Genomic DNA, 54,387 nt, shown 5'->3' on the forward strand with positions numbered 1-54,387 from the left:
GTAAGATGCGCCTTAGCGTCCATGCTGCGCCAGACCGCCACCGGAACTTTCACCGTCGCGTCGAAATACCTTGAGAAATGATAGTAGAGCAGTGACGAGGTGGAAAATGTTCCGCTTGTACCCTTCTGGTTCATGGTGGATTTGAATTTGGCCACTCTGCCATTGGCCAGTTCTTTTGCCGACTTGCCCTCCTTGCAAGCGTTTCTCTCGAACTCAGAGCGGTTCCCCACGTAGGGTCCTTCCGAAATATCGTAGACGGCCATTCCTGGGCTGGTGCTCCAGGTTTTGGGGCAAATGGCAATTTCGGGGGCATAGAAATCAATCTCGCAATAGGCTGTCTCTTCCTCAAGATCGCGTTTTTGATACGCGCCCCTTGGGACTTTTTCGATCCGAATGCAGCGTTCCGTAACACCATTGGGACTATCAAATGTCGTGGCTTCTCCGCGAACATCGTCGCTCGCCCACAAGGCAGTGGGTGCAATTAAAGCCAGTGACCCCAGAAGATTGAACCTCATTTAGATAGTCCTCCCGATATCATTTGGGGCAAATCGCGGCCTGTTGTTCGGCGGAGATCTTCAAACTGGGGTCGACACTGAAGTTTGAGAATTTCGAGTCAATCCACTGGTCACACCCGCCCGAACATGGGGCCCCGTTTCGGGCATCATTCCAATATTCCTTGGCCCTTTCTTCCGTCCAACCGCAAAACTGAACAAGTGCCATTGCCGACAACGCGCCTGAGGAATGAACGCCCCACATACAGTGCACCAGGACAGGACCCTTTCCAGGATTCTCAATCACCTCGTGTATGGTGGCCATGACAGTGCTAGGTCGGGACGATCTGGCGCTCTGATAGTCAAAGGCTCCGTTCCCACAGCTGGTGCGGCCGTATTCGGTGTTCTTGCCGAAATCCGCGTAAAACCCGGTTGAAAACCCTTCATCGCAAAGTGTTTCGCGCTGAGCGTCACTCAGACCCGTTCGACCCTTGTCGCCGCCCTTGAAGCCAGAGCGATACAAAACCCCGCTTAGGACTGGGCGAAAGAAAGCGATGCCATCGACGCCTCCGTCGCTGCCCTTAGAAAGCATCTGGCTGTTGCTTGGGCCACCGTTTCGACTGGTGACGTCAGAATTCGCCGCGGTTGCCAGAACACCGATGAATATGAGGGACGTCAAAAACCGCATGCGTATTCCTTTCTGTTTTCAGCCAGCGATGCTCACGCTTTTCCTGCCGGCAGTCCCGCCGAGAGGCGCGTTCACGGTAACCAGGTTAGATCGGCGGTTGGCTTGCCGCCCTGAAGCCTTAGATCGGCCACACCAGATTGATGATAAATATGACCACGAAGTAGGCCAGAAAAGCTTTCCAGTTCCATTGGTGTTTGTTTTCTTCGTTGATCACGCCGGCCGATTTCAACGCCAGGTTGGTGATGATCAAGGCGACAACGATAACTGCCGCATGTGCCAGATCGAAATGCAAGTTGAAGCTCCTTTTTGCAGATTTGGGATTGATGAATGCGTGTCAGCAGTCACCTGACGGCAGCATCGCTACGTCCGAGTATCTTCCCTCAGATGTCGTGATCCGAGCACAAGCACCGGTCTCCTTGTTGAACCAGTACGAGGTCAGCCCTTCGCTTCGGATGAGTTCAAACCCGAGACTTTGAATGCCCATTTCAGCCTGACCCGCTCTTGCGCCTTCAAATGACGACAGATCGCTGGAACTGCCCACGGTTGGTGCACTTGCTTCGACTGATCCGCCACTTTCACCGCATCCTGCAAGCACAGAGACACTGACCGCGCCGATCACCAATAGGATCTTGGAGTTCATCTGCTTTCCTATTTTTTGGAAATGCGTTTCATGGTTTCGGGGCGATCACCTATTCAATTCCAAAAATGACGTTGTAGTCGACGGCAGAGTTGCTGCGGTTGATGACCTCGACAACATGATCTCCGGATTGCCAAAGCTGTCCGCGATACTCCTTGTCCGCAGACATCAATCCCAACAATTCAGACCCATCGGGGTTGCGAATGACGTAGTCCAAAGAGCCATTTTGCGGAGCAACGCGGACATAAAGGAACTGTTCGTTCTTCGCGCCAAGAACGTATTGCTGCGATGCCCCTGGCGCGAGTTGGCCGACGAGCTCGGCGCCGGTGGACCCGGAATCGAATTTGACGCGCTGGCTACCTGTAGACCCGGAAGCGCCGGCCATGGCTCCGCCACCATCATCCATCGCCTCGACAACCGACATCTCGCCAATGCTTCCGTCCTTGTACGCAATGCAGCGCCAAAGTGTTCCGCCGGCGTCACGCAGCATGACGAGCGTGCCGGCTTCCGAGAACTGTGAGCTTTCGATCGTACCGGATTGACCGTCCGGTCCACCGACCTGTCGCAGATGGTCGATACACGCGTCGTCGGCGTCTGACATGGCCAGGGCGGCCGTTCCGCTGATCGCAAGTGCGGGTGTGAAAAGATTCCAAAAACTGCGTTTCATAAGCAGGTCCTCTGTCGGTCTATCGTAAATGTTATGTTTCCGGTGAGCAGAAACCTCACTTCGCTTCCCGCAACTTTGCCAGAAATTCATCGCATGCCTGTGCGCTGCCGACGATCTCGTCCGTCGTTTCAATTCCTTGCAATGATGCCATCTCGGAGTTCACGCGATTGAGGATCTGATCTGCTTGCTCGGCGGTGATCAGGTTCTCGGCCTGAGCTCCCTTCAATGTGGTGCACACACCGGCGGACAAGCCTGTCGCAACGCCGACACCCATCGCGGCCCCGCCGCCCAAGGTCATCGCTCCAACCACGCCGAGGATGAGCCCGATCACAAGCCCCAAGATCACTTTTCCCATGTTTTCCTCCCATTTTGCGGGAAAGAGTTCCGCCTTCATTCCTGGCGCAAACCACGTGCCCATCTGCATATCAAAACCAGTGCCAACAGGTTGAGCACCGGTGCAATCGCCGCGAGCCACGGTTTGGCCGACTCTGAGAAAAGGTCCAACGCAAGGACCCAAGGCAGACCCAGCGGCAAAAGGAATACGCCGGACAATGGGTCTCGTTCCTGTCCAAACCAGCCAAAAGTGCCCGTCACAAACGCAAACAACGCCAACAGGTAAAGGGTCGCGAACGCGATGATGGTTATTCTGCAGACCAAGCCGGACCTCAGCGTATCAAGCCAGTGCTGCGCAGCCGATTTCGGCTACGCATCAAACCGGTCACAACGCGCCTTCGTCGCCCAGGAACTCGATACCAGCTGTCGCGCCATCACTGTAGGCAATACAATTCCACGGAGCCCGATCCTCTCCAACCCCAACGGTGACTTGTGTTCCAGCCTCGCTGAACGCGGATGAGAGCACGACCACTTGCGAATTGTTTGTTGTTTTGGCCACGTCTCGCAGACACGCCTGTTGAGCGGGCGTCAGTTCGGCGGATGCACTTGACGTGCTCGTATCGTCACAGGCCGCTAGTAGTGCGAAACACGTCGCGCCTGAAATCATCATGACTTTGTTAATCACTTTCTTCTCCTCTTGGGTTTGTCGATACATGTGGAATAGGTGGCCTCTTTTTCGCGCTCTCACGTCTATGCAGTCATACGAGCATACCCCGGTCTGGTAATTCCCGTTCCAAAAAAGTCTGCCGCCAATGACATGATTGGCAGACAGTTAATCTGCTGATCCCCGGGATCGTGAACAAAGCGTGCTGACGCAATGACGTCATGGGCAAAAACCGGTGCGAAGTTTCGAGGAAGGGTTCGTACGTTAAGTCCGGGCACCGCGTTCTCCCAACGCTGATTTTCGTGAAATGCCTTCCGACCGCCAGCACTCACTCCAGCAGTCGGAAGGGCCCGACGAAACGGGCGACAGCGACAACAACGGAGGTAAAGCTAAAGTTGTGTCGAATTCGTATGTTTGAATCAATCACAGGATAAATCAATGATTTTTCCGCGCGTAAATTATGTACGCTTGCCAACGATAGGCTTCTGCATTCAAAGAGAAAAGGCGAGGCCGCTCACGGAGGCTTGGCAGTCAGCCCGCTTGCGCCCCCGTGTTTCGGGACCTTCCGGGCTATCGTAAGTCAGTTGGTCAAAACGACGTAATTCGCCGCCCGGTCTGTCGCTCAAGTGGTGCCGAAGGGTCGCCTGGATACCTCCATTGCGCACCCGCCCAGAACGTCGTTGACAGTGCAACCCGATTCATGGATGAGATTGGCGCTGATGGTTCCCGATCGTTTCGGCGGTCGGGTAAAAGGGAATACGGTGCGGCGCCGTTCTGACGCCAATTCCGTGACTGCCCCCGCAACTGTAGGCGGTGTGCGACCCCCGGATGCCACTGGGCCGATAGGTCTGGGAAGGCGGGGCAAGCCATACATCGCGAGTCAGGAGACCTGCCATCATCAAACGCAACTCAACCCGGGCGGGGTGTCCCGGAAGGAGGCCAAGATGGCATTTTCGGCTTGCGCCGCTGACATGACTGGTTCCCTTTCCGCCCCGCGATTTCGCGGAGGGCGAAGTGAGCCGACAATCAACACATCACATCACGGTTTGCCTATCTTGCCGACCCAAGGGCGCAGCCGTACGCCCCGGGCCTGACCTGATCGGACGATTGCGCGCCGCGCTGGCCGAAGACGACGGTTTGGCAGGTTTTGACGTTTCCGGTGCGGCCTGCATGGCCGGGTGATCAGCCAAACGGTGCTTGAAGCTGGCGGAGCACCGGCGAAGGCGCGCGGCAAAGGAGTAGAACTTGCAAGCAAGCCCTTCACTATCTTAGCCGTATTAATGGGTAATGGCGGAGACGAAGGGATTCGAACCCTCGAGACGGTTTCCCGCCTACTCCCTTAGCAGGGGAGCGCCTTCGACCACTCGGCCACGTCTCCGCCGACGGGTATAGCCGTGCAAGCGACGGAAATACAAGGCCAATTCCTGCACCACCGGAAATTTTTGCCGGATTGGGCGAAGCCCTTGAAAACGCTTGGAATCGCTTGGGTCTGCACCCGCTTGGGCAAAGGCGTGGTCGCTATGTCTTGCTGTTGGATTTTCAAGAACCATGCGTGGATTCGCGTTCTGCTTCGATTTGGTTTCGCTGAACCAACGTCGGTTGGCCTGAGAATGTACGCGCGGCCAGAGTACGCAATCGGACACAAAAATTTGGGCGAGCCAGGTGCGGTAGGGAACTGCATCTGCAAAATGATGGGTGTCGCAAACGGCTGAACCAATTGGAGAGGTTGCCTGCCTTTGGCGTTGGAACGCGCTCTGTTGGATCACCAGTGTCAGGTGGTTTGAGTTGCAGAAACGGCCGTTTCTTTTGACTGAACTCGGCGGCTCAGCTTCTCCGCTGAACAGGCATAAGAACAGAAAACTTGCCAATTACATGCCAATGGATGCATATTTGCTAAGATTTTAGTCATTTTGATTGATCCAAAAAAACAGTTTCAGAGGCTGGCCGGGCAGTGAGCGCATCCGCGCTTTACAGTAACCTTTGGGGGAAGGGCTGGCATTTTGGCTTGGTTGAAGATTGTTCTGGTTGGTTTTTTCGTTCTTTGCGTTCCTGCCCTCAGTTGGGCAAATATCGGAACCGTAATCAGCGTGAAACAGGGGGCGGACGTGACCCGTGGCGGCAAAACGCTGCCCCTGCGTAATGGGATGGAGGTGTTGTCCGGCGACTCGATCGTCACGGATGCGAATGGCGTGGTTCAGCTTGTCTTTGTGGATGACACGAAGATCGCGGTTGGTCCCAATGCGCGGATGGTTCTGGACGTGAAGATGTTGCGCGGCAACCGCAAGGCTAAAAGCTTTGCTGTCGAGGCGCTGGGTGGAAGCTTCCGGTTCATCTCGGGCAAAAGCAGGAAAGGCGCCTACTCCATCAAGACGCCGACGGCCACCATGGCGGTGCGGGGCACGGTATTTGACATGTGGATCGCGCCGGGAAACCAAAGCGCGATGCTCGTGCTGCACGGCACGGTTCAGATGTGTGGCCTCGGCGGCTCTTGCCGATCAACGGGTCGGATTTGCAGCTTGTATGCAACCAGCCAGCGTGGTGCGGTCGGGCGCCCGGTCGATCAGGCGATGTATGACAAGGCCGTGGTCAGCGGTTTTCCTTTCATTCAGTCGCAGAAAGACCTCAAACCGCCTTTGCAGGTGGATGTCGAAGGTTGCTCGGGTGAATCCCAACCTGCGCCGCGCGCAAAATCGGACGCGCCCGAACCGCGCCGGTCCGCTCCGCCGCAGAGGCAGGTCAAGGCAGCGGTTGCCGCGCCGCCCGAACAACCGGATCCGGTAGGGCAGTTCGACAGGCCGGGCGATCGGCCCGAATCTATCGATGATCGGCGGGATACTGGCGGCGGTGTCTTTGGGTCCGGCGGCGATGGCTAGAGCGTTGTCCATGTCGTTGCCGGCGAGCAGAGGTTGACGTGAGCGTCAGGCAGCACGAGAAAGCTGGACGGCGCCGTGCTTTTCGGCTGGTGGGCCTGGGTCTGATCCTGTTTGGTTGTCTGCTGCGGGTACTGGACCCTTATCCGGTCCGCATGTCCCGGCTGATCTATTTCGACGTGTTGCAGCGGTTGTCCCCGCGCGCCTTCGATCCCGATTTGCCGGTCCGGGTCGTCGATATCGACGAAACGTCGCTCGAGAATTGGGGCCAATGGCCCTGGCCCCGGACCCTGTTGACGCAGATGGTCGAGCGGTTGGGCGACTATGGCGCCGCTTCAATTGCATTTGACATGTTGTTCGCCGAGCCCGATCGGTACTCACCGTCGCGGCTGCTGAGTGATCCGGCCCTAGCTGACATTCTCAGCGCCAAAAAGGAAGCCGCCCAGCTGGACAATGACATCTTGTTCGGGGCCGAGGTTTCGAACTGGCCAGTCGTGATGGGTGTGGCGGCGCGATTGACCGTAGGGGATCAGGACATTGCCCCGAAGGCCGGGATCGTGGAGATCGGCGAAAACCCGGCCGCCGGGCTGGTGTCCGTGCCCCACTGGACTCCGCTGGCGCCACCGCTGGACCGGGATGCAACCGGGATCGGCGGTGTGAATGTTTCACCTTTGGGCGGCACGGGCGTGGTGCGTCGGGTTCCGGTGTTGTGGCAGGGGCCAAGCGGTGTTCTGCCCGGACTTGGGCTGGAGGCTCTGAGGGTCGCGACGGGCGAGCCGGTGATCTTCATCGAAGGGGCTCAGGGCGAGGCCGGCATCGTGCTGTCGGTCGAATTGGCGGGTCTGGTCCTGCCCACAACGGAAAACGGAGAGGTCTGGGTCAGGTACAGACCGGATGATCCCGGGCTCTACCTGTCGGCCAATGACATACTGCAATCCGCAGATGATCCGGTTCTGCGCAGCCAGATCGAAGGCCGGATCGTATTGATCGGAACGTCGGCGGCAGGTCTGTTCGACATGCATCAGACTGCGTTGGGAGAGTCCGTTCCCGGCGTCTCCATCCATGCCCAAGTCATCGAGCAGGCGCTGCTGGGCGACATGCTGACCCGGTCGGATGTCACCGCCGCCCTCGAACTTCTGGCTTTCATCATCCTTGGAGTCGTCGTCACGGTCGTCATGTCCAGTTTCGGGGCCGTTGCCTCGTTCATGGCCGGCGGCATCGCGGCGGCCGTGGTTGTCGGGGTCAGTTGGTTGGCATTTCAGAACCAGTCCGTGCTGTTCGATGCAACCTTCCCGCTTGCCGGCGGGATGGCCAATTTCGGGCTGTTGTCCGGTTATCTGTTCATATCGACCGAGCGGGAAAAGCGGGTGATCCGGCGGATCTTCTCGCACTATGTCGCGCCCGAGATCTTGGACGAGATGGATGCAACCGGACACCAACTGCAACTGGGCGGTGAAACGCAGGAAATCACGGTCATGTTCTCGGACATTCGCGGGTTTACACCGTTGTCCGAGCGGGTGTCGGCCACAGACCTGGTCGCGCTGCTCAATGAACTGTTCTCGGTTATCGGAGACCGGATCCTGCACGAAAAAGGCACCATCGACAAATTCATCGGGGATGCGGTCATGGCGTTCTGGAACGCGCCGGTTCCGGTGGAGCGGCACCCGCTTCTGGCGGCACAGGCTGCGTTGCAGATGCGGCGAGCTCTGGCCGAGTTCAACGCATCGGACACGATGCGCGGGCATCCTCCGATCGCATTGGCGACAGGATGCGCCACGGGAATGGCCTGTGTCGGCAACATCGGCTCGCGGCGGCGATTCAACTACACGGTGATCGGAGATGTGGTCAACGTCGCCGCTCGAATCGAGCAGAGTTGCCGCCAGGTCGAATATGACATCCTGATCTCAAGCTCAGTCTCACAGGCCGCTGGCGCCGATCTCGCGATGCTCGAAGCAGGGCTTGTTCATCTGAAAGGCAAGACCGAACTGGAGCCGATTTTTGCTTTGGTCGGTGACAGCGTGTTGGCTCATGGCGCGGATTTCCGGAAGCTGCAGGAGATGCATCAGGATCTGATCACTGCGATACGTGCACGGCGGTCTCACGACGAAATACAGCGCTTGAGCGAAGCCTGCAGCGCCCAAGCAGGCTTGGTCGAACCGGGCCTGCGCGCGTTCTATGCGGCCTTGCCGGGACGGTCGGCTGATTTCCGGTTCGACATCCGCTCGGGCCAGGCGATGTTCAGTCATCATGGCAACGTGCACCGGTTTCCCGGATGACAGGGACCCGTTACGGGCCGCAGAGTCAAAACGGGCCGCGCCTTTTTTCAAAGGCACGACCCGTTTCGATCGGACAGGGTTCTCAGTCTCGCCCCCTCGAATACTATCTACAAAATCACGAACTAAAACTTCGATACACTCGAGACTGATCCACATTCCCAATCGGGATGACACATTGATGCCCGATTTCAACCGGGGCGACAGTGAAGCAGTTCACATTCGCAGAAACTTTTTTACAAATTTCTCCACTCGAAGAATCCGGGCCCGGCACGGTGCAGCAGTTTTGCCGCCATGGCCCGGCCCATTTCCGCTGCGTCCTCCGTCGAACCGGTCTCGCTCTCACTGATGGCATCCGATCCATCCGGGCGTAGGACCTCGCCGCGTAGGCGCAACTGCCCATCGGCAAGTTCGGCCAGACCGGCAATCGGAGTTTCGCAGGACCCGTCCAGCGCGGCCAGCAACGTGCGCTCGGCCGCCAAGCGACAGGCCGTTTCAGAGTGATGAATGGCTTCCAGCATCTCGGCGGCCCGGTGGTCGTCCGCGCGGCGTTCGATGCCGATCGTACCCTGCGCGATGGCCGGCAGCATGTCGTCGGGCGAGATTGCGGTGGCAGGCACGTCCTGCATGTTCAGGCGGCGGATGCCGGCCATGGCCAGAAACGTGCATTCGGCCACGCCATCAGCCAGCTTCTTCAGCCGGGTCTGCACGTTGCCCCGGAACTCGACCACGTTCAGATCAGGTCGGCGGTGCAGCAATTGTGCCCGCCGCCGCAGCGACGAGGTGCCTACGACCGCACCTTCGGGCAGGTAATGGATCGAGCTGAGGCGGGGCGAGATGAAGGCATCGCGCACGTCTTCGCGCGGCAGAAACGTGTCCAGCACCAGCCCCTGCGGCTGTTCGACGGGCATGTCCTTGGTCGAGTGCACGGCGATGTCGATGTCGCCACCCAGCATCGCCTCTTCGATTTCCTTGGTGAACAGGCCCTTGTTGCCGATCTCTTTCAACGGGCGGTCCGCGTCGATCATGGCGCGGTTGTCGCCGGTGGTCTTGATCACCACGATCTCGAACGCCTGTTCCGCCAGATCGAAGGCATCGCACAGCCGCTGACGGGTTTCATGGGCCTGGGCCAGCGCCAGCGGCGAACCACGGGTGCCGATCTTCAGCGGCGATGCGGGGGTGGGCAGGGTCAAAGTCATGGGCACAGCTTTAGTCGCGTCACATTGCCCTGACAATGGGGGCCACGCTTGACATTTTGCCGCTGAAGGCGGACCCGTTGCGCAAACCGGAATAGTGGGGGCTGACATGGCCGAGAACAAGAAACTGCTGCGGGCGCTGGCGGGCGAGGTACTGGACACGCCGCCGATCTGGATGATGCGACAGGCCGGACGCTATCTGCCGGAATACCGCGCGACGCGGGAACAGGCGGGCGATTTCCTGTCGCTGTGCTACACCCCCGATCTGGCGGCGGAGGTGACACTGCAGCCGATCCGCCGCTATGGGTTCGATGCCGCGATCCTGTTTGCCGACATCCTGCTGGTGCCGCAGGCGTTGGGCGCCGATCTTTGGTTCGTCACCGGCGAAGGGCCGCGCCTGTCGACGATCACGCGGCGATCGGATTTCGACGCCTTGAAACCCGTTGATGCGATCCACGGGACCTTGTCGCCCGTCTATGAAACCGTGCGCATCCTGTCGCGCGAGTTGCCGTCCGAGACGACTCTCATTGGCTTTGCCGGCGCCCCGTGGACCGTTGCGACCTATATGATCGCCGGGCGTGGCACCCCTGATCAGGGCCCTGCCCACGCCCTGCGCGAGGAAAACACCGCGCTGTTCGAGGCGTTGCTGGACCGGATCACGGCGGCCACGATCGAATACCTGTCGGCTCAGATCGAAGCGGGGGCCGAGGTGGTCAAGATCTTCGACAGCTGGGCCGGCTCATTGAAAGGTGAGGCCTTCACCAAATACGCGGTCGAGCCATGCCGGATCATTACCCAGGCGCTCAAGGAACGCCATCCGGGCATTCCGGTCATCGGTTTCCCGCGTGAGGCGGGCGAGGGCTATGTCGGTTTCGCAAAGGCCACCGCTGTCGATTGCGTGGCGCTGGACAACTCGGTTGCGCCGGAATGGGCGGCCGAACATGTGCAGGTGGATGGCTGCGTGCAAGGCAACCTGGCCTCGTCGCACATGGTCACCGGCGGGCAGGCGCTGGTGGATGAGACCCGCCGCATCCTGCGCGCCTTTTCCAAGGGGCCGCATATTTTCAATCTGGGTCACGGGATCACGCCGGATGCCGACCCGGAGAATGTGCAGTTGATGATTGACACGGTCCGCGGCGGGTAGGCGGCGCGGGAGGGGGCCAGCGCCCTCTTGGCCGTTGGCCATATGAAGGGTGTGTCAGGTCTTCTTGAGAGCCTGAAGTTCCGTAAGGATTTCGGTCGTGTGTTGGCCGCGGGCCGGGCTGGGTTTCGGCTGCCATTGGTGGGTGGAGAAGCGCGGGGCGGCGGCGGCCTGCAGGGTGCCGTCTGCCGTGCGCCAGGTTTGGCGGGCGGTGTTCATCGGGTGGGTTGCGGCCTCGTCGGGGCAGAGCACTGGGGCGACGCAGGCGTCTGAGCCTTCGAACAGTTTGGCCCAATGGTCGCGCGGTTTGGTTGCGAAGATTTCCGCCAGGCGCTGGGTCAGGTCTGGCCAGCGCATGCTGTCGTATTGTTGCTGAAACGGCGGGTCTTGGGACAGGCCCAGGATTTCGAGGAATTGGGCATAGAATTTCGGCTCGAGGCATTGGACCGAAACAAAGCCGCCATCCGCGCAGGCGTAGGTGCGGCTCCAATGCGGGCCGTCCAGCAGGCTCTGGCCGCGCGTGTCGGACAGGTTGCCTGTCTGGCGCAGGCTCATCAGCAGGTTCATCATGTGCGCCGACCCGTCGTAGATGGCGGCGTCGACCACCGTGCCTTTGCCCGTTGCGCGCGCGTTCAGCAGCCCGGCCAGAATGCCGGTGACCAAATACATCGCGCCGCCGCCGATATCGCCGACCAGCGTGGCCGGGGTCATCGGTTCGATGCCGGGTGGTGAGCCGTACCAGAGTGCCCCCGACAGGGCGATGTAGTTCAGATCATGTCCTGCGGTGTCGGAAAGCGGGCTGTCCTGGCCCCAGCCGGTCATGCGGCCATAAACCAGCGCCGGGTTCAGCGCGTGGCAGGCTTCGGGCCCCAGGCCCAGCTTCTCCATCACGCCGGGGCGGAAGCCCTCGATCAACGCATCGGCGGTTGCGATCAGGCGCCGGGCGGTTTCGAGGTCGTCGGGGTCCTTGAGGTCGAGCGCGATCGAGCGCTTGCCCCGGTCCAGCACGGATCGGTCCGGCATGCCGGGTGTGACGGCGCCCCCCTTGCGGTGGATGGTCACGACATCGGCCCCCAGATCCGCCAGCATCATGGCGGCGAACGGGCCGGGGCCGAGACCCTCGATTTCGACAACACGGATTCCGTTCAGCATGAGCAGCACTCCCTCGCGGCGATGCTGGCCGGGACCCAGCAGGAATGCAAGACCGACCGGCGGCGACGCGGCGTCTGGCATCGGTCTGATCCGGAACGGGAAAAACCAACAAACACATCGGAATACTTGCCAGCTTGGGGCCAGCGGCGTAGCGTGCTGTCCGGGGTGGATCAGCGAGGGGTAGGATGCGTCTTTGGATCACGATCAGTGCCGCCATGGTCTTGGCGGTTCTGGTGGCAATCATCCTTCTGCTGCACCCGCCCGGCGACCTGCGCATGGCAGCCGGACCGGCGGGTGGTGCCTATATCGACGTGGCGCAGGACTACTCCGATATCCTTGCCGAGGATGAGATTCGGCTCGAGATCGTCGAAACCGCAGGGTCTGTCGAAAATGCGCGTCTCCTGGAAGACGGGGCTGTGGATGTGGCCTTCTTGCAGGGCGGCATCGAAGTTGACCCGGATCGGGCGCAGGCCATCGGGACCGTGTTTTTCGAGCCGATGATTTTCATGGCGCGCGAGGATGCCTGGATTCCGCCCAATCCCGCGCTGTGGCGTGGGTTGAGCATCAACAGCGGTGCACCCGGGTCCGGCACCGCGGACGCATTCCGCGACTTCGAACGCGCTGTCGGGCTGGCCCAAGAGGATAACGTGCATGTTGCACTGCCCTATGACCAGGCGGCCGACGCCTTGTTGGACGGAACGTTGGACATCGCCGTTTTTGTCGCCCCGATCGAAGCTCCCTACCTGCTGGCCGCGTACGAGGTGCCTGGACTGAAGGTGCTGAACCTTGAACATGTCGAGGCGATTTCGCGTCGTTTGTCCTATGCCACCGTGGTGACCGTACCGACCGGAGGCATGTCGCTGAACCCGGTTCTGCCGCCGCGCCCGGTAGATCTGATCGCTCTCGAGGCGCGGCTGGTCGTGCGGCCGGGACTGCATCCGGCGTTGGTCAATCGACTGACGATGGCGGCGATCGCCCTGCACGAGGCTCAGGGCATCATCAATGACCCCGGGGCCTTTCCGGGGATCGAAGGGACCGCATTGCCCCTCAACAACACCGCACGGCAGCTGATACTTGAAGGGCCATCCACCTGGCATGATTGGTTGCCTTATTGGGTGGCGGCGCAGGTCAATCGGGTTTTCCTTTTGTTCCTGCCGTTCTTTTTCATCGTCCTTCCGCTGGTCCGGTTGTTGCCGCGCATCTACGCCTATTTCCAACGATGGCGTGTCTGGCAGCACTACCCGGAAATTCGTCTGATCGAACAGGACCTGGCCGACAACCCTTCCGCGGAAGACCTCGCGCGGATGCAAGGCCAATTGCAGGTGCTGGACGAAAAGCTGGCGGACCTACGGCTGCCAGCGGCCTACAGGCAAGGGCAGTATGATGCCCGTCTGCATCTGGAACTGGTGCAGAAACGGATTTCCGACATGCGGGCTCAGGATTCCGGGGGCGGCGGGTAATGTGTGGAACACGGTTGCCGCAACGGCAGTTCGTGGATAGGTCTTTGGTCGAATATCAGACATTTAAGAAAGGGGGGTGCTCCCATGCAAATGAGTGACACGCGTGAAATTCAGGCGGTGCCGTCCGATGTCTATGCGGCCCTGCTGGACCCCGAGGTGCTGAAAGCCTGCGTGCCCGGTGCGCAAGAGGTTTCGGGCAATCCGACGGACGGTTACGAGGCGACCGTGGTGCAGAAGGTCGGGCCGGTAAAGGCCACGTTCAAAGGCACTGTCACGATGTCCGACATGGTTGAGGGTCAAAGCCTGACCATCGCCGGTGAGGGCAAAGGCGGGGCGGCGGGTTTTGCAAAGGGCAGCGCCAGTGTCACGTTCAGCGCCAGTGACAGCGGTGGAACGGTTTTGGCCTATGACGTGGATGCCAAGGTTGGCGGAAAGCTGGCGCAGCTAGGCAGCCGTTTGATCGACGGCTTTGCCAAAAAGATGGCTGACCAGTTCTTCTCGAACCTTCAGCAGCATTTTGAAGGCCCTGCAGCGCCGGAAGAGGGCGGCAAAGACACCTCCGAGGGGGAAAAGAAAGGCTGGCTGGGTCGCCTGACCGGGCGCGAGTGAAACCTGCGTTTGTGCGCAGAGGACTGTGCGAATTTGGTCTGTTCGGCAATCCTCTGGCGCGATACTGTCCCGGCCAGAACTGGGAAAACGCATGACGACAATTCTTTCGATCAAGGATCTGCGCAAAACCTATGCCGGCGGGTTCGAAGCGCTGAAAGGCGTATCGCTGGACATCGAAGAGGGCGAGATCCTGGCCCTGCTCGGCCCGAACGGGGCGGGAAAGACAACCCTGATCTCGACGGTTTGCGGGATTACCACGCCCACGTCTGGGACCGTCACAGTAGGGGGGCACGACATCCTCACGGACTTTCGTGCAGCCCGGCGCATGATCGGCCTAGTGCCGCAGGAAATTGCGCTGGAGCCGTTCGAGAAGGTCTGGAACACCGTACGGTTTTCGCGCGGTCTGTTTGGCTATGGGCAGGACAGCGCGCGGATCGAGGAGATCCTGCGCAAGCTGTCGCTGTGGGACAAGCGCAAGAACGCGATCAAGGAACTGTCGGGCGGCATGAAGCGGCGGGTGCTAATCGCCAAGGCGCTGGCGCACGAGCCGCGGGTGCTGTTTCTGGATGAACCCACCGCCGGTGTGGATGTCGAACTGCGCAAGGACATGTGGGCCATCGTCGACGAGTTGAAGGCTGCCGGTGTCACCATCATTCTGACCACCCACTACATCGAAGAGGCCGAAGCCATCGCCGACCGGATCGGTGTGATCGACAAGGGCGAACTGATGCTGGTGCAGGACAAAAACACCTTGATGGCGCAGATGGGCAAGAAGCAGATCGAGGTCATGCTGACCCGCACGATCTCGGACATTCCCGGCAGTCTGGCCCACCACAATCTGGTGCTGAACGGGCAGGGCGATGCGCTGATCTATACCTACGACACCAATGCCGATCGCACTGGCATCACCACTTTGCTGAATGACGTGGCAGAGGCGGGGCTGGTGTTGCGTGACGTTCAGACCCGGCAATCGAGCCTGGAAGAGATTTTCGTCAACCTCGTGTCCGGAGATGCCGCATGAACTGGTCCGCCATCGCCGCCATCTACCGGTTCGAAATGGCCCGGTTCTTCCGCACCCTCGCGCAGAGCTTTCTGTCGCCGGTTTTATCGACCTCGCTGTACTTCGTGGTGTTCGGCACCGCCATAGGCAGTCGCATCCAGGAGGTCGAGGGCGTCTCCTACGGCGCCTTCATCGTGCCGGGGCTGATCATGCTGTCGGTGGTGATGCTGTCGATCTCGAACGCGTCCTTTGGCATCTATTTCCCCAAGTTCCTGGGCACGATCTACGAACTGCTCTCGGCTCCGGTGAATTTCATCGAGATCGTGATCGGCTATGTGGGCGCCGCCGCGACCAAGGCGTTGTTCGTGGGATTGGTGATCCTGACCACCGCCACGTTCTTCGTGGACATCCGCATCGAGCATCCCTTCGCGATGGCCGCCTTTCTGATCCTGTCCTGCCTCAGCTTTTCCCTGCTGGGCTTCATCATCGGGATCTGGGCCAGCAACTTCGAACAGATGTCTCTGGTGCCGCAGCTTGTCGTCACACCTCTGATCTTTCTGGGCGGCACGTTCTACTCGATCTCGATGCTGCCGCCGGTGTGGCAGACGATCTCGTTGTTCAACCCGGTGGTCTATTTGATCTCGGGCTTTCGCTGGTCGTTTTACGGGCTTTCGGACGTGCCCATTCTGCTTAGCCTTCTGGCGATCCTGGCCTTTACCGGCATTTGCCTGGCGGTCATCGGTTGGATCTTCAAAACCGGGTGGCGCATCCGCAGCTAGGGCGTTGCATTTTTGCCGTGGCTGAACAGGATTTTGGTTCACGTCACGTTCATGGCATGTGGGGTCCCTTGTTTAAGGGGCGGACGCACTCTACATCGGCACCCATGAAACTCAGCCTGCCGTTTCTCAACAAGCAGCCAACCGTGGCTGTCGTTCGCCTGTCCGGAGCCATTGGAATGGCTGGCCGAGCCTCGCTGAACGATGCCTCTTTGGCACCGGTTCTGGAAAAAGCCTTCCGCAAGGGAAAACCTGCCGCCGTCGCGCTCGAGATCAATTCGCCGGGCGGATCGCCGGTGCAAAGCTCGCTGATCGGTGCGCGGATCCGACGGTTGGCCGACGAGTTCAAGGTGCCAGTCCATGCCTTTGTCGAGGACGTGGCGGCCTCGGGTGGTTATTGGCTTGCGGCTTCGGCGGACGAGATCTGGGCGGATGACAGCTCGGTTCTGGGGTCGATCGGGGTCATCTCTTCGGGGTTCGGAGCCCATGTTTTTATGGCCCGTCAAGGGATCGAGCGGCGCGTGCACACCGCCGGGAAATCCAAATCGATGCTGGACCCGTTCTCTCCGGAGAAAGAAGAGGATGTCGCGCGTCTCAAGGGGCTGTTGGACGACATCCACCAGAATTTCATTGCCTATGTGAAAGCTCGGCGCGGCAGTCGTCTGGACGAGGCCGCCGATCTGTTTACCGGTGAAATCTGGCTGGCGCGGCGTGCGCATGAACTTGGGCTGATCGACGGCATCGCGCATCTGAAGCCGAAGATGCAGGAAGTGTTTGGCGACAAGGTCAAATTCCGGCGCTACGGGTTGCGCCGACCGATCTGGTCGCGTTTCGGAACGGACATGGCACAGGACGCCATTTCCCTGCTCGAGGAGCGCGCGGCCTACGCGCGCTTTGGTATGTGACGTGATCGTCAAGGTCGTCATTCTGTTTCTGGTTGCCATGGGGGTCCTGGCGATGTTCGGAAAGCTGCGCTTTCCCGGCCAACAGCGATTGAACTCCGCGAAATGTCCGCGCTGCGGTCGATTCCGGATCGGCAAGGGCCCCTGCACATGTGAGCAAGGAGGGCGTCGATGACGGCCTGGCTGCTTTCCGGTCTTGGCTTGTTGATCCTGCTGTTGGCCGGTGACGCGCTGGTGCGGGGTGCGGTGAATCTCAGCCTGCGTCTGGGTGTTCCCGCCCTAATCGTCAGCCTGACGATCGTGGCCTTCGGTACCTCGGCGCCTGAGCTTCTGATTGCCATCAAGGCCATCGAGGAAAATGCGCCCGGTATCGCGTTGGGCAATGTCGTCGGTTCGAACACGGCCAACATCCTGCTGGTCTTGGGTTTGCCGGCCTTGCTGGCCACGATCCACAGCAGCGAATGCAACACGCGCAGAAACTACATCTTCATGTTGCTGGCCTCGGTTCTGTTCATCGGTTTGGCCTTTTGCGGGGAATTCAACCTGTTCAGCGGGGCAATCCTGCTGGCGGGGTTGGCTCTGATCCTGCTCAACGCCTTCCGAGAAGCGCACGCGCATCGCAACTCCTGCTCGGAAGAGCAGGATCTGGAAGCGCTGGAAGAGGCCGACCCGGACATGCCGTACTGGAAGGTGTCGCTGTATCTGGTGCTGGGGCTGATTGGCCTGCCGATGGGCGCGCATCTTCTAGTCGACAACGCGACCATCATTGCGCGGACCTACGGGGTCAGTGAAACGGTGATCGGGCTGACGCTGGTCGCGGTCGGAACCTCGCTTCCTGAACTTGCGACTACCGTCATGGCCGCGTTGCGCCGGCAGGCCGATGTTGCTCTGGGCAACGTCATCGGTTCGAACATGTTCAACCTTCTGGGCATTGTCGGTATCGCCACGCTGTTCGGGCGCATCCCCGTGGACCCCGAATTCCTGCAATTCGATCTTTGGGTCATGCTGGGCTCGTCCCTGCTGCTGATCCCGTTCGTTTTCTTCAAGCAAGACATCACCCGGGTCTGGGGGTTCATCTTGACGCTGCTTTACGTCACATATGTCGTGATCCTGTTGGCCTGATCTGACTGAAAGGAGCCCCTTCATGACCCGAGCACTGGTGACCGGCGCCGGCATTCGACTGGGGCGGGCCATGGCGTTGTACCTGGCAAAACGTGGCATGGACGTTGCCGTGCACCACGCAACCTCGGGCGCTGCCGCTGCCGAGACCGTGTCCGAGATCCAGTCGATGGGCCGCAATGCCGTGGCGCTGCAGGCCGATCTGCTGGACGAGGATCAGGTGCAGACCCTTTTGCCGCGCGCGGCCGAGGCGCTGGGCGGTCCGATCACCTGTCTTGTCAACAATGCGTCGATCTTCGAATACGACAACATCCGCACTGCCACCCGGCAAAGCTGGGATCGCCACATGGACAGCAACCTGCGCGCGCCCTTCGTGCTGACGCAGGCCATGGCAAGCCAGGGTCTGGAACCCGAGATGGATGAGAATGACGAACCCGTCGCGACCGGCTTGATCGTGAATATGGTCGACATGCGGGTGCGCAAACTGACGCCTGAGTTCATGTCCTACACCATCGCCAAGATGGGGCTATGGGCATTGACCCGGACGGCGGCCCAGGCACTGACGCCAGCCATTCGCGTCAATGCCATTGGGCCGGGTCCAACCCTGCAGGGTCACCGGCAAAGCCCCCAGCACTTCAAGACCCAACGCGAAAACACGGTCCTGGAACGCGGCGCAAACCCGTCGGATATCAACGCGGCCCTTGGGTATTTTCTGGACGCACATGCGGTCACGGGCCAGCTTTTGTGCGTTGATGGCGGCCAGCATCTGGGCTGGCAAACGCCTGATGTAGTGGGCCTTGAATAGGTATTGCCCCTGCAAGTTTTGCACCGCTCTCGATCCTGTTACAGGTTCGTTACAAAAATATCTTTTTTTTCATACACTTGTAAAACGAGAATAAAAATATCGCTTATAATCAACGTGTTAAAATTGTGCCTATTTATTGTGCAACGCAGTGAAAACACAAGGATTCAAGGAAAAATCACGGTGCAGGGAAAGTTGTCCGCACAGTTATCCACAAGAATCGTGGATTTGTTTTCTCTTGATCTGAGGCGCGCAAGATTGCAGCCACGGTCAGAGAATCGTATCTCTCTCTCATGACCGCCGACAGCGCCCCTCAATCCCAGCCTCAGCCGACCGGCTATGCTTGCATCCAGAAATACGTGAAGACGCTGGACAGTTCGCCGGGTGTCTATCGGATGCTCGATGCGGACAGCCGGGTTCTGTATGTCGGCAAGGCGCGCAACCTGCGGGCGCGGGTGTCGAACTACACCCGCCCGGGACATTCCGGCCGGATCGAGCGGATGATCGCCTCGACCGCGTCGATGATGTTCCTGACCACTCGGACCGAGACCGAGGCGCTGCTGCTGGAGCAGAACCTGATCAAGCAGCTCAAGCCCAAATACAACGTGCTGCTGCGCGACGACAAAAGCTTTCCCAACATTCTGGTGGCCAAGGACCACCCATTTCCGCAGATCAAGAAACATCGCGGGGCCAAGAAGGAAAAGGGCGCCTATTTCGGCCCCTTCGCCAGTGCGGGCGCGGTGAACCGCACGCTGAACCAGCTGCAGAAGGCGTTTCTGCTGCGCAACTGCTCGGATTCGATGTTCGACAGTCGCACCCGGCCCTGCCTGCTCTATCAGATCAAGCGCTGCTCGGGGCCGTGCGTGGGTATGATTTCGCAGGCCGATTATGCCGAAAGCGTGCGCGATGCCGAGCGGTTCCTGTCCGGCCGCTCGACCCGGATCCAGGAGGAACTAGCCGCGCAGATGCAGGAAGCCTCGGACGCGATGGAGTTCGAGCGCGCCGCCGCCTTGCGCGACCGGATCCGCGCGCTGACGCAGGTGCAGACAGCGCAGGGTATCAACCCGCGCGGAGTGGCCGAGGCGGATGTGATCGGCCTCTATATGGACAGCGGGCAGGCCTGCGTTCAGGTGTTCTTCATCCGCGCCAATCAGAACTGGGGCAACCGAGATTTCTATCCGCGGGTCGGCCCCGACGTCTCCCCGGCCGAGGTGATGGAGGCCTTTCTGGGCCAGTTCTACGACAACAAGGAACCGCCGCGCCAACTGATCCTGTCGGACGCGATCGAGAACGCCGACCTGATGCAGCAAGCCCTGTCGGAAAAGGCCGGTCGCAAAGTCGAGATCCTGGTGCCGCAGCGGGGCGAAAAGCTCGAGCTGGTCTCGGGCGCGCTGCGCAACGCGCGCGAGGCGCTGGCACGCCGCATGTCGGAAAGCGCGACGCAGGCCAAGCTGCTGCGCGGTCTGGCCGAGGCCTTCGATCTGGACGCGCCGCCGAACCGGATCGAGGTCTATGACAACTCGCATATCCAGGGCACCAACGCGGTTGGCGCGATGATCGTGGCCGGGCCCGAGGGGTTCATGAAGAACGCCTATCGCAAGTTCAACATCCGCGGCGACGACCTGACGCCGGGCGACGATTTCGGCATGATGAAAGAGGTGCTGACCCGACGCTTCACCCGCCTGCTGAAAGAGGACCCCGACCGCGACAAGGGCCTGTGGCCCGATCTGCTGCTGATCGACGGGGGCGCGGGGCAGGTGAGCGCCGTGCACGAGATCATGCAGTCGCACGGGGTCGAGGACATCCCGATGGTCGGTGTGGCCAAGGGCGTCGATCGGGACCACGGCAAGGAAGAGTTCTACCGCATCGGCCAGCGCCCCTTTGCCCTGAAGCGTAACGACCCGGTGCTGTATTTTATTCAGCGGCTACGGGACGAGGCGCACCGCTTTGCTATCGGTACCCACCGCGCCAAACGGGCCAAGGCGATGGGAGCGACGCCTCTGGATGAAATCCCCGGCGTCGGCGCGGCCCGCAAACGCGCGCTGCTGGCGCATTTCGGCAGCGCAAAGGCGGTCAGCCGTGCCAATCTGGCGGATCTGAAGGCCGTGGACGGGATCTCGGCCGGTCTGGCGCAGAAGGTCTATGATTTCTTTCACGAAAAGGGCTGAGGCCGCTGGCGCCCGCGCCACAGGATGTAAAGCCCCGAGGCCACGATCAGCGCGCTGCCCAGCCACATGGTCTGGTCCAGATGCTCGTCGAATATCAGTACGCCCAGCCCGATGCCGAACAGAAGGCGGGTATAGCGAAACGGAGTTACGGCCGACACTTCACCCGTCCGCATGGCCAGCATCAGCGAAGAATAGGCCACCGCGCCCATCACCACGGCTCCAGTCAGGTGCAGGGCGGCTCGGGCGTCCACCGGCACCGCGGCGGCGCCTTCGAAAGCCCGGTACAGTCCACCGGCGACGACAATTGACAGAAAGCCATAAAACCCAAGAACGGTGGTGCCCAACGTGGCGGGGGCGGCGCGGCTGGCCAGATCGCGGCCGGCAAAGCCCAGCATTCCCAGTACCGCAAGAATGGACAGGGCCGAGAAACTGTCTCCGGTTGGCTGGATGATGATCACCACTCCGATCAATCCGACCAGAATGGCACTCCAGCGCCGCCAGCCGACGGTTTCCCCGAAAAACAGCGCGGCACCCGCCACCACCACCAGCGGCGTTGCCTGCAGGATCACCGTGGCCGAGGACAGCGGCGTCAGGGCGATGGCCAGCACATAGAACAGGCGGCCGAAGACTTCGAACAGCACCCGGATCTTCATCGGCTTGGACAGGACATCGGGGTGCAGCAACCGCCGCCCCTGTAGCAACGCGGCCCCGGCGAAAATCAACGCCCCGCCCAGTCCGAACAGCACCAGAACCTGCCAGATGGGCAGCACCTTGGCGGCACTTTTCAACAGCGCGTCCTCCAGGGCGAACCCGGCCATGGCCGCGATCATCCAGGCGCTGCCGATCAGATTGGCGCGCGCATCGGTTCTGATATGTGAGGTCACGGGGCGGATCTTTCCTGATGTGCCGATACCCGCGCAACCTGACCCGTTCTTCGCGCCGCGCCAAGGGGGAAACGGTCGTCGATCCTCCGCCTGCGACGGTCTGACCTGTCGTGGTCCAAACACCTGTGTTCTTGGCAGTTTTTTGTCGTGCCGTCTTTTCTGTTCCCGGCCATGGTTGTAGGGTCCAGCGCATGAAGTGGAACCTGCCGAATATTCTGACTTTGCTGCGCCTACTGGCCGCGCCCGGCCTGGCGGTGATGTTTCTGTATTTCACACGGCCCTACGCGGATTGGTTCGCGCTGATCCTGTTCCTGTCGGCGGCCATAACCGATTGGTTCGACGGCTATCTGGCGCGCGCGTGGAAGCAGGAAACCAAGATGGGCGCGATGCTGGACCCGATTGCCGACAAGGCGATGGTGGTGATCGCACTGATGATCCTGGTCGGCTATTCGACCGAGCACTGGACGCCCTGGCTGGTGCTACCCGCCACCGTGATCCTGTTCCGCGAGGTCTTCGTCTCGGGCCTGCGCGAGTATCTGGGCGACGTGGCCGGAACGCTCAAGGTCACCAAGCTGGCCAAATGGAAGACGACCGCGCAGATGGTGGCGATCGCCGTGCTGTTTTCGCAGGGCATTTTCGAGCACTATTTCGTCATGTCCACCTTCGGCATGGATGCCGCGCTGATCGACCAAATCCTGTCGGGCCAGGTCGAGGACATCTCGGGCCTGCAATGGAAGCTGGATGGCATGTTCTGGTCGGGCCGCATCGGGTTGTGGCTGCTGTGGATCGCGGCGACGCTGACATTGATCACCGGCTACGACTACCTACGTAAAGCCATGCCCCATCTGAAGGAGGGCTGACGCATGGATGTTCTGTATTTCGCCTGGGTCCGCGAGCGGATTGGCGTACCGAAGGAAAAGGTCGAAACCACCGCAGCTACGGTCTCCGATCTGGTGGCCGAACTCAGCGCCCGCGAAGACCGCTATGCCGCGGCCTTTGCCGACCTGTCGGCCCTGCGGGTCGCGCTGGATCAGGAACTGTCGGATTTCGACGCGCCCCTGGTTGGCGTCCGCGAAGTGGCCTTTTTCCCGCCCATGACCGGCGGCTAGGGCGATGCGGATCTCCGTCCAGCAAGAACCGTTCGATCTGGGGGTCGAGGCCAATGCCTTTGCCGCGGGCGACACGGCCAATGGCGCCATCGTCACCTTTACCGGCGTCGTGCGCGATCTGGCCCAGAGCGATCTGGCCTGCATGGAGATCGAGCATTATCCCGGCATGACCGAACGCGCCATCGCCAAGATCGCCGAGGAAGCCAAGACCCGGTGGTCGCTGGGCGACGTGCTGGTGATCCATCGCCATGGCCGGCTGGCCCCGGGTGACCGGATCATGATGGTCGCAACGGCAGCCCCGCATCGCAAGGATGCGTTCGAGGCTGCAGAATACCTGATGGATTACCTGAAATCCCGCGCCCCGTTCTGGAAGAAGGAAATCACAGGTTCGGGCGCCGAGTGGGTTGCCGCCAAGGACAAGGACGAGGACGCGCTGTCGCGCTGGTAGGCGCTCAGTCGGCGTTGTTGATCCGGCCGCGCAATTCCTCGGCTTCCTGGCGGGCGGCGCGCAGCCCGTCCATGGCCGCGGCCAGCTCGGCCTCGGTCTGGGTCAGCTGATTAGTCAGCTCGGCCTCGCGCTGCTGCAGATAGGTGATCGCCTGATCGCGGGTTTCCTCAGCCTCGTGCAGCTCCTGGCTCATGCGGTCCAGATCAGCCACGTCGGATTGGCGCACGCGCGACAGGCGGTGCACCAGCCAGTTGGCGAACCAGCCCATGCAGAAGGCGGCGAACAGGATGACGGCGGTGGCGATGATGAATTCGGTTCTGTTCAACTTACTGGTCCCCTGCATCCGTTTCGGATGCTTCTTCTTCTGTTGGCGCAGGTTCGGTTGCGCTTGTCTGGGTCTCCAATGCTTCCAGACCGGTTTCCTGATTGGCGACCGGCTCGGGCCGGATCAGCCGGAATTCGATGCGCCGGTTTTTCTCGCGCCCGTCTTCGGTGTCATTGTCTGCAATGGGCTGCGTTTCACCGTAGCCTGCGGCCGAGTAGCTTTTCGTCGGCACCCGGCGGGCGCGCAATTCGTTCAGGATGGACTGGGCGCGTGACTGGCTCAGTTGCTGGTTCATCTCTTCACGGCCCTGGCTGTCGGTATGACCCTGGATTTCAATCCGGATCGGTCCGCATTCGCGCAGGATCTCGGCAATCTGGTTCAGACTGTCGCGGGACTCTGATGAAACCGTAGCCGATCCGGGCTCGAACGTGATTTTGCGGGTTTCCTGAACCTCGGCGATGCGACTTTCGCACTGCTCGGGGTCTGGCAGCGCGTCTTCGGGTTCGGGCGGGGGCTGATAGGTGATCGACAGGTCAAAGTCCTGCGCATCGCCCAGCTTGTCGGACAGCAGGCCCGCGATCTGTGCCTTGGCGTCTTCATCATGGCTGACGCCTGTCAACTCGACCTTGTCAGGCGTTACGGTCAGCACGCCGTTGTTCAGCCAGGACAAGGATTCCAGCCCCGCCAGAACGCGTACGGGCCAATCCTGCGGCATCTGGTCGACCACGCGGGCGGCACTGTGAACCTGATCGGATCCGAAGGCAGCCCGGGCGTAGCTGTCGATCATGTCGCGCTGCAAATCGTCGCCCAGACGGCCGCGCAATTGTACCAGGCCTTCCGGGCTGCGGGTGGCGGTGAATTCCACAGGTCCGGCCTGTTCGTTGTTTTCTGGTTCGGGCAGAACCGCGTGCAGGGCGAACACTTCGGGCAGGGCGTTCTCCAACTCGCCCACGACCTTGTCGAATGTGGCCGGGCTGGTGTTCGGTTCAGCAATCAGCGTGATGTCGGCATCCGACATCGTGACCGATCCTTGCCCGATCTCGGACAGAGCCCGAATACTCAGTTCAGCGGCCTGTGCCCATCGGGGCGATGGCACACCCAGGCCGATCGTGCAGGTATAGGGCCCTGACAGGCCGGCATCCTGCGCGGCCGCTACAATGGTGTCGCGCGCCTTTTCATCCTGTGCCGAACAGGCGTCGAACTGTCCGCCATCTTCCGAAATCAGGTAGCGCAGGGTGAACGGAGTGATCACCGGGCGCGGTGCCGAAATCGCCAGACCGATGCGCAAGCTGGGCGGCGCGGCGCGTGTCAGCTCTTGTTCCAGCCGTTCTTTTTCCTGCTGGCTGTCGGCGATGGCAGTGATCTTGACCAGGTCGGGGCTGGCGGAAACCTTGGCCCGCGGCAGCTTGGACAGGGCAAGGATGGCATAGGATATCGCGTCGTCCCAGCCTTTGGGTTTCTTGTAGTCTGCGGTCTCAAGCAGGTCCGACACCCGCGCCTGCGGGTCTAGCTTCTGCAGCCGGGCCATCAGTGCGTTGCGATCCACGCTGGCCGGAACCAACCCGATCACGGAAATGCCGCTGTCGTTCCGGAGAATTTCGGCCGAGAATTTGGGCGGAGTCAGGTCAGCCGTCGGGGCAATGTCCATCTCGTCGATCACCCGAGAGGTGTCGACCTGTGTACCGGCCGCGGTCAGCGCGTTGAATCGGGTGGCCTCGTCCGGGGCAGTACCGGTCAGGACAACGCGCAGCCCATCCGCCTGCACTTCGGCCCACTCGTGGCCCTGCATGCTCAGTGCATTTCGAACGGCAGTTTCCGAGGTTTCTTCGATCTTGGTCACCGCGAATCCGGCGGCCAGCAGACAGACCCCCGCCGACACGACAAAGATCAGGGCTGATGTCAGGAAATACGGCAAGCGCATGAGCGGTTTCTTATCTCCTCGGGCCATTGGGCGGGACTCTTACAGGCACCGGTACCGAGGTGCAATCAGAGGAGCAATGCGACGCAAAGGAAGATGAGCGGAATAAGGCCGGTGTCCCGGTTGGCGCGAAACAGCTGCAGCAGTTTCGCGTTGTCTTCGATGTCCAGCCCGCGCAGTTGCCACGCCATGTGCCACCCCATTGCCCAAGGTCCACCGATGGCCACGACCAGCGCCAGCACGCTGGCATTGGGCAGCGCGGCCTCGACGATGGCCAGCCCCATCAGCGCCACGGTCGCCACAAGGAAATACTTCAGCCATTTCGCGGTGTCGGTCCCGAACAGACGCGCGGTGGACTTGATGCCGATCAGCTCGTCATCCTCGGCGTCCTGGTGGGCATAGATCGTGTCGTAGAACAGCGTCCAGGCGATACCGGACAGGTACAGCAGGATCGCGGGCCATTCGACCGTGCCGCGATGCGCCGCCCATGCCAGCAGGGCGCCCCAGTTGAAGGCCAGCCCCAGAAACACCTGCGGCCACCAGGTGAAGCGCTTGGCATAGGGATAGATCGTCACCGGCAGCAGCGACAGGACACCCATCGCGATGGCCGCCTGGTTGAAGGTCAGCAGGATCGCCAGCGCCAGAAGGCATTGGATGCCCATCCAGATCACCGCCTGCCGCACGCTGACCTGACCCGAGGGGATGGGCCGCGAACGCGTGCGTGCGACCTGCGCGTCGAACTTGCGGTCGGTGATGTCGTTCCAGGTGCAGCCCGCGCCGCGCATCAGAAAGGCCCCGGCCGCGCACCCCACGGCAATCCACAGATCGCCCCACCGCGGCTGACCGTCATGAAGGATCGCCAGCGCCAGGCCCCACCAGCACGGGATCAGCAGCAGCCACGTCCCGATCGGCCGGTCCGCGCGCGACAGCCGCAGATAGGGGCGGGCAAAGGCCGGGGCGCGGGTATCGACCCAGTTGCCGGTAACGGCGTCGGCGACCTGACCGTCTGGTGTTGGGGCATTGCCTTGCATATGTAGGGTCTCATGAGTGCGAAGATCAGGCTGTATGTAGATCACCCTTTGGGTGCGGGGCAATCGGTTCCTTTGACGCGCGAGCAGGCCCATTACCTGTTCGGCGTGATGCGTCTGGCCGTGGGTGGGGAGGTGGCCCTGTTCAACGGCCGTGATGGCGAGTGGCTGGCGCAGGTGGCCGAGGCGGGCAAGCGGGGCGGTGTTCTGAGCTGTCTTGAACAGACCCGGCCACTGCAACTGCCGCCGGACCTGTGGCTGCTGTTTGCCCCGATCAAGAAGGCGCGGACCGATTTCATCGTCGAAAAGGCGGCCGAGATGGGAGCCGCCAAGATCATGCCGGTGCAGACCGCCTTCACCAATTCCGAACGCATCCGCCAGGACCGGCTGCAGGCCCACGCGGTCGAGGCGGCCGAGCAATGCGGCGGCACCTTCGTGCCCGAGGTCTGCGACCTGCAGCGGCTGGACAAGCTGTTGGACAACTGGCCCGACGGCCGCCAACTGATGTTCTGCGACGAGGCCGAGGCCGGGTCGGCCCTGCGCCTGGCCGCGCAGGACAAGGGCCGGCCCTGGGCCATCCTGATCGGCCCCGAGGGCGGGTTCTCCGATGCCGAGCGCCAGCGGCTGAAGGATCTGCCGTTCACGCATGTGGTCAGCCTGGGGGCGCGCATCTTGCGGGCCGATACGGCGGCGGTGGCCGCGATGACCCTGTGGCAACAGGCGCTGGGGGACTGGTCCTGATGTGGCGGCTGGCGCAGCAACAGGACGTTCCGGCGATCGAACGGTTTCTTCTGGACCATGTGCAAAGTTCGATGTTCGCGCTGGCCAACCTGCGAGAGTTCGGCCTGAACGCACCTGCACCGCGCGCGATGAGCATGTGGATGCTGGGCGACCCGCTGCGCGGCGTGTTCGGCATCACCAACGAAGGCATGATCCTGCCGCAATGCCCGGATGTTTCCGATGCCGACCTGGCCGCGGCGGCAGTTCTGATCCGCGACCGCCGGATCATGGGGCTGGCGGGCGAGGCTTCGCAAGCCCGCCGGTTTCTGCGACAGGCCGGATGGCAGGACCGCGCCGCGCATCTGAATCGGGATGAGCCCTCCTTTGCGCTGGACCTGCGCGACCTGATCGTTCCGCAAGCGGAAAACGCAAGGCTGGTGCCGCTTTCGGATGGGGATCGGAGCCTGTTGATCCGCTGGCGCGAGGCCTATCATCTGGAATCCTTGGGCACCGACCCGGGCATGGCCCACGCGGCAGCGCAGAAGGACATCGACGGATATATTCAGCGCGACTCCCACCGGCTGCTGATGGTCGATGGCCAGCCCGTCAGCATGACGGGCTTCAATGCCACGCTGCCCGAGACCGTCCAGATCGGTGGCGTGTTTACCCCGCCCGCGCTGCGCGGTCGGGCCTATGCCCGCACCGCCGTTGCCCTGCATCTGGCCGAGGCGCGGGCCGCCGGAGTGCGCAAGGCCGTTCTGTTCGCGGCTTCAAACGCCGCCGTGCGTGCTTATGTTGCTATTGGGTTTGCCCCTGCCGGGACCTTTTCACTGGTCCTGTTCAGCGATCAGATGGAGGCCGCGTCATGAGTTTCATCCGACCCGAAGCCAAACTGGCCCTGTGGCGCTGGCGCGAGGTGCTGGCCGCCGGGTTCGTTCTGATCCTTGGCCTCAGCTGGATTGGCGGTCCGGGCGGGTTGCTGGGCTGGCTGGGCTGGGTGCTTGTGCTGGTCTCGGTCGCGCTGGCCGTGATCGGCGTACAGCGCGCGCGGTTCCGGCTGGGCGCGGGCGGGCCGGGCGTGGTGTCGGTGGATGAAGGGCAGATTGCCTATCTGGGGCCGCTGGAAGGTGGCATCGTCGCCACCCGCGAAATCGAGAGCCTGACTCTGGACCCTACCGCCAGCCCCGTGCATTGGGTGCTGGAACAGCCCGGCCAGCCGCCGCTTCACATTCCCGTGAATGCCGAAGGTGCCGAGGCACTGTTCGACGTGTTCTCGGCCCTGCCGGGGCTGCGGACCGAGCGGATGCTGTCGGAACTCAAGGGCGGGGCGTCGCATCCGGTGGTCATCTGGGAACGCCACCCCTCGCGCCCGGCACACATCCGGTTGAATTGACGGTGCATTGACACCGGGGGAGATTGCGACCACCACTGACCCCCACGACTCGACACTTCAGGATCGGAGCACGGTTCATGTCCATTCCTCAGTCCGGCGGCGGGCCGATCGAACGCCACGAACAACTGGCCGAATACCTGGCCGATGGCTGCAAACCCAAAAGCGAATGGCGCATCGGGACCGAGCACGAGAAATTCGGCTATTGCAAGGACACGCTGAAGCCGCTGCCCTACGAAGGCGAACGCTCGATCCTGGCGGTACTGCATGGGCTGCGCGACGGGCATGGCTGGACCCCCGTGGAAGAGGCGGGCAAGCTGATCGGGCTGGAAAAGGACGGGGCCAACGTCTCGTTGGAACCGGGCGGGCAGCTGGAGCTGTCAGGCGCTCCGCTGGAGACCATCCACGAGACCTGCGACGAGGTGAACGCGCATCTGCGCGACGTGAAGGACATCGCCGATAAGATCGGCGTAGGCTTCATCGGGCTGGGCGCCGCACCGATCTGGAAGCATGAGGACATGCCGCTGATGCCCAAGGGCCGGTATGTCCTGATGAATGACTACATGGAAAAGGTCGGCGACATGGGCCGCGCCATGATGCGCCGGACCTGCACGGTTCAGGTCAACATCGATTTCGGGTCCGAGGCGGACATGGTGCAGAAGCTGCGCGTGGCGCTGGCCCTGCAGCCGGTGGCGACCGCGCTGTTTGCCAACTCGCCCTTCTTCGAGGGCAAGCCCAACGGCCACAAAAGCTGGCGCAGCTACATCTGGCGGCATCTGGATGACGCGCGCACCGGCATGCTGCCCTTCGTGTTCGAGGACGGCTTCGGGTTCGAGCGCTATGTCGAGTACGCTTTGGATGTGCCGATGTATTTCGTCTATCGCGACGGTAAATATATTGACGCCCTGGGCATGTCGTTCCGCGATTTCCTGCAGGGCAAGCTGCCCGCGCTGCCGGGCGAGACGCCAACGCTTTCGGATTGGGCCGACCACCTGACCACCGCTTTCCCCGAGGCGCGGATCAAGAAATTCATGGAAATGCGCGGGGCCGACGGCGGCCCGTGGCGCCGTCTGTGCGCGCTGCCCGCCTTCTGGGTGGGGCTGACCTATGACCAGTCCGCGCTGGATGCCGCATGGGATCTGGTCAAAGGCTGGGACGCCGAAACCCGCGAGGGGCTGCGCGTCGCCGCGGCCCGGGACGGGCTGCAGGCGCAGGTCGGCGGTATTAACATGCACGATCTGGCGCGCGAGGTGGTGGCCATCGCCGAGTCTGGCCTGAAGGCGCGGGCGCGGCCGGGTGCAGGCGGGCTGGTCCCGGACGAGACCCATTTCCTGAACGCGCTTAAGGAAAGCATCCAGTCCGGCAAGGTGCCGGCCGACGAGCTGCTGGAGCATTACCACGGCGACTGGCAGGGCGATCTGACGCGGATCTACCCCGAATACAGCTACTGACCGCGACCTGTTGCAATTAGGGGCCTGTTAGCCACATTCCCGGATCGCGCCTTGTTCGGCGGCGGCGTTTGCGCGATACATTCGGGTCAGGTTTTCCGGTCGTGGTGCTTTCATGGCGCGTATCAGTGAGTTGCATTATTCCAATGCCTATGCCGCGAATTCGGGCGTGTCCGAATTCTTGGAGGTGTCCCTTCGCCCCGGCGAAGATCCGGCGGATTTCACCGTGTCCTTCTATCAGGCGAACGGGCAGGTTGGGATCGAGATCCCACTCAACGATCCCTCCGTTCAGGTCACCGTCGACCCCGACAACAACGAGATCGTCTATGTCATCTCGGCCGATGATTTTCCGATCTTCCTGACCGATCCGGATGGTGGCGGCCCAACCAATTACGAAGCCTATGCGCTGACCAACACCGCCACGGGTGAGGTAATAGATTTCTACGACATCGGTGGCGGCACGCAGAACATCGTCGCGGTTGACGGGTTGGCGGCCGGGGAAACTTCGGTCAACCTGCCGGTGCTGGTCGGGCCGAACCAGACCACGACGACCCTGCAGTTCAATCAACCCGATCCTAACACGCTGACCTATGGCCCCTTGTCGCCCGGGGATACCGGGGCCGCCTGTTTCACGGCCGGAACCCTGGTGGATACCCCCGAGGGGCCGCGCCGGATCGAGACGCTGCAGCCCGGCAATACGGTCCTGACCGTCGATGACGGCCCCTGCCGGGTTCGCTGGATCGGCGGCCGCACGGTGCGCGGCGTGGGTCGTTTCGCGCCGGTGCGCATCCGCGCGGGTGTTCTGGGCGCCAAGACGGACATTCTGGTTTCGCCCCAGCACCGCGTTCTTGTCGGCGGCTGGCAAGCCCAGCTTCTGTTCGGCGAGGATGAGGTTCTGGTCCCCGCCAAATCGCTGGTCAACGGCGATACCGTCACCGTGCAGCCCTGCGACATCGTCCGCTACGTCCACCTGTTCTTCGACCGGCACCAGCTGGTCACCACATCGGGCCTTGTGTCCGAGAGCTTCTTTCCGGGGCAGGAGGCTCTCTCGGGGCTGGAGCAGGAGGCCGCGCGCGAACTGTTTGCGCTGTTCCCCGAACTGCAGACCAATCCGCAGGGCTATGGCCCCACGATCCGCCCGGTCCGGTGTGATCGACAGGCAGCGGTTCTGCGCGCGACCTGATCGCGCGGCCCGGCCCTCTTGCTTTCGCGCGCTGCTGTGATAGCAGGACAGCAACAGAATTCAGGGGACCGTCATGGACGATCTTAAGGCAAAATACCTGGGTCAGATAGCTGACGCAGGCGACGAAAGCACGCTGGAAGCGATCCGCGTGGCCGCGGTGGGCAAAAAGGGCGAAGTGGCGCTGAAGATGCGCGAACTGGGCAAGATGACGCCCGAGGAACGCCAAGTCGCCGGCCCCGCGCTGAACGCGCTGAAGGACGAGATCAATTCGGCGCTGGCCGCCAAGAAGGCCGCATTGGCCGATGCCGCGCTGGATGAACGTCTGCGGACCGAGTGGCTGGACGTGACCCTGCCCGCGCGCCCGCGCCGTCAGGGCTCGATCCACCCGGTCAGCCAGGCCACCGAGGAACTGACCGCGATCTTTGCCGAGCTGGGCTTCTCCGTCGCCGAAGGTCCCCGGATCGAGACCGACTGGTACAATTTCGACGCCCTGAACATCCCCGGCCACCACCCCGCGCGGGCCGAGATGGACACGTTCTATATGCACCGCGCGCCGGGCGACAATCGCCCGCCGCATGTGCTGCGCACCCATACATCGCCGGTTCAGATCCGCTCGATGGAGAAGCAGGGCGCGCCGATCCGCGTGATCTGCCCGGGCGGTGTCTATCGCGCCGACTATGACCAGACCCACACGCCGATGTTCCACCAGGTCGAAGGGCTGGCCATCGACAAGGACATCTCGATGGCGAACCTGAAATGGGTTCTGGAAGAATTCGTCAAGGCGTTCTTCGAGGTCGACGATGTCGAACTGCGCTTCCGCGCCTCGCATTTCCCGTTCACCGAACCCTCGGCCGAGGTCGATATCCGCTGTTCTTGGGAAGGCGGCCAGCTGAAGATCGGCGAGGGCGACGACTGGATGGAGATTCTGGGCAGCGGCATGGTCCACCCCAAGGTGATCGCCGCCGGCGGGATCGACCCCGAGGTCTATCAGGGCTTTGCCTTCGGCATCGGCATCGATCGTCTGGCGATGCTGAAATACGGCATCCCGGATCTGCGGGCGTTCTTTGATTCCGACCTGCGCTGGCTGCGCCACTATGGGTTTGCGGCGCTGGACATGCCCAACCTGCATGGTGGCTTGTCACGATGAAATAGCGTGGGGCTTGCCCTGCTGCCCAAGAGAATTCGGCGGGCTGGCCCGCCTTACCGGACAGGAAAACAGAAATGAAATTCACCCTCTCCTGGCTGAAAGACCACCTGGACACCGACGCCTCGGTTGATGAGATCGCCGAGGCGCTGACCGATCTCGGGCTCGAGGTCGAAGAGGTCATCAACCCGGCCGACAAGCTCAAGGATTTTACCCTTGGCTATGTGAAACATGCCGAGAAACACCCCGATGCAGACAAGCTGCGCGTCTGCAAAGTGGACACCGACGTGGGCGAGTTGCAGATCATCTGCGGCGCCCCCAACGCGCGCGAGGGCATCACCGTCGTGGTCTGCAAGCCGGGCATGTATATCCCCGGTCTGGATCTGACGATCAGCGTTGGCAAGATCCGCGGCGTCGAAAGCTTTGGCATGATGGCGTCCGAGCGCGAGCTGGAACTGTCGGACGAACATGACGGCATCATCGAGCTGCCCTCGGGCGAGGTGGGCCAGCGGTTCGTCGACTGGCTGGCCGAGAACGACCCCGCCAAGATCGACCCGGTGATCGAGATCGCCATCACTCCCAACCGCCCCGATGCGCTGGGCGTTGCAGGCATCGCGCGCGATCTGGCGGCGCGGGGTCTGGGCACGCTGAAGCAGCGCGACTATGCCCCAGTGCCGGGGGATTTCGAAAGCCCGATCAAGGTGACGATCGACGACGACACGCTGGATGGCTGCCCGCATTTCACCGGCCGCCTGATCCGCGGCGTCAAGAACGGCCCCAGCCCCCAATGGCTGCAGGATCAGCTGAAGGCGATCGGCCTGCGTCCGATCTCGGCCCTGGTGGATATCACCAACTACATGACGTTCGACAGCAACCGCCCGCTGCACGTCTTTGACGCCGACAAGGTCAAGGGCAACCTGCGGGTGCACCGCGCCAAGGGCGGCGAGAAACTGGTGGCGCTGGACGAAAAGGAATACACTCTCCAGCCCGGGATGATGGTGATTTCCGACGACAACGGCCCGGAATCCATCGCCGGCATCATGGGCGGGCAAGAGACCGGCTGTACCGAGGACACGGTGAACGTGTTTTTGGAAAGCGCCTTCTGGGATCATGTCCAGATCGCGCTGGCGGGGCGCGCGCTCAAGATCAACTCGGACGCGCGGTACCGGTTCGAACGCGGGGTCGATCCGGCATACACGCTGGAAGGGTTGGAGCACGCGACCCAGATGATCCTGGACATCTGCGGCGGCGAGGTTTCGAAGGTCGTCGAGGCTGGCAAGGCGCCGGACCATTCGCGCGCCTATCGGCTGGATGCGGCGCGGGTGCAGTCGCTGGTGGGCATGGACATCCCCGAAAGCGAGCAGCGCCAGACCCTGACCCGGCTGGGTTTCCGTCTGGAAGGCGACATGGCCCATGTGCCCAGTTGGCGCCCCGACATCCAGGGCGAGGCCGATCTGGTCGAGGAGGTCGCCCGCATCGCCTCGCTGACCAAGCTGCAGGGCAAGCCGCTGCCGCGTGTCACGGATGGTATTCCCAAGCCGGTCATGACCCCGGCCCAGCGGCGTCAGTCGATGGCGCGGCGCACCTGCGCGGCGCTGGGGTACAATGAATGCGTCAGCTATACTTTCATCGATCAGGCTTCGGCCGCGCTGTTCGGTGGCGGCGACGACGCGACGATGCTGGAAAACCCGATCTCGTCCGAGATGAGCCACATGCGCCCCGACCTGTTGCCCGGCCTGTTGCAGGCCGCGGCGCGCAACCAGGCGCGCGGCTTTGCCGATCTAGCTCTGTTCGAGGTCGGCCCGGTCTTTCATGACGGGGAACCCGGCGAGCAACGCACCCAGATCGCAGGCCTTCTGGTCGGGCGGACCGGACAAAAGGATGTGCACGGCGCCGCCCGCGCGGTCGACGTGTTTGACGCCAAGGCCGATGCGGAGGCCGTGCTGGCCGCCATAGGTGCCCCCGCCAAAGTGCAGATCCTGCGCGATGGCGACGCCTGGTGGCATCCGGGCCGTCACGGCAAGATCTGCCTGGGCCCCAAAAAAATGCTGGGCGTGTTCGGCGAACTGCATCCGCGCGTGCTGCAGCAGTTGGACATCAAGGGCCCGGCCGTGGCCTTCACCATCTGGCCGGACGAGGTGCCGCTGCCGCGCAAATCCGGCACCACCCGCTCGGCGCTGGAACTGCGTGACCTGCAGGCGGTCGAGCGTGACTTTGCCTTTGTCGTCGATGCCGATGTCGAGGCGCTGACGCTGGTGAATGCCGCCGCCGGCGCCGACAAGGCGCTGATCGAAGAGGTGCGCGTGTTCGATGAGTTCATCGGCGGCAGCCTGGGCGAGGGCAAGAAATCTCTGGCCATTACCGTCCGGCTTCAGCCGACCGACAGCACGCTGAAGGAAAAAGACATCGAGGCGGTGGCGGAAAAGATCATCGCCAAGGTCACCAAGGCCACCGGCGGCGTTCTGCGCGGTTGAAGCGGCTCTAACCCGAAGAGACACGCGCGCCGATGGTGCGCGTGTTTCAGTTTGCGAAGAAATCCGCCAGCAAGTCAAAGACCAGCCGGATGCGGCGGCTGGTATGCAGTTCGCGATGGGTGGTCAGCCAGATCGGGAACCGCAACGGCTCCATGTCGGGAAGGACGCGCTCCATACCGGGTGTGGCATCGCCAACCGGCTCGGACATGGGCGCGATGCCAAAGCCCTGCCGGGCAAACTCCCACGAGACGATGCCGTTCTGCGACCCCAGGCGGAAGTTTTCTTCGGTCAGATGCAGGCCGATCGGTTCGAAATAGGCGATCATCTGCGCGGTGTCGCCGAAACTGATGAACGCGTGCCGGGACAGGTCCGACAGGGACTTGGGGCGTCCAGCGCGGTTCAGGTAGGCGGTGGCGGCATAGAAATGCCCGTCGGCCTCCTGCACCAGTTTTGCGATCAGGTCGGGCTGGTCGGGGCGGACATGGCGGATGGCGATATCCGCCTCGCGCCGCATCAGATCGCGAATGTCGTTCGCGGCGATCACGTCGATCCGCAGTTTCGGAGCCTGCGCGCGGATCTGGCGCAGCAGATCCGGCAGGATATAGGCCGACATCACGTCGCTTGCGGTGATCCGCACCTGCCCCTCGATCGACTGCGCCTGACCGGACGCCGCCAACGCAATGCGATCTGCGGCGGCGCCCATGGTCCGGGTGTGCTCCAGAAGTTCGATCCCGGCGGTGGTGATCTGAAGTGATCGGCCGACCCGTTCGAACAGCATCACGCCCAGGTCGGATTCAAGCGCGGCGATCTGGCGGCTGAGGGTCGGTTGGGTCTGGTCCAACCGTCGTGCCGCCGCCGAAAGCGAGCCGGTCTCGGCTGTGGCCAGAAAGGCGCGGATATGGTTCCAGTCGAATTTGCGAGGATCATCCATGCAAGAATGTATAAGGATTCTGCGAATTTCGGCAATTCACCTTTGAAACGCGTATCACTAGCTTGCGCTCAAAGGAGAGCCGACATGACCGCCACAGCCAAATTCTGGGACGGAATCGCCGAGAAATACGCGAAATCCCCGATCCGGGACATGGAGTCCTATGAGCACACGTTGCAACGCACGGTGTCCTATCTGAAGCCGACCGATCAGGTGCTGGAACTGGGCTGCGGAACCGGGCGCACCGCGCTGCGGCTGTCCGGCCATGCGGATACGATCACGGCGAGCGATGTCTCTCCGGGCATGTTGGCCGTGGGCCGCAGGTTGGCGCAAGAGGAGCAGATCGAAAACGTTGTCTTTGTCGAGGCCGACGCGAACCGCCCCCCGAATTGGGCCTATGATGTGGTGATGGCGTTCAATCTGCTGCACCTGATCCGCGATCTGGAGGCGACGCTGGCCGGGCTTCATGATGTGTTGAAACCCGGCGGTCTGTTCATTTCAAAAACGCCCTGTCTTGCCCAGGGTGGATTGGGGTTCAAGTTCGGTTTGCTGAAGCTGGTGCTGCCGGCCCTGCAGCTTTTGGGCAAGGCGCCATTCGTCAGCCAATTCGACATCAAGACGCTGGAAACGACCATTGAAAAGGCCGGGTTCGAGATCATCGAATGCGGGAATTTCCCGGCGAAACCGCCCTCTCGCTATCTGGTGGCCCGCAAGCTGTGACGCCAACGCGGCATCGGCAGGCAACTTCCGCATTGGGCTTTGCGTGATTGGACAGTAAACAGGGCCAGAAGCAAAATGCGGAGGCTGCAATGGGTTTGAATGTCTACCTGTCGGGCGAGATCCACACGGATTGGCGCGAACAGATCATCGAAGGCGCGCAAGGGCTGGACGTCACGTTCAACAGCCCAGTGACCGATCATGCGGCCAGCGACGATTGCGGTGTCGCCATTCTGGGGGCCGAGCCGAACAAGTACTGGCACGACCACAAAGGCGCGATGGTCAACGCGATCCGTACCCGCAAGGGGATAGCCGATGCCGACGTCGTCGTGGTGCGGTTCGGGGACAAGTACAAGCAGTGGAATGCGGCCTTCGACGCGGGCTATGCCGCGGCCCTGGGCAAGTCGATCATCGTGCTGCACGGCCCCGAGCATCAGCATGCGCTGAAAGAGGTCGATACCGCCGCGTTGGCGGTGGCCGAGGAGCCCCGCCAGGTGGTCGAGATTCTGCGCTATGTGCTGACCGGGAAACTGCCCGGTTGATGGAACGGAATGCCGACGCCGCTTGCAAGGCGGCGACGGCGTGATCCCTTACCCGCGCGGAGGCGTGACCAGACCCTTTTGAACCGCGGGCCGGTCCAGGAACCGGTTCAGATAGGCGATGGTGTTGCGATGATCGTCCCAGCCGACCAACTCTTTGGCGCCGTAGAAATCAAGGCCGCGCAGCCACGGGGCCAAAGCGATATCGGCAATTGAGTACTCACCGGCGATCCAGTCCTGCCCGTGCAACTGGGTCTCGACGACATTCAGCAGCCGTTTGGCCTCGTAGATATACCGCTCGCGCGGGCGCGGGTCTTCGATCGCGCTGCCGGCGAACTTGTGGAAGTAACCCAGCTGCCCGAACATCGGACCCACGCCGCCCATCTGGAACATCAGCCATTGCGTGATCCGATACTTGTCGGCCGTGTTCTGGCCGAGGAACTTGCCGGTTTTCTCGGCCAGGTACAGCAGGATCGCACCACTTTCGAACAGCGCCAAGGGCTGTCCGTCCGGGCCGTCAGGATCGATGATCGCCGGAATCTTGTTGTTTGGGTTCAGCGACAGAAACTCGGGGCTTTTGACGTCGGCGTCTGACAGGGTGACCTTGTGCGCCTCGTAGGGCAGGCCTGTTTCTTCGAGCATGATGGACACCTTCACGCCGTTCGGCGTCGGGAAGGAATAGAGTTGGATCCGCTCCGGCGAATGCGGGGGCCATTTGGTCATGATCGGGAAGGTGGCGGTGTCCAGCATGGCAAGCTCCTTGTTCGGGTACTATTGCAAGCTAGGCATTCAGGGGCGGATTGTTAGATGGCGGTCTGTGCAACCCCGGGCAGCGACTGTTTGCTGAAGCACAGCGGGGAAATCCGGGACATTTCAAACCTAGACCTGTGCGGTTTTATCGCCCAATGTTGAGGAAACCCCGCGCAAAAGTCGCGGGTTTGTTGCTGTTGGAAAGGAGACGCCCGTGGATGAGGTCGTGACGCAGGTAGGGGCATTTGCCCCATTGATCATGAGCGCGGTCAAAGCCCTGATCGTTCTTGTTGTCGGCTGGATAGCCGCTGGCATGATCGCAGGGATCGTTCGCCGCCGAATTAATTCGACCCCGCAAATCGATCCGACTTTGGGGAATTTCGTTGCCAGCACCGTCAAATGGGTGATCCTGGCCATTGTCCTGGTTGCTGTGCTTGGCATCTTCGGAATCGAAGCGACGAGTATCGTTGCCATTCTGGGTGCCGCTTCGCTGGCCATCGGCCTTGCGCTGCAGGGCACGCTCAGCGATCTAGCCGCAGGTGTGATGCTGGTGGTTTTCCGGCCATACAAGCTGGGTCAGTTCGTGGATATCGGTGGGACAGCCGGCACGGTGAAGGACCTGAACCTGTTCACGACCGAACTGGTCACGCCCGATAATGTGCAGATCATCGTTCCCAACGGTCAGGCCTGGGGGTCGATTATCACCAACTACTCGGCCCACGACACGCGGCGTGTCGATCTGGTGTTCGGGATCGACTATGGCGACAGTGCGGATGCGGCCATGAAGATCATTCTGGATGTGGCCAAGGCGGACAAGCGCATACACTCGGACCCCGAGCCCTGGGTGCGTGTGACCAACTTGGGAGACAGCTCGGTAGACCTGACCGCGCGGTTGTGGTGCGCGGCCGCCGACTATTGGGACGTCAAGTTTGATCTGACCAAGGCCGTCAAGGAAGCGTTTGACAGCAAGGGCATTTCGATTCCCTACCCGCACTCGGTGGAAATCCACAAAGAGGGCTGAACGCTCCCACCCGTCCGTTGGGCATTGGAAATGCCCTTCTCCGGTTGGGCCAAGCGCCGCGCAGATGCGCGGCGCTGTTGCGTTTCGATCAGGCCTTGACGACCATTGCGGGCGAGACCACGTCGATCCCGAGCGCTTTGCCTACGGCGTAGTAGGTCAACTGGCCGGCGTGCACGTTGAGGCCCGCCAGAAGGTGGGGATCGTCCTGACATGCCTGTTTCCAGCCCTTGTCGGCCAGCGCCAGCATGAACGGCATCGTTGCGTTCCCCAGCGCGATGGTCGAGGTCCGTGCCACCGCACCCGGCATATTGGCCACGCAGTAGTGCATGATGCCATCGACCTCATAGATCGGATCGGCGTGCGTCGTTGCCTTGGAGGTTTCGAAACAGCCGCCCTGGTCGATGGCAACGTCGACAAGCACCGCGCCCGGCTTCATGGTCGACAATTGCTCGCGGGTGATCAGTTTCGGGGCGGCTGCGCCCGGGATCAGAACGGCCCCGATCACCATATCCGCCGACTGGATCAGCTCGGCCGTAGCACCGGCGGTCGAGTACTGGTTCTTGAACCGGCCACCGAAGACGTCATCCAGATAACGAAGGCGCGGCAGCGAACGGTCCAGAACGGTCACATCAGCGCCCATGCCCGCCGCCACCTGAGCCGCATGCGTGCCAACGACGCCGCCACCGATCACGACAACCTTGGCCGGGCCCACGCCTGGGACGCCGCCCATCAGAACGCCGCGCCCGCCATTGGCTTTTTGCAGGGTCCACGAACCCACTTGCGGTGCCAGACGCCCTGCGACTTCGGACATCGGGGCAAGCAGCGGCAGACCACCGTTGGAATCCGTCACCGTTTCATAGGCGATCGCCGTGCAGCCCGAGGCCAGCAGGTCGTGGGTTTGCTCAGGGTCGGGCGCGAGGTGCAGGTAGGTGAACAGCAGCTGGCCTTCGCGCAGCATCTTGCGCTCGATCGCTTGCGGTTCCTTGACCTTGACGATCATGTCGGCGGTCGCGAACACCTCTTCCGCGGTGTCCACGATGCGGGCGCCTGCGGCAACATAGGCGTCGTTGTCAAAGCCTGAACCCAGCCCGGCGCCGGTTTCGATGATGACCTCGTGACCACGGGCAACCGCTTCCTGCGCGGCGTTCGGGGTCATGCCGACGCGGAATTCCTGCGGTTTGATTTCCTTTGGGCATCCGATTTTCATGGGGCTCTCCATTCATAAACTGCACAAATTATGTGCAGAAAGCGGCGCAATTTCTGTGAAACTCGGTGCGCAACTGCGCTAATATGTGGGAAAATTTTCGATGAAATGAGAAAATCTTGCAACGGATGTGCGTGAATGTCACTTGATGCGACTGACCGAAAGATTCTGGCGGCCCTTCAGCGCAAGGGGCGTATGTCGAACGCGGAACTGTCCGAGCAGGTCAACCTGTCACCGTCGGCCTGCCATCGCCGGGTCCAGCGGCTTGAGGCGGAAGGCTATATCCGGGATTATGTCGCGCTGTTGAATGCGCGCAAACTGGGGGTGCCGACAACCGTATTCGTCGAAATCACATTGCAGGGTCAGGCCGAGGAGGTGCTCGAGGCCTTCGAGCGGGCGGTCCGGCGGATTCCAGACGTTCTGGAGTGCCACCTGATGGCCGGGTCGGCTGATTATGTCCTGAAGGTGGTCGCCGAAAACACCGAGGATTTTGCGCGCATCCACCGCCAGTATCTGTCGCGCCTGCCCGGAGTTGCGCAAATGCAAAGCTCGTTCGCCCTGCGGACCGTTTTCAAGACGACAGCACTGCCTGTCTGACGCTGGTGCGGCAGTCTTGCCGATGCGGTTGTATCTGCCGTTGAGCCGGTTCAATATTGGCCTTCGGGGCGGGAAAAAGGTCGGCATGACATTGGCCGGTTACACGTACCCGATATGGTCCGAGACTGTTGAAAGATAAGGAGCAGGCCCTTGGCTGAAGACTATGAGAACACAGTCGACGATTGGCTGGAAGCCGAGTTGCAGGACACGCTGGACGAGGATTTTGAGATCGAGTTCAGTGAACCCATGCTGTCGATGGAGGTCCGCAAGATCTATCGCGAACAGCATCCTGAAATGCTGGATCGCAAGGTCTATTTCCGCAACCTGTTGCGCCTGCAGGCCGAACTGATCAAGGTTCAGGACTGGGTGCAACATACCGGCGCCAAGGTTTGCATCCTGTTCGAAGGGCGCGACAGCGCTGGAAAGGGCGGGGTAATCAAGCGGATCACCCAACGGCTGGACCCGCGGGTTGCACGTGTCGTTGCTTTGCCGGCCCCCAGCCGGCGCGAGCAGAGCCAGTGGTATTTTCAACGCTATGTGCCGCATTTGCCGGCGGCGGGTGAGATCGTTCTGTTCGACCGGTCGTGGTACAACCGGGCGGGCGTTGAACGGGTGATGGGCTTCGCCACCGAGGCCCAGGTCGAGCAGTTCTTTCAGGACGTTCCCGAATTCGAGCGCATGTTGGTTCGGTCGGGGATCATCTTGCTGAAATACTGGTTCTCGATCACGGACGAAGAACAGCAACTGCGCTTTCTGATGCGAATCCACGATCCGATGAAGCAGTGGAAACTGTCACCGATGGACCTGGAATCGCGGATCCGCTGGGAAGACTATACCAAGGCCAAGGAAGATATGCTGTTCCGAACCAACATTCCCGAGGCCCCCTGGTACATTGTCGAAGGCAACGACAAAAAGCGGGAAAGGTTGAACTGCATGGAGCATATTCTGACCAAGATTCCGTACGAAGAGGTGCCCCACGAAAAGGTCACTCTGCCGGATCGGAAATACAATCCCGAGTATGAACGGCGGGTTCTGCCGGACGAATTGTACGTACCCAAGATCTATTGAAACGACAAACCCCCGGGCGATGCCTCGGGGGTCGTCAAATAGTGTCATCCAAAGCTGGACGAGGAAGATCTTAGAGCAGACCTTCGCGCTGGGCTTTCTTGCGTGCCAGTTTACGGGCACGGCGGATCGCTTCAGCTTTCTCGCGCGCTTTTTTCTCGGACGGTTTCTCGAAATGTTGCTTCAGCTTCATTTCACGGAACACGCCTTCGCGCTGCAGCTTTTTCTTCAGGGCACGAAGCGCCTGATCGACATTGTTGTCGCGAACACTAACCTGCATGTGGTTGTCACCACCTTTCTAGATAGAGTTGCAAGGAAATTGCAGGAGTTGGCCGTATAGCAAAGCGGACCTAACTTGTCTAGTACTGGGCCCAACAGTCGGAGGACCGCCATGACCGTGACCTATGAAGATGCAAAACAGCAATTGCTGGACGCAATTCTGACCCATGTTCCTTTTGATGGTTGGTCCGAAGAGAGCTTTCGCGCGGCCATTGCCGACTGCGATCTGGACGAAGGTCTGGCCCGTGTCATCTGCCCGCGGGGCGCCGTGGATTTGGCGCTCGCATTTCACGCCCGCGGGGACGCCGAGATGCTTGAACGGCTGAAGTCCGAGGACCTGAGCGATCTGAAGTTCCGCGACAGGATTGCCGCCGCAGTGCGCTTCCGCCTGCAGGCTGTCCCCGACAGGGAGGCGGTGCGACGAGGTGTGACTTTGTTTTCGTTGCCGTCATATGCAGCAGATGGCGCCAAAGCGGTCTGGGGCACCTGTGACTTGATCTGGGATGCGCTGGGCGACACTTCGGATGATGTCAACTGGTACACCAAACGCGCAACACTGTCGGGTGTGTATTCCTCGACGCTGTTGTTCTGGTTGGGCGATGACAGCCCGGACCACCAGCGGACATGGGAATTCCTGGATCGCCGCATTGCGGATGTGATGCAGTTCGAAAAGCTCAAGGCGCAGGTGAACAACAATCCGCTGTTGAAACCGTTCCTTGCGGTTCCCAACTGGCTGGCAAGTCAGGTCCGAGCGCCAGTCAGGATGCGAGCCGATCTGCCGGGTCTTCTGAACCCGCGCAAGTAACCGCCTGTTGCTGCTGGGCCTTTCCCGATTCGCCTGATACCCATTGCGCAAAGGAGTTTTGCCAATGCCCCAGATGATGCGCGCCATTGAGATCACCACGCCCGGAGGTCCGGACGTTCTCAAGCTGACGGAACGCCCCATGCCCGAGCCCGGTCACGGTCAGGTGGTTCTGAAAGTGGCCTATGCCGGCGTCAACCGCCCGGACGCTCTGCAGCGGGCAGGGGCCTATGATCCGCCGCCGGGGGCCAGCGACCTTCCTGGGCTTGAGGCTTCGGGCGAGGTGGTGGCCATCGGCTCCGGGGTCTCGGGGTTGGCACTGGGGGATCAGGTCTGTGCGTTGTTGCCTGGCGGCGGGTATGCAGAATACGTGGCGACACCGGCGGCACACTGCCTGCCTGTGCCCTCGGGCCTGAGCCTGAAGCAGGCCGCCTGCCTGCCCGAAACCTTCTTTACGGTCTGGTCAAACGTGTTCACTCGTGGTGGGCTGAAGGCTGGCGAACGGTTCCTTGTACATGGGGGATCGAGCGGGATCGGCACCACGGCCATTCAACTGGCCAACGCTTTCGGAGCCCGGGTCTTCGTGACGGCCGGTTCGGACGAGAAATGCCGGGCCTGTCTGGATCTGGGGGCCGAGAGGGCGATCAACTACAAGTCCGAGGATTTTGTTGCTGCCATGCGGGCCGAAGGTGGGGCGGATCTGATTCTCGACATGGTTGGCGGCGATTACATCCCTCGCAACGTCAAGGCGTTGGCCGAAGATGGCAGGCTGGTTCAGATCGCGTTTCTGCAAGGGCCCGTCGTTGAGTTGAACTTTGCGCTGATGATGGTCAAACGCCTGACCCTGACCGGCAGCACGCTACGGCCACAGAGCGATTTGGCCAAAGCACGCATCGCGCAGGATCTGCATGAGGCGGTCTGGCCGCTGCTTGAGGCTGGAAAAGTTGCCCCGGTCATGGACAGCGAATTTGATCTGGCCGATGCCGGCGCTGCGCATGCCCGCATGGAAAGCTCCGGTCACATTGGCAAGATCGTTTTGAAGGTATCAGGCTAGGCCTGTCAGCGCGCGGGGGTTGCCCCGCGCTTTGCTCAGGCGATGGCGCGTCTATACAAGTGCCATGTCGCGTGCCCCAAGACAGGCATTGCGACGATCAGGCCCAAAAGCAGCGGGATCGCACCAAGAACCAGCAGCGCGGCGACGATGAAGCCCCAGGTCAGGATCACGGTCGGATTGTGCCGCAGGACCCGGACCGAGGTGACAACGGCCACAGGCAGGCCGACCTTGCGGTCAAGCAGCAACGGGAAGCTGACAACGCTGACGGCCAAGGTCACCAGAGCAAACAGGAACCCAACCGCCGATCCGACGATGATCATGGTCCAGCCGGGGCCGGTGGTCAGAGCCTGTGTCAGAAATTGGCCCAGCGTCTCTGGCGGCTGCGGACCCAGTGTTTCGATATAGATGCCGTGTGCCACCATCAGCCAGACCAGCAACAGCATGACAAGGTAAAAGGCCAGTGCCAGTATGGCGCCGAACGAGGGGGATCGAAAAACACCCAACGCGTCCAGCCAGTGAACCTCGTGCCCCTGTTCCCGCTTGCGGCTGATCTCATACAAGCCCAGTGCAGCGACCGGACCGATCAGCGCAAACCCGGCCACCAGAGGAGCCAGAAGTGGCACCATGTTGGCTTGCATCGCGAATCCGAACATCAAAAGCCCCGCGATCGGGTAGATCAGAACGATGAAAATGGCATCGGCCCGGATCGCCAGAAAGTCTTCGTATCCGGCGCGCAGGCACTCTCGCAAGTCTTGCAACGTCAGCGTTTGTACCGTCGGCAGATGCTGGGTGTCAGCGCTGCCGATGCCCGTTACGTTTTCAGCGATGTGATCGCTGGTCGCGCCGAGTTGCTGCGCGGTCCAACTGATCGGGTTTCCGATTGTCTTTGCCATTGTCATCCCTTTCCTTGGCGCAGGTGCGCCGCAGGATGCATCCGGCGAAAAGTTGCCCGTGGCCGGATGACCCGGCAACGCCTGACCCTAGTGTACCACAGTTTTTTCCAATCCTGGTTCACCCTTGCGAGATCGCCGGATTGCCCTGCGGCGCCGAAGTGATAGCTTGGATCCAGGCAATAGGAGGTCAGCATGCAGAAAACGGCGCGTACCGTAGTCATTCACGAAACCGGCGGCCCCGAGGTGCTGAAGATCGAGGATAGACCGTTGGGTGACCCGGGGCCGGGTGAAGTTCGGATCCGCCATCACGCCTGCGGTCTGAATTTTATTGATGTCTACCAGCGGACCGGTCTGTATCCGATGGAACTGCCGCACGCGCTGGGAATGGAAGCCGCCGGGGTGATCGAGGCGGTCGGCGAAGGCGTGACGCATCTGAAACCGGGCCAGCGGGCGGCCTATGCCGCGGTGCCGGCCGGTGCCTATTGCGAAGCGCGGGTGATGCCCGCGTCGCAGGTGTGTCCCTTGCCCGGCGGAATCTCATTCGAGACCGCGGCGGCCATGATGCTCAAGGGCTTGACGGTTGAATACTTGTTTCACCGCACCACGCCGCTGAAACGTGGTGATACGGTTCTGTTCCATGCCGCCGCCGGGGGTGTCGGCTTGATCGCGTGCCAGTGGGCCAAATCCGAAGGCATCAAGCTGATCGGCACGGCCGGGACCGATGACAAGTGCCGTCTGGCCCAGTTCAACGGCGCCACACACTGCATCAACTACCGGACCGAGGATTTTGCGTCCCGCGTGGCCGAGATTACTGGCGGCAAAGGGGTCGATGCGGTCATGGACTCTGTCGGTGCCGATACGTTCGAAGGCTCGCTGGACTGCCTCAAGCCATTGGGGATGATGATTTCCTTCGGCAATGCGTCTGGACCCGTGCCACCATTCAACATCGGCATTCTTGGGCAGAAAGGGTCGTTGAAGATCACCCGGCCGACGCTGTTCACCCATATCGCGGACCATTCCGTGTGTCAGGCCATGGCCCGGCGGCTGTTCGGCAAGGTGGCCGGCGCCGAGGTCAAGATTCACATCGATCAACGCTTTGAACTGGATCAGGTCGCCGATGCGCACCGCGCACTGGAGGCGCGGCAGACAACCGGAAGCACGATCCTAGTGCCATGAAAAAGGCCCGGCACGCTGTGCCGGGCCCGTTCGATTCTGCGCAAGAGATCAGAAGCGGTATGCCGCCCGGATCTGAAACGTGGTTGCATCCACGTCGACACCGGTCGAGTTGAAATTGTCGAACTCGTGGTACAGCAGCTCGCCCGCGATGCTGACGTTCGGCGCGACGATCTGTTCATAGCCGGCGCCGATGAACCATCCATCGTCGCTGCCCAGCGTGTCGGTTCCCGCATCCGCGTAACCGGCGACACCATAAAGCAGCCCCTGCGGGTTGACCTTGTAGCCGGCGCGGGCTTTCAGCCGCCAGACGTCTTCGACCGTTGCGGCACCCGAAAGGTCGACATCAGACCAGTCATAATCAAAGCCGCCGCCCACGACCCAGTCGCCCAGATCATAGTCGTAACCAAGGATCAGACCGCCGATGGCGCCGTCTCCGTCCACACCGGACAGGCTGGTGCCGATATCCGCGTAGCCGACCTGCGCACCCGCATAGAACCCGGTCCAATCGCCCGAGGACTGCGCCATGGCGGTGCCGGCTGCAAAAGTTGCAACGGTGGTCAATAGTGCCAGTTTGCTCGTCATCTTGCTATCCTTTCGTTGGAAGTTATCTGCCTCGGCCTTTGGTTGGCCTGAAGGTTTGTATTGATCATTACGTTCCGGTCGTTGGACCGGATCATTGGTTTTTCGCTGTTATTCCGACCCGGATTTCCGCAAGGTCGCGGCGCCTGGCCGCCCTTTTAGAGTGTTGTTCTGATCAGATAGGTTCGGGGTCGTGGGGCTTCAAATCACGATCGGCGGCAGAAGCATTCTGCCGCCGATCCTTACCGCCAATTCAGCAGATTATTGCTGCAGTTCGGCCGGATCCTTGTCGGCGATCGTTTCCCAGTTGACGCTTGCTTTTTCGATGAAGCCGGGGATGTCGCCTTCCCAACGCTGCTGGATGTCTTCCGACAGGTTCAGGTACAATTTGTTGTCCACGATCTTCCAGTAGGTCGGATCGCCGTCAAACTTGAACCCCATGGCCGCTCCGAAGGCGCAGTAGCCGCCGTAGGCCGGCAGGTAGGCCTCGGGATTGGCTTCGAACGCGGCCTTGTTCTCTTCGGTGGCAAAACGGTACAGCGCATCGTTGTGCAACGCCGTGATCTTGTAGCTGCCTTTGGTCGGCTCGCCTTCAGTGAAATACGCCACCGGGTCGTAACCCTGCATCGCCAAACCGGTCGACGAGGCGTTGATTTCTACCCCGGCCGCCAGGGCCGAGCTTGCGATTGCCACAGACAGCGCAACGCCGCCCAACAGGGATTTGATCTTGTTCATGGTTCCACCTTTCGTGATCGGGCTGCCCGGCATGTCCAAGCGCGGGCGTTTCAGCACCGAAATTGCGTTTCGTGCACCCGGTAATTGAGCGTCACGAAAACTCAGGTGGGAAAGGCGGCGATCACGTTCAAAGCAATCAAACGTGAATGTGCGGAAATACCAGGCGGTCTGTTCGCAAGCGCAGATCGGTCTGCGGTTCAGCTGTCGGGTACCAGGGCCAGAACAAAGCGTACGACCTTGGCGGCAGGCATCTCGCAGGGGCGCAGCAAAGCGCCGCTTTGATCCGTCAGGTACAGGTTCATACTGATGTAGTCCGCACCACCCCGTTCATGGGCGACCAGCTTGTGCGATTTGCCGCCGGCCATCGCCAGCCGCGTGACCGAATAGCTTCGACCGTTTGCGGTTCCGGTGAACGAACCCGCCGGCAAGGCAAAGAATGAGTCCAAAAAGTCGGCCGGCGCGGTCACGATTTCCCGATCTTGGGCTCTGTTCCCGCCTTGATGCGGGCCAGATTTTCGCGGTGGCGCCAGTAAATCAGCAGCGTCAGAACGACGCCCAGCAAAAAGGTCGACCCGTCCGTCAGGATCATCACCCATGTTGTCGACAGGGCTGCCGCGGCCAGCGCGCCGAGGGACGAGATCCGCCAGATCGCAGCAGCGACCAGCCATGTCAGACAGCACGCAACGCCCACCCGCCAGTCCAGCGCCAGCCACAGGCCCAGGAAAGTTGCCACGCCCTTGCCGCCCTTGAAGCTCAGCCAGACCGGGTAGCAATGGCCGACAAAAGCCGCCAGCGCCGCGACCTGGGCGGCATCGTCGCCGGCCAGTGCCCGGGCCAGCAGGACCGCGACCACGCCTTTGCCGGCGTCGAACAGAAGAGTCAGCGCCGCCGCCGCCTTGCTGCCAGTGCGCAACACGTTGGTGGCACCAATATTGCCGGACCCGATCTGGCGCAGGTTGCCCAGTCCCATCACCCGCGCAACGATCATGCCATAAGGTACCGACCCCATCAGGTATCCGATCGCGGCCCAGATAATCAGTTGGGTCGTCGAGCTGTCGAAAACGGGCATCAGGATCTCCGGAAAATTTCTTTGCCTGCAACGTAGGTTGCGGTGACCTTACCCTGCATCCGCTGTCCGTCAAACGGGGTGTTCTGCGATTTCGATTTCAGCGTGAACCGGTCCAGCACGAAGGGCACATCCGGGTCGAACAGAACCAGATCGGCCGGGGCGCCCGCGCTCAGGCGGCCGCAGTCCAGCCCCAGTCGTTTCGCCGGATTCAGTGTCATGGCCCGGAACAGGGTCGGCAGGTCCAGTTGATCGGCATGATACAGGCGCAGTGCGGCCGGCAGCAGGGTTTCCAGCGCCACCGCGCCCGAGGCCGCCTCTTCGAACGGGAGGCGTTTGCTTTCCTCGTCCTGCGGCGTATGCATCGAACTGATCGTGTCGATCAGGCCGGAGCGCACGGCCTCGATCACCGCCTGCCGATCATCTTCGGAGCGCAGCGGCGGCTTGACCTTGAAGAAGGTGCGATAGTCCGCCACGTCCAGCTCGTTCAGCGTCAGGTGGTGGATCGAGGTGCCGGCGGTGATGTCCAGCTCGTTGCGCTTGGCCCGTTCCAGTGCGGGCAGGGCGCGGGCCGTGGTGATCTGATCGGCGTGATAGGCCGCGCCGGTCATTTCCAGCAGGGCGATGTCGCGGTCCAGCCCCATGCGTTCGGCCATGGGCGAAACGGCGGGCAGACCGCGCAGGGCGGCGAATTTGCCGCTGGTGGCGGCAGCACCGTGGCTCAGCCCCGGGTCCTGTGGGTGGGCGATGACAAGCGCGCCGCAGGCCCGGGCATAGGTCAGCGCGCGGGAAAATACCTTGGTGTCCGTCACCACATGGTCGCAGTCGGTGAAAGCCACCGCGCCCGCATCCATCAGAAACCCGATCTCGGTCATCTCGCGCCCGTCGCGGCCCTTGGTCAGAGCGGCCATGGTCAGCACGTTGACGGGCGTGTCGGCCTGGGCGCGGCGGGTGACGAACTCGAGCGTTTCCGGCGTGTCGATCGCAGGCAGGGTGTCGGGGCGGGTGACCATCGTGGTCACGCCCCCGGCCGCGGCGGCAAGGCCCGCGGATTTGTAGCTTTCCTTGTGCCGCTCGCCCGGCTCGCAGACCTTGACGCCGATATCGACGATGCCGGGGGCCAGACACTGACCGCCGCAATCAATCACCTGCGCGTCCGCCTCGGGAGCTGGACCGTCGCCGCTGGCCAAGATGCGCCCGTCGGCCACGTGCAGCCAACCCAGCGCGTCGGTTCCGGCTTCAGGGTCGATCAGGCGGGCGTTGGTGAAGATCAGCTTGGTCATGCCATTGCCCTTTCAATCGCGGCTTTGGTGGCGGCCGGGTCGGCCTGGTACTTGATCAGGTGCTTGTCGCCGCCTTTAGTGACAATCTGCACGAAGCTGCCCATGATATTCACGGCTGCGACCCGGTTCAGCGGCATGCTGCGTCCGCCCGGGCCGGTCAGGGTGGTGTCGGTCATCTGCCAGTTGGCCGCCAGTTCCTCGGACGCCAGGTACCACGCCCGGACGCCCACCGCCGCCAGACCGGCCGGGGCGCCGGTCCAGACATAGGGATTTCCGATCAGCCACAGCACGAGCATCGCCCCCGCCATCGCGCCCGCGGCCAGCCACGAGTTGGTGCGGACATAAGCGCCCTTGTCCGGTGCAAAGGTCACAGGATCAGCCACAGGGCACCTCCGATGACCAGCAGGATGATCAAGGCAAGCACGGCCGATCCCGTTCGGCGGGGTTGCTCGCTCGAAACCGGGCTCGGCGCGGCCGAGTATGGCCGCGCGCTTTCGGTCTCGATGGTGCCGCCGCTCCAGTTCGTGGCCTCTTCGGTGTAAAGGCCGATCAGGCGCAGACGCGGATCGGGGTTCAATGTGGCCGCGCGCCCGCCCAGGCCGCGCTGCGCAGCACCAGAACCCAGCCATCGACCGCGTCCAGCCTGGCCCGGTCCAGCTGGTCCTCGGACACGCCGCAGCCCTCGCTGAGATAGCCGTAGAGACCAAGATCCTCGAGGTCGGAAACCGGAAACACGTCGATCTGCTGGGGGTCCAGCCCCGAGACCCCAAGAACCTGATCCGCCGCGCCGGGCTCGCGCAGGAATTTCGCCTCTTCGGGGCGCATGTCCAGCGCGAACAGGCGGATCACGCCGCGCTCGCCAGCCGAGATGTCCAGATCGCTCATGCCGCCTCCTCCAGGTTGCGAGCCAGCAGTTCCATCGCGGCCATGCGCACGGCGACGCCCATCTCGACCTGCTCCTGGATGACCGAGCGGTTGATGTCGTCAGCCAGCGTGCCGTCGATCTCGACCCCGCGGTTCATCGGGCCGGGATGCATCACGATGGCGTCCGGCTTGGCCAGCGCCAGCTTGGCGGCGTCCAGGCCATAGCGGTGGTAGTATTCCCGTTCCGACGGGATGAACCCGCCATCCATCCGCTCTTTCTGAAGGCGCAGCATCATCACCACGTCCACGTCGCGCAGGCCCTCGGTCATGTCGTCATAGATCTCGGCCCCGAATTCGGCGAATTGCGCAGGCACCAGCGTCGGCGGGCCGATCAGGCGGATGCGGTTTTCCATCTTGCCCAGCAGGATCAGGTTTGACCGCGCCACGCGGGAATGGGCCACATCCCCGCAGATCGCCACGTTCAACCGGTGCAGCCGCCCCTTGGCACGCCGGATGGTCAGCGCATCCAGCAGCGCCTGCGTGGGGTGCTCGTGCCGCCCGTCGCCGGCGTTCAGCACCGCGCAGTTGACCTTCTGCGCCAGCAGGTCTACCGCTCCCGAATGCGGATGCCGCACTACCAGCAGGTCGGGATGCATGGCGTTCAGCGTCATCGCCGTGTCGATCAGGGTCTCGCCCTTTTTGATCGAACTGGCCTGCATCGCCATGTTCATCACATCCGCACCCAGCCGCTTGCCCGCCAATTCGAAACTGGCCTGCGTGCGGGTCGAGTTCTCGAAGAACATGTTGATCTGGGTCAGCCCCGCCAGAACGTCCGAGTGCTTGGCCGATTGCCGGTTCAGATCGACGTATTTTTCGGCCAGGTCCAGAATGGCGGTGATGTCGGATTGGGACAGATGCTCGATGCCAAGTAGGTGACGATGGGCGAAACGCATGGGCCGGGCTCCTGTCTGACAGTCGCGCCGCTTATAGAAAGCGCAGCGCGTCGGGGCAACTGGAGTCAGTCCCCGTCGGGCAGTTTCTCGCATCCGCCTTCGGGCAGGCACCGCTCGCCGGGTCTGCACCACTTGCCGTATCCGCAATCGACGGCCTTTCTGGGCACGCAGCCCTGATTGGCCGAGCATTTGAACCCGGTGCGGCATTGCGATCCGGTCTCTTCGCACAGGTACCAGCCGGGGCGCGTACAGCCGCCGCCCGGCAGGCAGGTCGAACCGGCTGCGCAGGTCCGCCCGTCGTCGCAGGGCGTTGCAGGTTGCGGAGAGGGGTCGAAGTCGGCCGAACTGCGCTCGCATTCGCCGCGCGCGTTGCAGAAGGACCCGCTGGGGCAATCCAGCCGCGAGGCGCATTTGTTTGCCCCTGCCGGCGCGCATCGGGTGCCTCCGGCCACGCATTTCTCGAACGGCCCGCAGGACTGCCCGCCGCCGCAATAGGTGCCCCCGGCCTGAATGCAGAACCCGTCATAGCTGCAGCGTTGGCCAACCGAGCAGCATTTCAGACCGCACTGAAACTGGCCCCCACGGCATTGGCCTTGATTGTTGAGAAACGACTGCGCCTCCGACCCGCCGGGCAGCAGGGCGAACAGAGTGATCAGCAGAAGGCCCAGGGTTCGCGTCATGACGGGGACCATCGTCGGCCCGGCAATGCGCCAAGGCAAGGCCAATTTGCTTTCCCTTCCCGCAAAGCTGAGTAGATTGATGGTCATGGAATCGGCCCTTGACCCCTACACCGCGCGTGCCCTGCTGGAATGGCAGGTTGAGCTGGGCGTAACCGACGCGATCGTCGACGCACCGGTTGACCGCTATGCATTGCCGGATACCGCGCCAAAGGTCAAAAAATCCGCCGCAGCGCAGCCCGCAGTGCAGAAGCCCGCCAAGGCGGATCCGGTGGTCGAGGCAAAGAAGGCTGCGTCTGCGGCATCGTCTCTGGATCAGCTGCGCGCCGCTATGGAGGCGTTCGAACACTGCGATCTGAAGCGTGGCGCGCGACAGCTGGTCTTTGCTGACGGGACACCCGGTGCGCCGGTCATGATCGTCGGCGAGGCCCCGGGCCGTGAAGAAGACCGCGCTGGAAAGCCGTTCGTTGGCCGCGCCGGGCAGTTGCTGGATCGGATGCTGGCCGCGATAGACTTGGACCGCGCCAAGAACGTTTACATCAGCAATGTTCTGCCCTGGCGTCCGCCGCAGAACAGGGACCCTCGGCCGGACGAGATCGCGATGATGCAGCCGTTTTTGGAACGGCACGTGGCCCTGTCCAAGCCAAACGTCCTGGTGGTGATGGGCAACATCAGCTGCCAGGCGGCTCTGAACAAGCGCGGCATAACGCGTCTGCGCGGGCAGTGGGATCAGGCGCTGAATCTGCCGGTTCTGCCCATGCTGCACCCCGCCTATCTGCTGCGCCAGCCCCATGCCAAGCGCCAGGCCTGGGCCGATCTGTTGGATCTGCGCGCATATCTGGAGAACAAGGGATGAAGGTTCTGGCCTTTTCCGACCTGCACATGGCCCGCAATCGGGCTGCGGAACTGGTGGCAGCCAGCGTCGACGCTGACCTGGTGATCGGCGCGGGTGATTACTGCAACATGCGTCAGGGGCTGGACGAGGCGATGGAAATGCTTTCCGGCATATCCGCGCCGATGGTTCTGGTTCCCGGCAACGCCGAAAGCGCCGAGGAACTGGCGGCGGCCGTGCCGGACGGCGTGCATGTTCTGCACGGAACAGGCATGACCGTGGACGGGCTGCGCCTGTTCGGACTTGGCTATGGCGTACCGGTCACGCCATTTGGTGACTGGTCCTGCGACCTGACCGAAGCCGAGGCCGCAGAGCTGCTCAATCGCTGCCCGTCGGCCGACATCCTGATCACGCATGCCCCGCCCAAGGGCAAAGGCGATCGGACCTCGCAGGGGCAATCGATCGGATCGAGCGCGGTGCGCGACGCGGTGGAACGGATTCAACCTGACTTTGCTCTGTGCGGTCATATCCACGACAGCTGGGGTTATCGCGGCGAGATCGGTCGCACCCGGATCGCAAATCTGGGGCCCAAGGTGAATTGGTTTGAGGTCGATCCATGATCGAATACGCAACGCTGTTGACCTTCATCCCAGCCGCCATAGCGCTGAACATGACGCCGGGGGCTGACATGATGTTCTGCTTCGGGCTTGGGCTGCGGTCGGGTGCTCGATCGGCCATCGTGGCCAGCGCCGGTGTTTCGACCGGTCTGATGGTTCATGTTCTGCTGGCTGGGCTGGGACTTGGCGCGGCGGTCGCGACTATGCCCTGGCTGTTCGACGTCATTCGCTGGCTGGGCGTGGCCTACCTGCTGTATCTGGCCTGGGGCACCATCAGAAACGGTGCCGTCCGGACTGACGCTCCAATGCAGTCGTCGGGCCATGCCTTTCGCGAGGGGATGCTTGTCAACATGACAAACCCCAAGATCATTCTGTTCGTTCTGGCCTTCATCCCGCAATTCGTCTCGCCGGCCAACGGATCGGTTCTGGCTCAGTTTCTGCTGCTGGGCGCGATCATCGCTGTGGGCGGGTTCGTCGTGAATGCCCTGGTGGGGTCATTTGCCGGCGGCGCCGGGCGAGCGCTGATTTCAAGCCCGCGGGCGTCGCGAATTCTCGGCTGGGTCAGTGGCGGCGTGTTCGTCGCGCTGGCGGCCCGGCTGGCCATCATGGAAAGAGCCTGACACGACATGTCCCGAATTGATGAAACCATGGAATTCATCCCCATCCGCATCGCTGTTCTGACCGTATCGGACACGCGGACACTGGCCGAAGATCATTCGGGCCAAACATTGGTCGAC

The 54,387-nt window shown here is 61.9% G+C and carries 62 protein-coding genes, 1 tRNA gene and 1 riboswitch (2 of these 64 cut by a window edge); of the genes, 34 read left to right on the plus strand and 29 right to left on the minus strand.

The genetic code is table 11. The features are described from left to right. From ACR3EK_RS16740 to ACR3EK_RS16770, 7 genes are all read right to left on the minus strand, one after another. Positions 1-515 carry the 5' portion of a hypothetical protein gene (locus ACR3EK_RS16740; RefSeq protein ID WP_480633960.1) on the minus strand. 919 nt of this gene lie to the left of the window's left edge, so 515 of the gene's 1,434 nt are visible here — the first part of the coding sequence; its start codon is at positions 513-515; its stop codon lies beyond the left edge, outside the window. A gap of 19 nt (positions 516-534) precedes the next feature. Then, positions 535-1,179 (minus strand): protein-tyrosine phosphatase family protein, encoded by a 645-nt coding sequence (locus ACR3EK_RS16745; protein ID WP_170342375.1) that lies wholly within the window; start codon positions 1,177-1,179, stop codon positions 535-537. 118 nt (positions 1,180-1,297) lie between these two features. After that, complete coding sequence (locus ACR3EK_RS16750; protein WP_170342373.1) at positions 1,298-1,471, minus strand: hypothetical protein; 174 nt, start codon at positions 1,469-1,471, stop codon at positions 1,298-1,300. Between the two features lie 42 nt (positions 1,472-1,513). After that, entirely contained in the window at positions 1,514-1,819 is a 306-nt protein-coding gene (locus ACR3EK_RS16755; protein WP_093963599.1) for a hypothetical protein, read from the minus strand. Positions 1,820-1,868: 49 nt separating this feature from the next. Then, positions 1,869-2,483: a hypothetical protein gene (locus ACR3EK_RS16760; RefSeq protein ID WP_480633961.1), complete on the minus strand. Its 615-nt coding sequence runs from the start codon at positions 2,481-2,483 to the stop codon at positions 1,869-1,871. Between the two features lie 55 nt (positions 2,484-2,538). Then, entirely contained in the window at positions 2,539-2,877 is a 339-nt protein-coding gene (locus ACR3EK_RS16765; RefSeq protein ID WP_170367557.1) for a hypothetical protein, read from the minus strand. Between the two features lie 324 nt (positions 2,878-3,201). After that, positions 3,202-3,501, minus strand: a complete 300-nt coding sequence (locus ACR3EK_RS16770) for a hypothetical protein (RefSeq protein ID WP_170367558.1) — start codon at positions 3,499-3,501, stop codon at positions 3,202-3,204. A gap of 682 nt (positions 3,502-4,183) precedes the next feature. Beyond that, positions 4,184-4,391, plus strand: a riboswitch (cobalamin riboswitch). Between the two features lie 103 nt (positions 4,392-4,494). Here ACR3EK_RS16770 and ACR3EK_RS16775 point away from each other — a divergent pair. Further along, positions 4,495-4,662, plus strand: a complete 168-nt coding sequence (locus ACR3EK_RS16775) for a thioredoxin domain-containing protein (RefSeq protein WP_170406929.1) — start codon at positions 4,495-4,497, stop codon at positions 4,660-4,662. A 106-nt stretch (positions 4,663-4,768) separates the two neighbouring features. On the opposite strand, the gene ACR3EK_RS16780 is transcribed toward ACR3EK_RS16775, so the two are convergent. Next, positions 4,769-4,858 (minus strand) — tRNA-Ser (locus tag ACR3EK_RS16780). A 709-nt stretch (positions 4,859-5,567) separates the two neighbouring features. Between ACR3EK_RS16780 and ACR3EK_RS16785 the strand changes: the two genes are divergently transcribed. After that, positions 5,568-6,353, plus strand: coding sequence for a FecR family protein (locus ACR3EK_RS16785; protein WP_480633962.1), 786 nt, complete (start codon positions 5,568-5,570; stop codon positions 6,351-6,353). Between the two features lie 38 nt (positions 6,354-6,391). After that, positions 6,392-8,626 carry a CHASE2 domain-containing protein gene (locus ACR3EK_RS16790; RefSeq protein WP_480633963.1) on the plus strand — a complete coding sequence of 745 codons (2,235 nt, stop codon included), beginning with the start codon at positions 6,392-6,394 and terminating at the stop codon, positions 8,624-8,626. A 233-nt stretch (positions 8,627-8,859) separates the two neighbouring features. Here ACR3EK_RS16790 and hemC read toward each other — a convergent pair whose 3' ends face one another. Beyond that, a complete protein-coding gene (gene hemC, locus ACR3EK_RS16795) occupies positions 8,860-9,822 on the minus strand; it encodes a hydroxymethylbilane synthase (RefSeq protein WP_480633964.1) in 963 nt (320 codons plus the stop codon). Positions 9,823-9,928: 106 nt separating this feature from the next. On the opposite strand from hemC, the gene hemE reads away from it, so the two are divergent. Beyond that, the gene (gene hemE, locus ACR3EK_RS16800) at positions 9,929-10,963 is read left to right on the plus strand and encodes a uroporphyrinogen decarboxylase (protein WP_480633965.1); all 1,035 of its coding nucleotides are present in this window, start codon (positions 9,929-9,931) and stop codon (positions 10,961-10,963) included. Between the two features lie 54 nt (positions 10,964-11,017). Here hemE and ACR3EK_RS16805 read toward each other — a convergent pair whose 3' ends face one another. After that, positions 11,018-12,112, minus strand: a complete 1,095-nt coding sequence (locus ACR3EK_RS16805) for a CaiB/BaiF CoA transferase family protein (RefSeq protein ID WP_480634047.1) — start codon at positions 12,110-12,112, stop codon at positions 11,018-11,020. Positions 12,113-12,297: 185 nt separating this feature from the next. On the opposite strand from ACR3EK_RS16805, the gene ACR3EK_RS16810 reads away from it, so the two are divergent. The 8 genes from ACR3EK_RS16810 to uvrC all read left to right on the plus strand — a co-directional run bounded on the left by ACR3EK_RS16810 (position 12,298) and on the right by uvrC (position 20,948). Then, on the plus strand, positions 12,298-13,572 hold the full coding sequence (locus tag ACR3EK_RS16810) for a TAXI family TRAP transporter solute-binding subunit (protein WP_480633966.1): 1,275 nt from the start codon (positions 12,298-12,300) through the stop codon (positions 13,570-13,572). Between the two features lie 84 nt (positions 13,573-13,656). Further along, complete coding sequence (locus ACR3EK_RS16815; protein WP_480633967.1) at positions 13,657-14,181, plus strand: SRPBCC family protein; 525 nt, start codon at positions 13,657-13,659, stop codon at positions 14,179-14,181. Positions 14,182-14,272: 91 nt separating this feature from the next. Further along, positions 14,273-15,202, plus strand: coding sequence for an ABC transporter ATP-binding protein (locus ACR3EK_RS16820; RefSeq protein WP_170343068.1), 930 nt, complete (start codon positions 14,273-14,275; stop codon positions 15,200-15,202). Next, on the plus strand, positions 15,199-15,960 hold the full coding sequence (locus ACR3EK_RS16825) for an ABC transporter permease (RefSeq protein ID WP_480633968.1): 762 nt from the start codon (positions 15,199-15,201) through the stop codon (positions 15,958-15,960). Before ACR3EK_RS16820 ends, ACR3EK_RS16825 begins: the two co-directional genes overlap by 4 nt. Positions 15,961-16,064: 104 nt before the next feature. Continuing rightward, a complete protein-coding gene (locus ACR3EK_RS16830) occupies positions 16,065-16,862 on the plus strand; it encodes a S49 family peptidase (protein ID WP_480633969.1) in 798 nt (265 codons plus the stop codon). Positions 16,863-17,030: 168 nt separating this feature from the next. Continuing rightward, positions 17,031-17,981, plus strand: coding sequence for a calcium/sodium antiporter (locus ACR3EK_RS16835; RefSeq protein ID WP_170365514.1), 951 nt, complete (start codon positions 17,031-17,033; stop codon positions 17,979-17,981). 22 nt (positions 17,982-18,003) lie between these two features. Beyond that, the gene (locus ACR3EK_RS16840) at positions 18,004-18,783 is read left to right on the plus strand and encodes an SDR family oxidoreductase (protein ID WP_170342348.1); all 780 of its coding nucleotides are present in this window, start codon (positions 18,004-18,006) and stop codon (positions 18,781-18,783) included. Between the two features lie 290 nt (positions 18,784-19,073). After that, positions 19,074-20,948 carry an excinuclease ABC subunit UvrC gene (gene uvrC, locus ACR3EK_RS16845; RefSeq protein WP_480633970.1) on the plus strand — a complete coding sequence of 625 codons (1,875 nt, stop codon included), beginning with the start codon at positions 19,074-19,076 and terminating at the stop codon, positions 20,946-20,948. On the opposite strand, the gene ACR3EK_RS16850 is transcribed toward uvrC, so the two are convergent. Continuing rightward, a complete protein-coding gene (locus tag ACR3EK_RS16850) occupies positions 20,933-21,832 on the minus strand; it encodes a DMT family transporter (RefSeq protein ID WP_480633971.1) in 900 nt (299 codons plus the stop codon). The two genes, uvrC and ACR3EK_RS16850, sit on opposite strands and share 16 nt — an antisense overlap. Positions 21,833-22,023: 191 nt before the next feature. Between ACR3EK_RS16850 and pgsA the strand changes: the two genes are divergently transcribed. The 3 genes from pgsA to ACR3EK_RS16865 are packed head-to-tail and all read left to right on the plus strand — an operon-like array spanning position 22,024 to position 23,389. Next, complete coding sequence (gene pgsA, locus ACR3EK_RS16855; RefSeq protein ID WP_170342342.1) at positions 22,024-22,692, plus strand: CDP-diacylglycerol--glycerol-3-phosphate 3-phosphatidyltransferase; 669 nt, start codon at positions 22,024-22,026, stop codon at positions 22,690-22,692. Positions 22,693-22,695: 3 nt separating this feature from the next. Continuing rightward, the gene (gene moaD / locus ACR3EK_RS16860; protein ID WP_170596161.1) at positions 22,696-22,941 is read left to right on the plus strand and encodes a molybdopterin converting factor subunit 1; all 246 of its coding nucleotides are present in this window, start codon (positions 22,696-22,698) and stop codon (positions 22,939-22,941) included. Positions 22,942-22,945: 4 nt separating this feature from the next. Then, entirely contained in the window at positions 22,946-23,389 is a 444-nt protein-coding gene (locus ACR3EK_RS16865) for a molybdenum cofactor biosynthesis protein MoaE (RefSeq protein WP_480633972.1), read from the plus strand. A 4-nt stretch (positions 23,390-23,393) separates the two neighbouring features. Here the strand turns inward: ACR3EK_RS16865 and ACR3EK_RS16870 are convergent, their stop codons facing one another. The 3 genes from ACR3EK_RS16870 to ubiA all read right to left on the minus strand — a co-directional run bounded on the left by ACR3EK_RS16870 (position 23,394) and on the right by ubiA (position 26,663). Further along, entirely contained in the window at positions 23,394-23,714 is a 321-nt protein-coding gene (locus tag ACR3EK_RS16870; protein ID WP_093963571.1) for a hypothetical protein, read from the minus strand. 1 nt (position 23,715) lies between these two features. Further along, a complete protein-coding gene (locus ACR3EK_RS16875; RefSeq protein ID WP_170359987.1) occupies positions 23,716-25,635 on the minus strand; it encodes an OmpA family protein in 1,920 nt (639 codons plus the stop codon). Positions 25,636-25,700: 65 nt separating this feature from the next. Beyond that, the gene (gene ubiA / locus ACR3EK_RS16880) at positions 25,701-26,663 is read right to left on the minus strand and encodes a 4-hydroxybenzoate octaprenyltransferase (protein WP_480633973.1); all 963 of its coding nucleotides are present in this window, start codon (positions 26,661-26,663) and stop codon (positions 25,701-25,703) included. A gap of 12 nt (positions 26,664-26,675) precedes the next feature. Here ubiA and ACR3EK_RS16885 point away from each other — a divergent pair, with 12 nt between their 5' ends. The 7 genes from ACR3EK_RS16885 to pheT all read left to right on the plus strand — a co-directional run bounded on the left by ACR3EK_RS16885 (position 26,676) and on the right by pheT (position 35,019). After that, positions 26,676-27,401 (plus strand): 16S rRNA (uracil(1498)-N(3))-methyltransferase, encoded by a 726-nt coding sequence (locus ACR3EK_RS16885; protein WP_480633974.1) that lies wholly within the window; start codon positions 26,676-26,678, stop codon positions 27,399-27,401. Beyond that, positions 27,401-28,249 carry a GNAT family N-acetyltransferase gene (locus ACR3EK_RS16890; protein ID WP_480633975.1) on the plus strand — a complete coding sequence of 283 codons (849 nt, stop codon included), beginning with the start codon at positions 27,401-27,403 and terminating at the stop codon, positions 28,247-28,249. Before ACR3EK_RS16885 ends, ACR3EK_RS16890 begins: the two co-directional genes overlap by 1 nt. Next, complete coding sequence (locus ACR3EK_RS16895; RefSeq protein WP_480633976.1) at positions 28,246-28,773, plus strand: hypothetical protein; 528 nt, start codon at positions 28,246-28,248, stop codon at positions 28,771-28,773. The genes ACR3EK_RS16890 and ACR3EK_RS16895 overlap by 4 nt, the downstream gene beginning before the upstream one ends. Before the next feature lie 77 nt (positions 28,774-28,850). Further along, positions 28,851-30,221: a glutamate--cysteine ligase gene (locus ACR3EK_RS16900; protein WP_480633977.1), complete on the plus strand. Its 1,371-nt coding sequence runs from the start codon at positions 28,851-28,853 to the stop codon at positions 30,219-30,221. Positions 30,222-30,333: 112 nt separating this feature from the next. Then, a complete protein-coding gene (locus ACR3EK_RS16905) occupies positions 30,334-31,401 on the plus strand; it encodes a Hint domain-containing protein (protein WP_480633978.1) in 1,068 nt (355 codons plus the stop codon). Between the two features lie 73 nt (positions 31,402-31,474). Beyond that, complete coding sequence (gene pheS / locus ACR3EK_RS16910; RefSeq protein ID WP_093963563.1) at positions 31,475-32,548, plus strand: phenylalanine--tRNA ligase subunit alpha; 1,074 nt, start codon at positions 31,475-31,477, stop codon at positions 32,546-32,548. A gap of 74 nt (positions 32,549-32,622) precedes the next feature. Next, positions 32,623-35,019, plus strand: a complete 2,397-nt coding sequence (gene pheT / locus ACR3EK_RS16915) for a phenylalanine--tRNA ligase subunit beta (protein ID WP_480633979.1) — start codon at positions 32,623-32,625, stop codon at positions 35,017-35,019. Between the two features lie 46 nt (positions 35,020-35,065). Here the strand turns inward: pheT and ACR3EK_RS16920 are convergent, their stop codons facing one another. Beyond that, positions 35,066-35,950 (minus strand): LysR family transcriptional regulator, encoded by an 885-nt coding sequence (locus ACR3EK_RS16920; RefSeq protein WP_480633980.1) that lies wholly within the window; start codon positions 35,948-35,950, stop codon positions 35,066-35,068. Positions 35,951-36,034: 84 nt separating this feature from the next. Between ACR3EK_RS16920 and ACR3EK_RS16925 the strand changes: the two genes are divergently transcribed. Together ACR3EK_RS16925 and ACR3EK_RS16930 are read left to right on the plus strand one after the other, a co-directional pair. Then, positions 36,035-36,667: a class I SAM-dependent methyltransferase gene (locus ACR3EK_RS16925; RefSeq protein WP_480633981.1), complete on the plus strand. Its 633-nt coding sequence runs from the start codon at positions 36,035-36,037 to the stop codon at positions 36,665-36,667. Positions 36,668-36,756: 89 nt separating this feature from the next. Further along, complete coding sequence (locus ACR3EK_RS16930) at positions 36,757-37,206, plus strand: YtoQ family protein (protein WP_093963775.1); 450 nt, start codon at positions 36,757-36,759, stop codon at positions 37,204-37,206. A 48-nt stretch (positions 37,207-37,254) separates the two neighbouring features. Here ACR3EK_RS16930 and ACR3EK_RS16935 read toward each other — a convergent pair whose 3' ends face one another. After that, the gene (locus tag ACR3EK_RS16935; protein ID WP_480633982.1) at positions 37,255-37,953 is read right to left on the minus strand and encodes a glutathione S-transferase family protein; all 699 of its coding nucleotides are present in this window, start codon (positions 37,951-37,953) and stop codon (positions 37,255-37,257) included. A gap of 214 nt (positions 37,954-38,167) precedes the next feature. Between ACR3EK_RS16935 and ACR3EK_RS16940 the strand changes: the two genes are divergently transcribed. After that, positions 38,168-38,974, plus strand: coding sequence for a mechanosensitive ion channel family protein (locus ACR3EK_RS16940; RefSeq protein ID WP_170367577.1), 807 nt, complete (start codon positions 38,168-38,170; stop codon positions 38,972-38,974). An 88-nt stretch (positions 38,975-39,062) separates the two neighbouring features. Here ACR3EK_RS16940 and ald read toward each other — a convergent pair whose 3' ends face one another. Further along, a complete protein-coding gene (gene ald, locus ACR3EK_RS16945; RefSeq protein ID WP_170438523.1) occupies positions 39,063-40,181 on the minus strand; it encodes an alanine dehydrogenase in 1,119 nt (372 codons plus the stop codon). 135 nt (positions 40,182-40,316) lie between these two features. On the opposite strand from ald, the gene ACR3EK_RS16950 reads away from it, so the two are divergent. Both ACR3EK_RS16950 and ppk2 read left to right on the plus strand, forming a co-directional pair. Continuing rightward, on the plus strand, positions 40,317-40,775 hold the full coding sequence (locus ACR3EK_RS16950; protein ID WP_093963556.1) for an Lrp/AsnC family transcriptional regulator: 459 nt from the start codon (positions 40,317-40,319) through the stop codon (positions 40,773-40,775). Between the two features lie 150 nt (positions 40,776-40,925). Beyond that, the gene (ppk2, locus tag ACR3EK_RS16955; protein ID WP_170360005.1) at positions 40,926-41,843 is read left to right on the plus strand and encodes a polyphosphate kinase 2; all 918 of its coding nucleotides are present in this window, start codon (positions 40,926-40,928) and stop codon (positions 41,841-41,843) included. Between the two features lie 70 nt (positions 41,844-41,913). On the opposite strand, the gene rpsU is transcribed toward ppk2, so the two are convergent. Next, positions 41,914-42,120, minus strand: coding sequence for a 30S ribosomal protein S21 (gene rpsU / locus ACR3EK_RS16960; RefSeq protein ID WP_005614280.1), 207 nt, complete (start codon positions 42,118-42,120; stop codon positions 41,914-41,916). Positions 42,121-42,231: 111 nt separating this feature from the next. On the opposite strand from rpsU, the gene ACR3EK_RS16965 reads away from it, so the two are divergent. Continuing rightward, positions 42,232-42,924: a COQ9 family protein gene (locus ACR3EK_RS16965; RefSeq protein ID WP_170367580.1), complete on the plus strand. Its 693-nt coding sequence runs from the start codon at positions 42,232-42,234 to the stop codon at positions 42,922-42,924. A 64-nt stretch (positions 42,925-42,988) separates the two neighbouring features. After that, the gene (locus tag ACR3EK_RS16970; protein WP_170367581.1) at positions 42,989-43,975 is read left to right on the plus strand and encodes an NAD(P)H-quinone oxidoreductase; all 987 of its coding nucleotides are present in this window, start codon (positions 42,989-42,991) and stop codon (positions 43,973-43,975) included. 35 nt (positions 43,976-44,010) lie between these two features. On the opposite strand, the gene ACR3EK_RS16975 is transcribed toward ACR3EK_RS16970, so the two are convergent. Continuing rightward, complete coding sequence (locus ACR3EK_RS16975; RefSeq protein WP_480633983.1) at positions 44,011-44,868, minus strand: DUF2189 domain-containing protein; 858 nt, start codon at positions 44,866-44,868, stop codon at positions 44,011-44,013. A gap of 192 nt (positions 44,869-45,060) precedes the next feature. Between ACR3EK_RS16975 and ACR3EK_RS16980 the strand changes: the two genes are divergently transcribed. Beyond that, positions 45,061-46,044 carry a quinone oxidoreductase family protein gene (locus tag ACR3EK_RS16980; RefSeq protein ID WP_170373107.1) on the plus strand — a complete coding sequence of 328 codons (984 nt, stop codon included), beginning with the start codon at positions 45,061-45,063 and terminating at the stop codon, positions 46,042-46,044. A gap of 48 nt (positions 46,045-46,092) precedes the next feature. Here the strand turns inward: ACR3EK_RS16980 and ACR3EK_RS16985 are convergent, their stop codons facing one another. From ACR3EK_RS16985 to ACR3EK_RS17030, 10 genes are all read right to left on the minus strand, one after another. Next, positions 46,093-46,626: an outer membrane protein gene (locus ACR3EK_RS16985; protein WP_093963551.1), complete on the minus strand. Its 534-nt coding sequence runs from the start codon at positions 46,624-46,626 to the stop codon at positions 46,093-46,095. Between the two features lie 258 nt (positions 46,627-46,884). Beyond that, a complete protein-coding gene (locus tag ACR3EK_RS16990; RefSeq protein WP_093963550.1) occupies positions 46,885-47,358 on the minus strand; it encodes a YHS domain-containing (seleno)protein in 474 nt (157 codons plus the stop codon). 197 nt (positions 47,359-47,555) lie between these two features. Then, positions 47,556-47,825 carry a hypothetical protein gene (locus tag ACR3EK_RS16995; protein WP_170360017.1) on the minus strand — a complete coding sequence of 90 codons (270 nt, stop codon included), beginning with the start codon at positions 47,823-47,825 and terminating at the stop codon, positions 47,556-47,558. Then, positions 47,822-48,427 (minus strand): glycerol-3-phosphate 1-O-acyltransferase PlsY, encoded by a 606-nt coding sequence (plsY, locus tag ACR3EK_RS17000; RefSeq protein WP_170360019.1) that lies wholly within the window; start codon positions 48,425-48,427, stop codon positions 47,822-47,824. Before plsY ends, ACR3EK_RS16995 begins: the two co-directional genes overlap by 4 nt. Then, positions 48,427-49,707, minus strand: coding sequence for a dihydroorotase (pyrC, locus tag ACR3EK_RS17005; RefSeq protein WP_480633984.1), 1,281 nt, complete (start codon positions 49,705-49,707; stop codon positions 48,427-48,429). The genes plsY and pyrC overlap by 1 nt, the downstream gene beginning before the upstream one ends. Beyond that, positions 49,704-50,090, minus strand: a complete 387-nt coding sequence (locus ACR3EK_RS17010; protein WP_480633985.1) for a hypothetical protein — start codon at positions 50,088-50,090, stop codon at positions 49,704-49,706. Before ACR3EK_RS17010 ends, pyrC begins: the two co-directional genes overlap by 4 nt. After that, a complete protein-coding gene (locus tag ACR3EK_RS17015) occupies positions 50,075-50,284 on the minus strand; it encodes a hypothetical protein (RefSeq protein ID WP_480633986.1) in 210 nt (69 codons plus the stop codon). Before ACR3EK_RS17015 ends, ACR3EK_RS17010 begins: the two co-directional genes overlap by 16 nt. After that, a complete protein-coding gene (locus ACR3EK_RS17020) occupies positions 50,281-50,592 on the minus strand; it encodes a hypothetical protein (RefSeq protein ID WP_480633987.1) in 312 nt (103 codons plus the stop codon). Before ACR3EK_RS17020 ends, ACR3EK_RS17015 begins: the two co-directional genes overlap by 4 nt. Then, the gene (locus ACR3EK_RS17025) at positions 50,589-51,524 is read right to left on the minus strand and encodes an aspartate carbamoyltransferase catalytic subunit (RefSeq protein ID WP_480632373.1); all 936 of its coding nucleotides are present in this window, start codon (positions 51,522-51,524) and stop codon (positions 50,589-50,591) included. The genes ACR3EK_RS17020 and ACR3EK_RS17025 overlap by 4 nt, the downstream gene beginning before the upstream one ends. Before the next feature lie 65 nt (positions 51,525-51,589). Beyond that, positions 51,590-52,204 carry a scavenger receptor class F, member 2 gene (locus tag ACR3EK_RS17030; RefSeq protein ID WP_480632374.1) on the minus strand — a complete coding sequence of 205 codons (615 nt, stop codon included), beginning with the start codon at positions 52,202-52,204 and terminating at the stop codon, positions 51,590-51,592. 85 nt (positions 52,205-52,289) lie between these two features. On the opposite strand from ACR3EK_RS17030, the gene ACR3EK_RS17035 reads away from it, so the two are divergent. The 4 genes in view from ACR3EK_RS17035 to moaB are tightly spaced (at most 6 nt apart) and all read left to right on the plus strand, a layout consistent with a single transcriptional unit that may run on beyond the window. Continuing rightward, on the plus strand, positions 52,290-53,057 hold the full coding sequence (locus tag ACR3EK_RS17035; RefSeq protein ID WP_480632375.1) for a uracil-DNA glycosylase: 768 nt from the start codon (positions 52,290-52,292) through the stop codon (positions 53,055-53,057). Continuing rightward, positions 53,054-53,653: a metallophosphoesterase family protein gene (locus ACR3EK_RS17040; RefSeq protein ID WP_170373102.1), complete on the plus strand. Its 600-nt coding sequence runs from the start codon at positions 53,054-53,056 to the stop codon at positions 53,651-53,653. The genes ACR3EK_RS17035 and ACR3EK_RS17040 overlap by 4 nt, the downstream gene beginning before the upstream one ends. Continuing rightward, entirely contained in the window at positions 53,650-54,270 is a 621-nt protein-coding gene (locus ACR3EK_RS17045) for a LysE family translocator (RefSeq protein WP_170456549.1), read from the plus strand. The genes ACR3EK_RS17040 and ACR3EK_RS17045 overlap by 4 nt, the downstream gene beginning before the upstream one ends. Before the next feature lie 6 nt (positions 54,271-54,276). Further along, on the plus strand, positions 54,277-54,387 hold the 5' end (the start) of the coding sequence (gene moaB, locus ACR3EK_RS17050; RefSeq protein ID WP_480632376.1) for a molybdenum cofactor biosynthesis protein B. It continues 432 nt past the right edge of the window; the window shows 111 of its 543 coding nt (coding positions 1-111); its start codon is at positions 54,277-54,279; the stop codon falls past the right edge of the window.

Source organism: Ruegeria sp. BC8 (assembly GCF_056535705.1).

What these genes read in the sequence shown, in the direction of transcription:
- ACR3EK_RS16825 (WP_480633968.1), top strand. Translation starts at nt 15,199, where the DNA reads ATGAACTGGTCCGCCATCGCCGCCATCTACCGGTTCGAAATGGCCCGG.
- pyrC (WP_480633984.1), bottom strand. Translation starts at nt 49,707, where the DNA reads ATGACCAAGCTGATCTTCACCAACGCCCGCCTGATCGACCCTGAAGCC.
- ACR3EK_RS16925 (WP_480633981.1), top strand. Translation starts at nt 36,035, where the DNA reads ATGACCGCCACAGCCAAATTCTGGGACGGAATCGCCGAGAAATACGCG.
- ACR3EK_RS16865 (WP_480633972.1), top strand. Translation starts at nt 22,946, where the DNA reads ATGCGGATCTCCGTCCAGCAAGAACCGTTCGATCTGGGGGTCGAGGCC.
- ACR3EK_RS16895 (WP_480633976.1), top strand. Translation starts at nt 28,246, where the DNA reads ATGAGTTTCATCCGACCCGAAGCCAAACTGGCCCTGTGGCGCTGGCGC.
- ACR3EK_RS16815 (WP_480633967.1), top strand. Translation starts at nt 13,657, where the DNA reads ATGCAAATGAGTGACACGCGTGAAATTCAGGCGGTGCCGTCCGATGTC.
- ACR3EK_RS16810 (WP_480633966.1), top strand. Translation starts at nt 12,298, where the DNA reads ATGCGTCTTTGGATCACGATCAGTGCCGCCATGGTCTTGGCGGTTCTG.
- uvrC (WP_480633970.1), top strand. Translation starts at nt 19,074, where the DNA reads ATGACCGCCGACAGCGCCCCTCAATCCCAGCCTCAGCCGACCGGCTAT.
- ACR3EK_RS16765 (WP_170367557.1), bottom strand. Translation starts at nt 2,877, where the DNA reads ATGAAGGCGGAACTCTTTCCCGCAAAATGGGAGGAAAACATGGGAAAA.
- ACR3EK_RS16820 (WP_170343068.1), top strand. Translation starts at nt 14,273, where the DNA reads ATGACGACAATTCTTTCGATCAAGGATCTGCGCAAAACCTATGCCGGC.
- ACR3EK_RS16760 (WP_480633961.1), bottom strand. Translation starts at nt 2,483, where the DNA reads ATGAAACGCAGTTTTTGGAATCTTTTCACACCCGCACTTGCGATCAGC.
- ACR3EK_RS16980 (WP_170373107.1), top strand. Translation starts at nt 45,061, where the DNA reads ATGCAGAAAACGGCGCGTACCGTAGTCATTCACGAAACCGGCGGCCCC.
- ACR3EK_RS16985 (WP_093963551.1), bottom strand. Translation starts at nt 46,626, where the DNA reads ATGACGAGCAAACTGGCACTATTGACCACCGTTGCAACTTTTGCAGCC.
- ACR3EK_RS16930 (WP_093963775.1), top strand. Translation starts at nt 36,757, where the DNA reads ATGGGTTTGAATGTCTACCTGTCGGGCGAGATCCACACGGATTGGCGC.
- pheT (WP_480633979.1), top strand. Translation starts at nt 32,623, where the DNA reads ATGAAATTCACCCTCTCCTGGCTGAAAGACCACCTGGACACCGACGCC.
- hemC (WP_480633964.1), bottom strand. Translation starts at nt 9,822, where the DNA reads ATGACTTTGACCCTGCCCACCCCCGCATCGCCGCTGAAGATCGGCACC.
- ACR3EK_RS16965 (WP_170367580.1), top strand. Translation starts at nt 42,232, where the DNA reads ATGACCGTGACCTATGAAGATGCAAAACAGCAATTGCTGGACGCAATT.
- moaD (WP_170596161.1), top strand. Translation starts at nt 22,696, where the DNA reads ATGGATGTTCTGTATTTCGCCTGGGTCCGCGAGCGGATTGGCGTACCG.
- ACR3EK_RS16835 (WP_170365514.1), top strand. Translation starts at nt 17,031, where the DNA reads ATGACGGCCTGGCTGCTTTCCGGTCTTGGCTTGTTGATCCTGCTGTTG.
- ACR3EK_RS17035 (WP_480632375.1), top strand. Translation starts at nt 52,290, where the DNA reads ATGGAATCGGCCCTTGACCCCTACACCGCGCGTGCCCTGCTGGAATGG.
- ubiA (WP_480633973.1), bottom strand. Translation starts at nt 26,663, where the DNA reads ATGCAAGGCAATGCCCCAACACCAGACGGTCAGGTCGCCGACGCCGTT.
- ACR3EK_RS16975 (WP_480633983.1), bottom strand. Translation starts at nt 44,868, where the DNA reads ATGGCAAAGACAATCGGAAACCCGATCAGTTGGACCGCGCAGCAACTC.
- rpsU (WP_005614280.1), bottom strand. Translation starts at nt 42,120, where the DNA reads ATGCAGGTTAGTGTTCGCGACAACAATGTCGATCAGGCGCTTCGTGCC.
- ACR3EK_RS16885 (WP_480633974.1), top strand. Translation starts at nt 26,676, where the DNA reads ATGAGTGCGAAGATCAGGCTGTATGTAGATCACCCTTTGGGTGCGGGG.
- ACR3EK_RS16920 (WP_480633980.1), bottom strand. Translation starts at nt 35,950, where the DNA reads ATGGATGATCCTCGCAAATTCGACTGGAACCATATCCGCGCCTTTCTG.
- ACR3EK_RS16950 (WP_093963556.1), top strand. Translation starts at nt 40,317, where the DNA reads ATGTCACTTGATGCGACTGACCGAAAGATTCTGGCGGCCCTTCAGCGC.
- ACR3EK_RS17020 (WP_480633987.1), bottom strand. Translation starts at nt 50,592, where the DNA reads ATGAGCGATCTGGACATCTCGGCTGGCGAGCGCGGCGTGATCCGCCTG.
- ACR3EK_RS16755 (WP_093963599.1), bottom strand. Translation starts at nt 1,819, where the DNA reads ATGAACTCCAAGATCCTATTGGTGATCGGCGCGGTCAGTGTCTCTGTG.
- ACR3EK_RS16830 (WP_480633969.1), top strand. Translation starts at nt 16,065, where the DNA reads ATGAAACTCAGCCTGCCGTTTCTCAACAAGCAGCCAACCGTGGCTGTC.
- ACR3EK_RS17040 (WP_170373102.1), top strand. Translation starts at nt 53,054, where the DNA reads ATGAAGGTTCTGGCCTTTTCCGACCTGCACATGGCCCGCAATCGGGCT.
- ACR3EK_RS17030 (WP_480632374.1), bottom strand. Translation starts at nt 52,204, where the DNA reads ATGACGCGAACCCTGGGCCTTCTGCTGATCACTCTGTTCGCCCTGCTG.
- ACR3EK_RS17025 (WP_480632373.1), bottom strand. Translation starts at nt 51,524, where the DNA reads ATGCGTTTCGCCCATCGTCACCTACTTGGCATCGAGCATCTGTCCCAA.
- ACR3EK_RS16970 (WP_170367581.1), top strand. Translation starts at nt 42,989, where the DNA reads ATGCCCCAGATGATGCGCGCCATTGAGATCACCACGCCCGGAGGTCCG.
- ald (WP_170438523.1), bottom strand. Translation starts at nt 40,181, where the DNA reads ATGAAAATCGGATGCCCAAAGGAAATCAAACCGCAGGAATTCCGCGTC.
- hemE (WP_480633965.1), top strand. Translation starts at nt 9,929, where the DNA reads ATGGCCGAGAACAAGAAACTGCTGCGGGCGCTGGCGGGCGAGGTACTG.
- ACR3EK_RS16905 (WP_480633978.1), top strand. Translation starts at nt 30,334, where the DNA reads ATGGCGCGTATCAGTGAGTTGCATTATTCCAATGCCTATGCCGCGAAT.
- ACR3EK_RS16890 (WP_480633975.1), top strand. Translation starts at nt 27,401, where the DNA reads ATGTGGCGGCTGGCGCAGCAACAGGACGTTCCGGCGATCGAACGGTTT.
- ACR3EK_RS16990 (WP_093963550.1), bottom strand. Translation starts at nt 47,358, where the DNA reads ATGAACAAGATCAAATCCCTGTTGGGCGGCGTTGCGCTGTCTGTGGCA.
- ACR3EK_RS16900 (WP_480633977.1), top strand. Translation starts at nt 28,851, where the DNA reads ATGTCCATTCCTCAGTCCGGCGGCGGGCCGATCGAACGCCACGAACAA.
- plsY (WP_170360019.1), bottom strand. Translation starts at nt 48,427, where the DNA reads ATGCCCGTTTTCGACAGCTCGACGACCCAACTGATTATCTGGGCCGCG.
- ACR3EK_RS16805 (WP_480634047.1), bottom strand. Translation starts at nt 12,112, where the DNA reads ATGCTGAACGGAATCCGTGTTGTCGAAATCGAGGGTCTCGGCCCCGGC.
- pgsA (WP_170342342.1), top strand. Translation starts at nt 22,024, where the DNA reads ATGAAGTGGAACCTGCCGAATATTCTGACTTTGCTGCGCCTACTGGCC.
- ACR3EK_RS16745 (WP_170342375.1), bottom strand. Translation starts at nt 1,179, where the DNA reads ATGCGGTTTTTGACGTCCCTCATATTCATCGGTGTTCTGGCAACCGCG.
- ACR3EK_RS16840 (WP_170342348.1), top strand. Translation starts at nt 18,004, where the DNA reads ATGACCCGAGCACTGGTGACCGGCGCCGGCATTCGACTGGGGCGGGCC.
- ACR3EK_RS17045 (WP_170456549.1), top strand. Translation starts at nt 53,650, where the DNA reads ATGATCGAATACGCAACGCTGTTGACCTTCATCCCAGCCGCCATAGCG.
- ACR3EK_RS16935 (WP_480633982.1), bottom strand. Translation starts at nt 37,953, where the DNA reads ATGCTGGACACCGCCACCTTCCCGATCATGACCAAATGGCCCCCGCAT.
- pheS (WP_093963563.1), top strand. Translation starts at nt 31,475, where the DNA reads ATGGACGATCTTAAGGCAAAATACCTGGGTCAGATAGCTGACGCAGGC.
- ACR3EK_RS16875 (WP_170359987.1), bottom strand. Translation starts at nt 25,635, where the DNA reads ATGCGCTTGCCGTATTTCCTGACATCAGCCCTGATCTTTGTCGTGTCG.